The 56,296-nt window shown below is 58.8% G+C and carries 55 protein-coding genes and 4 pseudogenes (1 of these 59 cut by a window edge); 42 read left to right on the top strand and 17 right to left on the bottom strand.

Annotated features, from left to right (window positions below; all coding sequences use genetic code 11):
• The 4 genes from KW840_RS22035 to KW840_RS22020 all read right to left on the bottom strand — a co-directional run.
• Positions 1-1,298, bottom strand: the 5' portion of a protein-coding gene (locus tag KW840_RS22035; RefSeq protein WP_218497830.1) for an ABC transporter substrate-binding protein. It extends 247 nt beyond the left edge of the window; 1,298 of the gene's 1,545 nt are visible here — the first part of the coding sequence; it begins with the start codon at positions 1,296-1,298; its stop codon lies beyond the left edge, outside the window.
• Positions 1,299-1,520: 222 nt separating this feature from the next.
• A complete protein-coding gene (locus tag KW840_RS22030; protein WP_056723403.1) occupies positions 1,521-2,348 on the bottom strand; it encodes a helix-turn-helix transcriptional regulator in 828 nt (275 codons plus the stop codon).
• Positions 2,349-2,844: 496 nt separating this feature from the next.
• On the bottom strand, positions 2,845-4,221 hold the full coding sequence (locus KW840_RS22025; protein ID WP_218497829.1) for an aspartate aminotransferase family protein: 1,377 nt from the start codon (positions 4,219-4,221) through the stop codon (positions 2,845-2,847).
• 679 nt (positions 4,222-4,900) lie between these two features.
• Entirely contained in the window at positions 4,901-5,881 is a 981-nt protein-coding gene (locus tag KW840_RS22020; RefSeq protein WP_201783881.1) for a LysR substrate-binding domain-containing protein, read from the bottom strand.
• A 117-nt stretch (positions 5,882-5,998) separates the two neighbouring features.
• Between KW840_RS22020 and KW840_RS22015 the strand changes: the two are divergent.
• The 10 genes and pseudogenes from KW840_RS22015 to KW840_RS21970 all read left to right on the top strand — a co-directional run.
• Positions 5,999-6,768 (top strand): annotated as a pseudogene (locus KW840_RS22015) (transposase); the annotation flags it as partial.
• Positions 6,769-7,660: 892 nt separating this feature from the next.
• Positions 7,661-8,398: a hypothetical protein gene (locus KW840_RS22010; protein WP_218497828.1), complete on the top strand. Its 738-nt coding sequence runs from the start codon at positions 7,661-7,663 to the stop codon at positions 8,396-8,398.
• A 113-nt stretch (positions 8,399-8,511) separates the two neighbouring features.
• Positions 8,512-8,727, top strand: coding sequence for an AlpA family transcriptional regulator (locus KW840_RS22005; RefSeq protein ID WP_218497827.1), 216 nt, complete (start codon positions 8,512-8,514; stop codon positions 8,725-8,727).
• Positions 8,728-8,731: 4 nt separating this feature from the next.
• Positions 8,732-9,610 (top strand): ParA family protein, encoded by an 879-nt coding sequence (locus KW840_RS22000; protein WP_218497826.1) that lies wholly within the window; start codon positions 8,732-8,734, stop codon positions 9,608-9,610.
• A gap of 14 nt (positions 9,611-9,624) precedes the next feature.
• Positions 9,625-11,163 (top strand): ParB family protein, encoded by a 1,539-nt coding sequence (locus KW840_RS21995; RefSeq protein WP_218497825.1) that lies wholly within the window; start codon positions 9,625-9,627, stop codon positions 11,161-11,163.
• Positions 11,164-11,179: 16 nt separating this feature from the next.
• Positions 11,180-11,731, top strand: coding sequence for a DUF2857 domain-containing protein (locus KW840_RS21990; RefSeq protein WP_218497824.1), 552 nt, complete (start codon positions 11,180-11,182; stop codon positions 11,729-11,731).
• Positions 11,725-12,930: an STY4528 family pathogenicity island replication protein gene (locus tag KW840_RS21985; protein ID WP_218497823.1), complete on the top strand. Its 1,206-nt coding sequence runs from the start codon at positions 11,725-11,727 to the stop codon at positions 12,928-12,930. The genes KW840_RS21990 and KW840_RS21985 overlap by 7 nt, the downstream gene beginning before the upstream one ends.
• A gap of 150 nt (positions 12,931-13,080) precedes the next feature.
• Entirely contained in the window at positions 13,081-13,836 is a 756-nt protein-coding gene (locus KW840_RS21980; protein ID WP_154910206.1) for a PFL_4669 family integrating conjugative element protein, read from the top strand.
• Positions 13,833-14,333 carry a DUF3158 family protein gene (locus tag KW840_RS21975; RefSeq protein ID WP_218497822.1) on the top strand — a complete coding sequence of 167 codons (501 nt, stop codon included), beginning with the start codon at positions 13,833-13,835 and terminating at the stop codon, positions 14,331-14,333. Before KW840_RS21980 ends, KW840_RS21975 begins: the two co-directional genes overlap by 4 nt.
• A 5-nt stretch (positions 14,334-14,338) precedes the next feature.
• Positions 14,339-14,767 (top strand): single-stranded DNA-binding protein, encoded by a 429-nt coding sequence (locus tag KW840_RS21970; RefSeq protein ID WP_150752588.1) that lies wholly within the window; start codon positions 14,339-14,341, stop codon positions 14,765-14,767.
• 93 nt (positions 14,768-14,860) lie between these two features.
• Here KW840_RS21970 and KW840_RS21965 read toward each other — a convergent pair whose 3' ends face one another.
• A complete protein-coding gene (locus KW840_RS21965) occupies positions 14,861-15,088 on the bottom strand; it encodes a hypothetical protein (protein ID WP_218497821.1) in 228 nt (75 codons plus the stop codon).
• A gap of 141 nt (positions 15,089-15,229) precedes the next feature.
• Here KW840_RS21965 and KW840_RS21960 point away from each other — a divergent pair.
• The 26 genes and pseudogenes from KW840_RS21960 (at position 15,230) to KW840_RS21835 (ending at position 38,590) form a co-directional block, all read left to right on the top strand.
• A pseudogene (locus tag KW840_RS21960) lies at positions 15,230-15,574 on the top strand (helix-turn-helix domain-containing protein).
• A 109-nt stretch (positions 15,575-15,683) separates the two neighbouring features.
• A complete protein-coding gene (locus KW840_RS21955; RefSeq protein WP_218497820.1) occupies positions 15,684-17,660 on the top strand; it encodes a DNA topoisomerase III in 1,977 nt (658 codons plus the stop codon).
• Positions 17,661-18,420: 760 nt separating this feature from the next.
• Positions 18,421-18,948, top strand: a complete 528-nt coding sequence (locus KW840_RS21950; RefSeq protein WP_218497819.1) for an STY4534 family ICE replication protein — start codon at positions 18,421-18,423, stop codon at positions 18,946-18,948.
• Between the two features lie 67 nt (positions 18,949-19,015).
• A complete protein-coding gene (locus KW840_RS21945) occupies positions 19,016-19,273 on the top strand; it encodes a hypothetical protein (protein WP_218497818.1) in 258 nt (85 codons plus the stop codon).
• A 65-nt stretch (positions 19,274-19,338) separates the two neighbouring features.
• The gene (locus tag KW840_RS21940) at positions 19,339-19,833 is read left to right on the top strand and encodes a JAB domain-containing protein (RefSeq protein WP_218497817.1); all 495 of its coding nucleotides are present in this window, start codon (positions 19,339-19,341) and stop codon (positions 19,831-19,833) included.
• Positions 19,834-19,898: 65 nt separating this feature from the next.
• Positions 19,899-20,612, top strand: a complete 714-nt coding sequence (locus KW840_RS21935; RefSeq protein WP_218497816.1) for a hypothetical protein — start codon at positions 19,899-19,901, stop codon at positions 20,610-20,612.
• Positions 20,613-20,742: 130 nt separating this feature from the next.
• Complete coding sequence (locus KW840_RS21930; protein WP_218497815.1) at positions 20,743-21,252, top strand: PilL N-terminal domain-containing protein; 510 nt, start codon at positions 20,743-20,745, stop codon at positions 21,250-21,252.
• The gene (locus tag KW840_RS21925) at positions 21,249-21,920 is read left to right on the top strand and encodes a hypothetical protein (protein WP_218497814.1); all 672 of its coding nucleotides are present in this window, start codon (positions 21,249-21,251) and stop codon (positions 21,918-21,920) included. Before KW840_RS21930 ends, KW840_RS21925 begins: the two co-directional genes overlap by 4 nt.
• A gap of 10 nt (positions 21,921-21,930) precedes the next feature.
• On the top strand, positions 21,931-22,650 hold the full coding sequence (locus KW840_RS21920) for a TIGR03759 family integrating conjugative element protein (protein WP_218497813.1): 720 nt from the start codon (positions 21,931-21,933) through the stop codon (positions 22,648-22,650).
• Entirely contained in the window at positions 22,632-23,186 is a 555-nt protein-coding gene (locus KW840_RS21915; protein ID WP_218497812.1) for a glucosaminidase domain-containing protein, read from the top strand. Before KW840_RS21920 ends, KW840_RS21915 begins: the two co-directional genes overlap by 19 nt.
• Positions 23,183-23,602: an integrating conjugative element protein gene (locus tag KW840_RS21910; protein WP_218497811.1), complete on the top strand. Its 420-nt coding sequence runs from the start codon at positions 23,183-23,185 to the stop codon at positions 23,600-23,602. Before KW840_RS21915 ends, KW840_RS21910 begins: the two co-directional genes overlap by 4 nt.
• A gap of 9 nt (positions 23,603-23,611) precedes the next feature.
• On the top strand, positions 23,612-25,738 hold the full coding sequence (gene traD, locus KW840_RS21905; protein WP_218497810.1) for a type IV conjugative transfer system coupling protein TraD: 2,127 nt from the start codon (positions 23,612-23,614) through the stop codon (positions 25,736-25,738).
• Between the two features lie 35 nt (positions 25,739-25,773).
• Entirely contained in the window at positions 25,774-26,502 is a 729-nt protein-coding gene (locus KW840_RS21900; RefSeq protein WP_218497809.1) for a TIGR03747 family integrating conjugative element membrane protein, read from the top strand.
• A 254-nt stretch (positions 26,503-26,756) separates the two neighbouring features.
• Positions 26,757-27,092: an RAQPRD family integrative conjugative element protein gene (locus KW840_RS21895; protein ID WP_218497808.1), complete on the top strand. Its 336-nt coding sequence runs from the start codon at positions 26,757-26,759 to the stop codon at positions 27,090-27,092.
• Positions 27,079-27,318 (top strand): TIGR03758 family integrating conjugative element protein, encoded by a 240-nt coding sequence (locus KW840_RS21890; protein ID WP_069557615.1) that lies wholly within the window; start codon positions 27,079-27,081, stop codon positions 27,316-27,318. The genes KW840_RS21895 and KW840_RS21890 overlap by 14 nt, the downstream gene beginning before the upstream one ends.
• A 16-nt stretch (positions 27,319-27,334) precedes the next feature.
• The gene (locus KW840_RS21885) at positions 27,335-27,712 is read left to right on the top strand and encodes a TIGR03745 family integrating conjugative element membrane protein (protein ID WP_154910194.1); all 378 of its coding nucleotides are present in this window, start codon (positions 27,335-27,337) and stop codon (positions 27,710-27,712) included.
• Between the two features lie 7 nt (positions 27,713-27,719).
• Positions 27,720-28,121 carry a TIGR03750 family conjugal transfer protein gene (locus KW840_RS21880; protein ID WP_218497807.1) on the top strand — a complete coding sequence of 134 codons (402 nt, stop codon included), beginning with the start codon at positions 27,720-27,722 and terminating at the stop codon, positions 28,119-28,121.
• Complete coding sequence (locus tag KW840_RS21875; RefSeq protein ID WP_218497806.1) at positions 28,118-28,759, top strand: PFL_4703 family integrating conjugative element protein; 642 nt, start codon at positions 28,118-28,120, stop codon at positions 28,757-28,759. Before KW840_RS21880 ends, KW840_RS21875 begins: the two co-directional genes overlap by 4 nt.
• A complete protein-coding gene (locus tag KW840_RS21870) occupies positions 28,756-29,562 on the top strand; it encodes a TIGR03749 family integrating conjugative element protein (protein WP_218497805.1) in 807 nt (268 codons plus the stop codon). Before KW840_RS21875 ends, KW840_RS21870 begins: the two co-directional genes overlap by 4 nt.
• Positions 29,552-31,060, top strand: a complete 1,509-nt coding sequence (locus KW840_RS21865; RefSeq protein WP_218497804.1) for a TIGR03752 family integrating conjugative element protein — start codon at positions 29,552-29,554, stop codon at positions 31,058-31,060. The genes KW840_RS21870 and KW840_RS21865 overlap by 11 nt, the downstream gene beginning before the upstream one ends.
• Positions 31,023-31,442 (top strand): TIGR03751 family conjugal transfer lipoprotein, encoded by a 420-nt coding sequence (locus KW840_RS21860; protein WP_218497803.1) that lies wholly within the window; start codon positions 31,023-31,025, stop codon positions 31,440-31,442. The genes KW840_RS21865 and KW840_RS21860 overlap by 38 nt, the downstream gene beginning before the upstream one ends.
• Positions 31,442-34,183 (top strand): conjugative transfer ATPase, encoded by a 2,742-nt coding sequence (locus KW840_RS21855; RefSeq protein ID WP_218497802.1) that lies wholly within the window; start codon positions 31,442-31,444, stop codon positions 34,181-34,183. Before KW840_RS21860 ends, KW840_RS21855 begins: the two co-directional genes overlap by 1 nt.
• 224 nt (positions 34,184-34,407) lie before the next feature.
• Positions 34,408-35,385 carry a TIGR03756 family integrating conjugative element protein gene (locus KW840_RS21850; protein ID WP_218497801.1) on the top strand — a complete coding sequence of 326 codons (978 nt, stop codon included), beginning with the start codon at positions 34,408-34,410 and terminating at the stop codon, positions 35,383-35,385.
• Positions 35,385-36,740, top strand: a complete 1,356-nt coding sequence (locus KW840_RS21845) for an integrating conjugative element protein (RefSeq protein ID WP_218497800.1) — start codon at positions 35,385-35,387, stop codon at positions 36,738-36,740. Before KW840_RS21850 ends, KW840_RS21845 begins: the two co-directional genes overlap by 1 nt.
• Positions 36,737-37,042 (top strand): hypothetical protein, encoded by a 306-nt coding sequence (locus tag KW840_RS21840; RefSeq protein ID WP_218497799.1) that lies wholly within the window; start codon positions 36,737-36,739, stop codon positions 37,040-37,042. Before KW840_RS21845 ends, KW840_RS21840 begins: the two co-directional genes overlap by 4 nt.
• 9 nt (positions 37,043-37,051) lie before the next feature.
• Complete coding sequence (locus KW840_RS21835; RefSeq protein ID WP_218497798.1) at positions 37,052-38,590, top strand: conjugal transfer protein TraG N-terminal domain-containing protein; 1,539 nt, start codon at positions 37,052-37,054, stop codon at positions 38,588-38,590.
• A gap of 4 nt (positions 38,591-38,594) precedes the next feature.
• Here the strand turns inward: KW840_RS21835 and KW840_RS21830 are convergent, their stop codons facing one another.
• Entirely contained in the window at positions 38,595-38,951 is a 357-nt protein-coding gene (locus KW840_RS21830) for a hypothetical protein (RefSeq protein ID WP_218497797.1), read from the bottom strand.
• A 461-nt stretch (positions 38,952-39,412) separates the two neighbouring features.
• Here KW840_RS21830 and KW840_RS21825 point away from each other — a divergent pair, with 461 nt between their 5' ends.
• Both KW840_RS21825 and KW840_RS21820 read left to right on the top strand, forming a co-directional pair.
• Positions 39,413-39,778 carry a DUF3085 domain-containing protein gene (locus KW840_RS21825; protein WP_218497796.1) on the top strand — a complete coding sequence of 122 codons (366 nt, stop codon included), beginning with the start codon at positions 39,413-39,415 and terminating at the stop codon, positions 39,776-39,778.
• Between the two features lie 698 nt (positions 39,779-40,476).
• Positions 40,477-41,415 (top strand): ArdC family protein, encoded by a 939-nt coding sequence (locus KW840_RS21820; protein ID WP_218497795.1) that lies wholly within the window; start codon positions 40,477-40,479, stop codon positions 41,413-41,415.
• Between the two features lie 86 nt (positions 41,416-41,501).
• Here KW840_RS21820 and KW840_RS21815 read toward each other — a convergent pair whose 3' ends face one another.
• Both KW840_RS21815 and KW840_RS21810 read right to left on the bottom strand, forming a co-directional pair.
• A complete protein-coding gene (locus KW840_RS21815) occupies positions 41,502-41,867 on the bottom strand; it encodes a histone-like nucleoid-structuring protein, MvaT/MvaU family (protein WP_218497794.1) in 366 nt (121 codons plus the stop codon).
• Between the two features lie 119 nt (positions 41,868-41,986).
• The gene (locus KW840_RS21810; RefSeq protein ID WP_218497793.1) at positions 41,987-42,181 is read right to left on the bottom strand and encodes a hypothetical protein; all 195 of its coding nucleotides are present in this window, start codon (positions 42,179-42,181) and stop codon (positions 41,987-41,989) included.
• 223 nt (positions 42,182-42,404) lie between these two features.
• Between KW840_RS21810 and mobH the strand changes: the two genes are divergently transcribed.
• Positions 42,405-44,123 carry a MobH family relaxase gene (gene mobH / locus KW840_RS21805; protein WP_218497792.1) on the top strand — a complete coding sequence of 573 codons (1,719 nt, stop codon included), beginning with the start codon at positions 42,405-42,407 and terminating at the stop codon, positions 44,121-44,123.
• Between the two features lie 37 nt (positions 44,124-44,160).
• On the opposite strand, the pseudogene KW840_RS21800 reads toward mobH, so the two are convergent.
• Positions 44,161-44,526, bottom strand: a pseudogene (locus KW840_RS21800) (transposase); the annotation flags it as partial.
• Between the two features lie 165 nt (positions 44,527-44,691).
• A complete protein-coding gene (locus tag KW840_RS21795) occupies positions 44,692-45,360 on the bottom strand; it encodes a hypothetical protein (RefSeq protein WP_218497791.1) in 669 nt (222 codons plus the stop codon).
• A 251-nt stretch (positions 45,361-45,611) separates the two neighbouring features.
• On the opposite strand from KW840_RS21795, the gene KW840_RS21790 reads away from it, so the two are divergent.
• Positions 45,612-49,949, top strand: a complete 4,338-nt coding sequence (locus tag KW840_RS21790; RefSeq protein ID WP_218497790.1) for an AAA domain-containing protein — start codon at positions 45,612-45,614, stop codon at positions 49,947-49,949.
• A 456-nt stretch (positions 49,950-50,405) separates the two neighbouring features.
• Positions 50,406-50,708 (top strand): hypothetical protein, encoded by a 303-nt coding sequence (locus KW840_RS21785; protein WP_218497789.1) that lies wholly within the window; start codon positions 50,406-50,408, stop codon positions 50,706-50,708.
• A 138-nt stretch (positions 50,709-50,846) separates the two neighbouring features.
• On the opposite strand, the gene KW840_RS21780 is transcribed toward KW840_RS21785, so the two are convergent.
• From KW840_RS21780 to KW840_RS21765, 5 genes are all read right to left on the bottom strand, one after another.
• Complete coding sequence (locus tag KW840_RS21780; protein ID WP_218497788.1) at positions 50,847-51,050, bottom strand: hypothetical protein; 204 nt, start codon at positions 51,048-51,050, stop codon at positions 50,847-50,849.
• Between the two features lie 70 nt (positions 51,051-51,120).
• Positions 51,121-51,345 (bottom strand): hypothetical protein, encoded by a 225-nt coding sequence (locus tag KW840_RS21775; RefSeq protein WP_008019294.1) that lies wholly within the window; start codon positions 51,343-51,345, stop codon positions 51,121-51,123.
• A 28-nt stretch (positions 51,346-51,373) separates the two neighbouring features.
• Complete coding sequence (locus tag KW840_RS28665) at positions 51,374-51,625, bottom strand: hypothetical protein (RefSeq protein WP_223510980.1); 252 nt, start codon at positions 51,623-51,625, stop codon at positions 51,374-51,376.
• 241 nt (positions 51,626-51,866) lie between these two features.
• Complete coding sequence (locus KW840_RS21770) at positions 51,867-52,784, bottom strand: DMT family transporter (RefSeq protein WP_218497787.1); 918 nt, start codon at positions 52,782-52,784, stop codon at positions 51,867-51,869.
• Between the two features lie 167 nt (positions 52,785-52,951).
• The gene (locus tag KW840_RS21765; protein ID WP_218497786.1) at positions 52,952-54,031 is read right to left on the bottom strand and encodes an SDR family oxidoreductase; all 1,080 of its coding nucleotides are present in this window, start codon (positions 54,029-54,031) and stop codon (positions 52,952-52,954) included.
• Positions 54,032-54,105: 74 nt separating this feature from the next.
• Here KW840_RS21765 and KW840_RS21760 point away from each other — a divergent pair, with 74 nt between their 5' ends.
• Positions 54,106-54,495, top strand: a complete 390-nt coding sequence (locus KW840_RS21760) for a MerR family transcriptional regulator (RefSeq protein ID WP_218497785.1) — start codon at positions 54,106-54,108, stop codon at positions 54,493-54,495.
• Between the two features lie 310 nt (positions 54,496-54,805).
• Here the strand turns inward: KW840_RS21760 and KW840_RS21755 are convergent, their stop codons facing one another.
• Positions 54,806-55,567 (bottom strand): SDR family NAD(P)-dependent oxidoreductase, encoded by a 762-nt coding sequence (locus tag KW840_RS21755; RefSeq protein WP_110625626.1) that lies wholly within the window; start codon positions 55,565-55,567, stop codon positions 54,806-54,808.
• 285 nt (positions 55,568-55,852) lie between these two features.
• Positions 55,853-56,114: pseudogene (locus KW840_RS21750) on the bottom strand (transposase domain-containing protein); the annotation flags it as partial.
• Between the last annotated feature and the right edge of the window lie 182 nt (positions 56,115-56,296).

The following is a 56,296-nucleotide window of genomic DNA, read 5'->3' as shown; positions in this document are numbered from 1 at the left end:
TTGAATAGCGTGGTTTTTTCTGTATGGAACTCACTGAAAAGCCAATCGCTGGGTGTCGGATACGTCGGCCACCAAGCCATAGATTGCATGTTGGGAGCGGTATCCAGCTTCTTTGCCTTATCCCAGATCACACCCCACTCGCCGGGGAGTAACTCCACCTCAACGCCAACCTGAGACGCCGTGGCCTGGAATAGTTCAGCAGCGTTTGCATAGATGCCACTGATGTACTGCATCGAGACCTTCCAGTCCTGCTTAGGTACACCGGAGGCTTCCAACAATTGTCGGGCTTTATCCAGATCGTAAGAGGCCATAGGCACGCTGGCATGCCCCCAGATACTGGTGGGCAAAGGCCCCTTGGGAACGCTGCCGTAGCCATGCAAAATATCTTTGGTGACACTTTCATAGTCCCAGAGGTACTGCAGCGCCTGACGAAATGCCAGGTTGTTCGTAGGGTACTTCTGGGTATTGATCAAAAATTGAAAGTTCTTCCACGAAGGCGCGGTGCTCACCTTGATGGAGGGGTTCTCTCCCAATACCTTGAGCTGATCAAGAGGGATATCCCAAGCGACACCGGCCTCGCCATTTTTGATCATCTGGGTACGAGTGGCGGCTTCGGACACGACCTTCACGATGACCCGATCAAATTGCCCTTCTTTCCAACCTCCCCAGTAGCCATCGAATCGCTCAAGCACCACTTGCTGGCCCTGTTCGACCTGCCCAAGTTTGTAGGGACCGGTACCGATGGCGTTGGGAGCCATCATCCAGTCGTGACCTTTCTCCACCGCCGCCGGGGCAATGATGTAAGCGGCATACTGACCTGCCGCGATCAGATTGGCCGGAGTGGGACTCTTAAACTTGAGCACTACCGTATCGTCAGCGAGGGCCTCGACGGCATCCAGACCGTTCCATACAAATGCAGCGCCCTGTTTCAGCTCCTTGACGTAATCAATGGACTTTTTGACCGCTGCGGCATTAAAGGCCGAACCGTCATGAAATTTAACGCCGTGCCGCAGCTTGAAGGTCCAGGTTTTGCCGTTGTCGCTGCTTTCCCAGGACGTGGCAAGCCCGGGGGAAAACTCCTCAGCGCTGCCTGGCGCGTTATATACCACTAGTGTCTCGTAGATATTGCCCAGTACCCGCACTTCCTCCGAAAAGGCCGAGGCTGGATCCCAATCCTTGAAAGAGGCTCGATCAGCGACAACCAAGGTATTGTTTGCCGCATACACCAAACCACTGGTCAATGGCGCAGTAATGGACAGCGCCATCAACCCCGCCATCAATGTTCTTTTGAATTTCATAGGTGTTCCTCTTATTTTTATGGCGGGCGCAGCGGATCACTTGTAGAAACAGGCACTCATTCAACCGGAATGAATAATGTGATTGGCCGTTAACGAAACTGACATTTGAGTGGTGTATGGCATTATCGATCTGCCGCACGGCCAGCTCAATTTCGCGAGCACGAAGAAAAAAACGCCAGGTGACGCCCCAAAGCGTCACCTAGCGTCAATTTTAAGAAAAGACTAAAACAGCGGAGGGACGAGGTTGAACTCACCTTCTGATGGATGTACCAGCAGCCGCGACCTCACCTCGTCGGGAATCTCAGGGGCATCAATCGGAAAACAACTGCAACTGGTGAGAGCGTTACGCAGGTCGATCGATTCGCCTAGGTGCTCAAATACAATATGGGCACCAAAAGGACGGCGGAAATTGTCACCCGAAACGCCGAGTACCAAGCCGTTGAGAAAACGGAAACGACTGCGGTAGGAGGGATAAAGCGCTGACCAGATATAGCCCCGGGACGAGAGGTACTCGCGCTCGACGATGTAAATCAGATCCGATGAGGCAAAGCAGAACCCACGATATTTATTGATGCCGAAACTGTTCAGTTGGTCATCGCCCAGCCTCATCCGCTCGTAGGTTTTACTCAGGATCTTTTCGCCGGAGCGGGTCAAGCGGGTAATCGACTTGATCACCTCCCCCGGCGCGGCAGGCGACATCAAATAGACAAAGTAGTAACCCTGGTACTTCGACAACTCCTGCGCGGAGCTCGGGAAAAAATCGGCTGGTACCGCACTGTCCGGCTCTCGCGCCGTGCGTTGCCTGTTGAGCAGAGCACGGAAGGATTCATGCTCGGAGAATATTTCCTCCTCATCCACCCCAAAAAAAGTGCAGATCTTGCGCAGGGTAAAGGATGAGGGAGTCGCTTGCGCCCCCAAGTATTTGTTGAACTGCTGGCGGTTGATATCAAGGGAGCGGCACACCTTCGCCACCGACTTATAATATCCGCAGAGAAGGCGCAAGTTTTGACTGAAGTCTTGCATCGACTGAGATGAACTGGAACTGACCATAAAGAGTATTCCTAACGCCAGAATTGACAACATGCTGAACTAATCGTCGCTTGGGGTCACGGCTTCAAAAGCTCAGTGCAAGACAGTGCCTGAAAGTGGCGCAGAAGCTCGGCATTGCCAACCCGTGATCGACGCGAGCATTGAGCCCGACCATAGCGACTAGGTGAGTAAATATTCAACAAATACAAAAGCTTATCCAGCTATTCCTGACCCATCGGCAGAATTAACATCGGCTGCATATTTGTAATTCGCGCCCATTGCTACCCAAGATGTCACCGCTGTGGCCTTCATTAACACCACCGGTGCAGGCGAGGCCGGGGCAGGCACCAACGAAAAAGCCCCGAATAATCAGGGCTCTAACATATATATGTCGTGGCATTTTCCGTGAATACTACAACGGGCTTGCCTGTAAGCCATTTAGCAGGCCCGCTGCCTACTCTCACAGAATCGTCCGCGATACGACGCCAAACCTATCAAAGTCGAGCCGTACCCGTACTCAATGCCCCTCCGCCAGCCACCGCTGTGTATCCTCCAACGCCTTGCTGAAACAGTTGATGATCAGGTCGACTTCTTCCGCTGTAGTGACCAGAGGTGGGCAGAACGCAATGCTGTCGCCAATGTTGCGGACAATCATGCCGTGCTCTTGGCAGCGAGCATTGAAATAACTACCGACCCGGCGAAGCGGCTCGAACCGGGTTTTCTCCGATTTATCTGCGACCAGCTCAACGGCGGCAATGAAGCCGACACCTCGGATTTCCCCGATTAACGGGTGGTCAGCATATTGCGAAAGGCCAGCTCGCAGTCGCGCCCCCATTTCGGCCGCGTGTTCTACCAGGTGTCGCTCTTCAATCAACTTGATGTTCTCCAGCGCCACTGCCGCAGCCACTGGGTGCCCGCTCGCGGTGAAGCCGTGTCCAAAGGTCCCGATGGTCGAACTTTGCCCCGCGATCTCCTGATAAATCCGTTCGTTGATCAACACTGCTGCAAGCGGTTGATATGACGAGGTCAACTGTTTAGACAGCACCATAATGTCTGGCTCGATGCCGAACGTAGTCGAGCCGAACATGTTGCCAGTGCGGCCAAATCCACAGACGACCTCGTCTGCTACCAACAAAATATCGTACTTGCGGCAAACCGCCTGGATCTTTTGCCAGTAGCCGCGCGGAGGAACAATAACCCCACCGGCCGCCATCAAAGGTTCGCCGATGAACGCAGCCACTGTATCGGGCCCTTCGCGTTGGATGAGGGTTTCGAGCCCTTTTGCAAGACGATCCGAAAATGCCTCCTCCGACTCGCCGGGTTCGCCGAAACGATAGTGATGCGGGCACATTGCATGCGCTATATCCATCATAGGCAGGTCGAAAGCACGATGATTGTTCGGCAAGCCAGTTAGGCTCGCCGCAGCGATGGTCACGCCATGGTAGGCTCCGATGCGGGATATCACCTTTTTCTTCAGCGGCAGGCCACGGGCGTTATTGTAGTAACGAACCATTTTCACCACCGTGTCGTTGGCCTCAGAACCGGAGTTGGTAAAGAAAACCTTGCTCATCGGCACCGGCGCCAGCGAGATGAGCTTCTCCGCGAGATCCACGGCAGGCTGATGCGTTTTGTGAGTAAAGGTGTGGTAGAAAGGTAGCTTACGCATCTGCGTCATGGCCGCCTCGACCAGTCGCACCTCGCTGAAGCCAAGTGCCGCACTCCACAGGCCCGACATGGCTTCGATATAGCGACGCCCCTCGGTGTCATAGACGAAAACCCCATCCCCGCGCTCAATTGCCAACGGACCGACACCTTCGTGCATCCGCGCATCGGTATAGCTATGAAGGTGATGGGCTATATCCCTCGCGTACAGTGTGTCAGTGGCATTGGACATGGGTGTCTCCAAGAAAGAAAGTGACGACCCCGCTCACCTTAATAGCAACTTGGCGGGGTATGGATTTAAGTTTTGGCTGGGAAATTAGTCCGGAACACAGTCGTTCCAGACTAGCTTGCGGCACTTGGTTATAACGCGGTTATGGCATGAGAATCGCTGTGCTCTAACGTGGTTTTCCCCTTCGCTGTTTTTGATATTCAGCCCGTGCCCACTCATTTGAGAGCTGAGTTTGATACAGTTTCTCCTGCTCAGACAGGCACTTTATTACTTCCTCAGTGGTGCCTTCATGTCACCACTCCATAGCTAGTACGGAGGAATTCCTCCCCCATGAGCTTCGTACATTCCGAACGGATCGTTATCCAGAGCAAATCGCCATAAACGGCAAGTCTTTGCCACTAACAGCGAAACTAGCGGACAGCGCCCCCCCAAGCCGAGTCGAAGGTCATTCGCCAGTCATTCGCAACGGGTCCGTTCGTGATGGGCGCGTGCATAGCATGTTGGTGAATGAGCGCGGTTGCGACAATAACTGGGAGATACTTTTGTGGATGGACGAAACTTTGACGAGCCAGCGTCAATGGCAGGAGGAACATGCGCGCATGTGTTGAGCGGAAGATCAGTTTGAGGCTATTAGACCTGGATCTACTCAAGTATCAAACAGAACTTTTAATTGACGGCTAAATTATTCTTCAGCGCAATCGTGTTGACTTATCACACCAGCTGACTGGCCACCCGTCGTCTCCGCGATAGACTGCTGCATCCAAGCGCGGAAACGCGCCAATGTCACTTCATTCCAACGCTCACGCGGTCCAACTAAATAATAGCCTCCGAGCCGAACATCGGTTCCAAGCAACTCGACCAGCCGCCCGGTGCGCAGATCATCGGCGGCAATTAGGCGTGTCGCGAGTGCGATTCCCTGCCCCGTTAGGGCCGCGTCGACCGTAAGATTGGCTGACCAGAGCCGCGGCCCGTTCAACACTACTTCATGCCCATAGCCAGCCTGATGGAACCATTGTCGCCATTGATCGCGGCTTTCCTCATGTATCAACGGCTGACTCACAAGATCGTCAAGAGAGCGGATGGGTGCGTTCTTGCTGATCCAGTCCGGGCTAGCGACCGGGAAAATCCGCGGCCTTTCCAGCAAAATCCAGCGCACATTCCCCTTCGGCTCATCCAAATAACGGATATCGACATCGGCGTCGTAATGCGCGAAATCGGGCTCTAGATCGGTAGCGCGCATGACGAAATCAATACCGGGCAGCGCAAGTTGGAGCTGGTTAAAACGCGGCGCCAGCCAGCGCGTCGCGAGACCAGGGACACACCAGATTCGTAAAACCGAGCGGCTTACCGCCGGACGCAATTCCGCCGTCGACTTGGCGATCATGTCGAAAGCCATTCCCACAGTCTCGGCAAAAAGCCTGCCTTCCGTAGTCAGCCGAATGCCTCGTGGTCCAGCATCCACAAGTCGCGTGCCAAGCCAGGATTCAAGATTTCGCACATGGCGGGAAACGACCGTATGGCCGACATTGAGATCATCCGCAGCCTTGCGCATCGAGCCGAGCCGGCTCACTGCCTCAAAGGCGCGGACCATCGAAAGCGGCGGTAGACGTCCGCGTTTGGCGCCACTTTCTAGCTCCTCTTCTGGCGATTTGGTTTTGCGCAAGCATGCCTCCTTGAAAGTGAGTGTTTCCACAAGTCTAAACGTCATAATGCCGAAAACCCCTCCTGTGCGAAATGAAATCCGGGGCTCGTTCCCGAAGAGACGCACAGAGGTAAGACGAAGCGCCTATCGCTGACGGATCCTCAAGCCCGCTGAACCGCAGCTTCAGGTCGCTCGGCGCTCTACGCCTATTCCACGAACTATCCGATCGATACCGAACACGGCGTCATCGTGGATGTGGAACCCACACCGGCTGATCGAACCATAAGTCGAGAGCACCAAGAAGATGATCGATCGGGTCGAAGCGCAGTTCGACATCAAGCCGGAACGCCTCATTGGCGACACCACTTACGGTACTGCGCCGATGCTGGCCTGGGTGGTGGAGGAAAAAGACATCGAGCCGAATGTGCCGGTGTGGGACAAAACTGAGCGCAAGAACGATAGCTTTTCGAGTTACGATTTTCACTGGAATGAAGAGGCCGAGGAATACCGCTGCCAAGCCGGCAACTTATTACGCCGCGAATGGCGAGCCTCCAAGAACGAGCGTTTGCACCTCACCAAAGCCAACACCATCATCTTCCGATCCTGGCAGACCGACTGCGTAGCTTGTCCGATGAAAGCCAAGTGTTGTTTCGCAAGCTCGCCGCTTCCATGAAGCCACTCGTGATGTGGATCGGCGCATCGCAGCGAGGGCGTAATACGTGCGCTCTCGCCACGAACGTAAGAGGTTCGAAATGATGTTCGTCCACCCTCTAGCGCATACTGAAACTGGATCGCCTGAGACTACGTGGCATGAGTGGCGCGACCGATGAGTTCACGCTGGCGCTACGGTGCAGAGCCTACGACGGCCGGCCAAATTGACATCTCACGGGCCACCAGTCATAGGATAGATGCGCCTGCACTAAGCCAAAAACCTCAAATTATCCCAATAACAAAGCAACAAAGGTCAACGAAGTGCCGAGAAACCACTCAATGTGGTGAGTAGGTTCTCCGGTGGTGGTCGTGTTTGAGTTCAGGCGAGATGAAAATCCGACTTTTTTCAACAGAATCAGCCGAACGCAGCCCTTTGCCATTGCTCCATTTGGAGGGCTGACGGCCGGATATTAAGTGGGTGAACGACGGAGGATGCCGTATCCAGACCTACAGGGGTTGAGTTTGCGTCCGTGCGATACTCACCGAGCTGTTACGAGCGATTGCCTTTGCGCAATTTACAATGGTTCGCTGCACCGAAACAGCACCGGACCAAAAACTGAAATTGGGTTTTTTAGCGTGCGGTGATTGATCCTTAGAATCCGCAGGCAATTGGGCGCTACATACTATTTGTCAAAAATTTGGCTCTACGAGTCATAGGTTCCCGTCATCGACAGGGCCTCCAAACAAACGGCAAACCGGCCTCGCCTGTAATTGACTGAACGTCAGCCAATCCTCATACGCCTTCACCGGACACAACCGTTTCAAGCCTGTTGCCGCTCACAGAGATCTGACCCAGTAAAGGCAGGGTCAAAATCGCATCAGTGCCAACACCAAGATGCTCAATGTGATCGAGGCGCTCAAGCCGGAGTTTACAATGCGCGTAAGTCAACTGCCTGTTCAAATGATCGGCGCTTCCCCCTGCACTACGTCAAAACCTGTCGCAACCGCGTCTCGTGCAGCGAACTATCTCCATGTAGAGCTGTCTCCATAATTGGATCCAATTGAGGTTTGGAATCTGGCTCGCTCGGAGGTCTAGAAGGATTGCCCGCGCCAGCGATTCTAGGACGAATTTAGCAGGAGGCTTTTACAATGGTCTCGATCAGAAGCTCCTATCACCCTATCGATGCCGCGATCCTCTGGTGCAACCTCGCCGACCATCAAGGCGAAATTCTGCAGGTAGATCTTTCTCACCCCGGTAGTCTGCTCAAGCATTTTCCGCAATGGCCCTTTCTCCATGCCTACGCCGAACGCATCTACGACGCCATCGTCTGTGGCGAGTTAGCCGCGACCTACCTTGGACGACCCATTACCTCTATCGATCAGGTTGAACGTGTCTATTGGTCCATCCGCCATTCTGATCTGCGGGTTTGGTTTGCACGCAACTGCCCGGAAGAAAAGCCAGCGTTCCTGTTTTCCCAGAATATCGACCATTCCGAATGCGTCAGCCTGACCGCACATCTGGCCCTGCAAGCGGAGCGAGACGCCGGTGCCCGCGAGATTGAAAAACTACGCCAAGCGCACTCGGCAATTGTCGATGAGGCGAAGGCTCACGCCCTCAACCATCACAAGCTATCAGCACAGCTTGGCACATTTGAGGTCCCCTCCGAGGCGTCCGCTTTCGTGCACTACACAATCATCGGCGCACTGCTGGAGGTCGCGCTGGGCAAGTCCAACAGCGGCCGTCTGCAGTCGATCTATAAAAACCAGGCTGCGGTTGTCGAGGCCATTACTACACAATTCCCTGGTGTTCCTGGACTGAGTAAACGCACCCTTGATCGGAAATTTGCGGAGGCTCGCCGTCATTTGGCCCAGGCCTTACAGGCCTAAGGCCGAATTGCCAGGCAATGACCGCCATTGCCTGGCAATGATTTCTCTCCTTTGCCGACCTTCACTGATTGTCACATCCCACCACGCGCCACATGGCGCTACGGAGTGACACCATGCAATCTACCAGCCCTGCCCCTCTGTTAGCCGAGCGCCACATCATGCGTCGTGATGAGGTCGAACAAAAAACCGGGTTCAAACGCTCGCACATCTACAACCTAATGAAAGCCGGACTGTTCCCGCAATGCCGCCGCATCGGCACGCGTGCCGTCGGTTGGGACTCACTGGAGATTGAGCAGTGGGTTCAGGATCGCTTGTCGACGGGAGCCTAGGGTCATGAAAGTTCTTTCGTTGATCTCGACCAAGGGTGGCGCCGGCAAGACCACCGTCGCCGCCAATATTGGTGGATTGCTCGCCGACTCAGGCTTGCGGGTGTTGCTGCTGGACCTGGACAGCCAACCGACGCTGTCCAGCTACTTCGCCTTGTGCGAGCTCCGAGAGGCCGGCAGTTACGAACTAATCTCGCAACGGCTCACTGCTCCCGAGCAGGTGATCACCACCACCGTCATTCAACACCTTGAATTGATCGTGTCCAACGACCGCGCCGGGCATATTAACGCCCTGCTGATGCAAGCGGACGATGGCCGCCTTCGACTGCGCAATCTGCTACCAGCCTTCCAGGATCGTTACGATGTGCTCATCGTAGATACCCAAGGCGCGCGCAGCGTGGTGGTGGAGATGGCCTTCCTCGCCTCCGATTGCGCACTGTGCCCAGTCCCGCCGGAAATGCTCGCAGCGCGCGAGCTGCGCCGCGGCACGCTCGGGCTGTTTGAGGAATTGGAGCCGTACCGCTACCTGGGGGTCGCGTTGCCGTCAGTGAAGCTGTTGCTCAATCAGGTTAACGCCAATCGCCGCGATACCCGCTTGATTATGGAGAGCCTCCAAGATTCGTTTAAGGCCGATCCTCATGTCAGCCTCTGCGCCACAGTGATTCCCGATCGGGTGGCCTACCTCAATGCGGCCTCACTGGGGCTGCCCGTGCACCGCGTCGACTTCACTCCACCGGCTGGTAGCCATAGCCGTTGCGCCGCTGAGGTCATGCGTGCACTGGCGCTCGAGTTGTTTCCAGAATGGACCGACCTACTGAGCTCCCCAACAGCGTACGAAACTAGTCAAACGTCAACAGCCGGTAGCCGGCTTATCCGTCGCGACTGATCGGAGGATGTGTGATGAAGCCGCCGACCTCCGAAGAAATCACACGTCAACTGCAGCAAGCCCATTTCCCGCAGAAGCCGGACCGTGAGGTCACGGCCGCTCCCGTCAGCGACACACCGATGGTCGTCACCCTCGAGCAACTGCGTCCCTACGAGCTCAATCCGCGTGTCATTCGCAATCCGCTGTATGACGAGCTCAAAGCCTCGATCCGCGAACGCGGTTTGGACCAACCACCCTCCATCACCCGTCGGCCGAATGAGCAGCACTTCATCATCCGCAACGGCGGCAACACCCGTTTGAGCATCCTCGGTGAACTCTGGCAGGAAACCCGCGAAGAGCATTTCTTTCGTATCCACTGCCTGTTCCGTCCCTGGCAATCCGAGTCACATGCCTTGCTTGGGCACTTGGCCGAAAGCGATTTGCACGGTCAGCTCACGTTCATCGAGAGGGCCCTCGCGGTAGCGAAACTCAAGGACATGTTTCAGGAGCCTAGTGCCCCCCTGAGCCAACGCGAGCTCTCCGCGCGCTTGAGCCAAGGTGGGTACCCTGTCTCGCAATCGCATATCAGCCGTATGTTCGATGCGCTCGAGCATCTGCTACCTGCCATTCCGCAGATCCTTTATGCAGGTCTCGGCAAACCCGCCATCGAGCGGCTGATCACGCTGCGGCGCCGAGCGGAGTCGACCTGGAACCAGTATTTCGGTGATGCCCAACAATTCGCGATGCTGTGGTTAGAAGTGTTGTCGACATTCGAAGGTGAAAAACCCGAACTGGACTCGAGTGAGCTACAGGACGAGCTGATCGCCAAAATGGCAATGATCCTGAATCAGACGCCCCGCCTGCTAGCTCTGGAAATGTACCAGGAACAGCACGTGTCGCCTCACGCAGCAACTAACGCTCATCCTCTGCCTCAAAGTTCAGAAGATGACTCTCCACGCCCGTCGCCAGAAAGCGTGGACGCCTCCGAAACATCAATCGAGTCGTCTAATCCCGAGCAACAGCTAAGTAGCGGAGCCCCTTCGACGGCGAAAGAGCCCCGCCTCTCCCACATTCGCCAGGCGCTAAGTGACGAGCAGCCTACTGTGAAGCAGCAGCATGGCATCGATGACGTTCAGTCACCGGCGAGCCCGGTTTCACCACGCGTCACGTCACTGAATGACATCAACGGCTTGCGCGAAACCTGCGTCACGCTGGCGACCGATCTAGCCAAATATGCCGACGCCAGTGCAATGGTCAGGCCGCAAGCTGACGGCCTGGGCTTCACGCTGTCACTGGAGTACGGCGAACTGCTCAGCCCACGATATACCGGCATTCAGCTTTTGCTCTCGGCCCTGCTGCGTTTACAAGATGACGTGGCCTGGGAACAACGTCAGCAGTTGCCGGCCGCGCTTTTTGGTCAGCTGCTGATCGGTGCCTATGACCTGCCATTTGCCGAACGCCCCTCCCTGACGGTTGGCCTCGAGCGGCTCCCCGATGATCAGCTGGAGCATCTATTCTCGCTGATCCGCCACTCCCGGCGGCTGATCGATCTGACGCTGTCGTCCACTCGCTAACGTGAGGAACTGCCTCATGACCACCACCTTTAATTTGTTGAACCATGCCATGTTGAATCAGGTGCTGCATGAACTGCGCCATGGGCGTCTGCAGCGGTGCAAAGCCTTGGGGCTGGCCGATGAAGACATCGAGGTCCTGCAGTCGCTACCACCGACCACCTTGTCCCACCTGGCGCACTCGTCCGTAGCCTGGGTGGAGGTCAAAGTCGACACGACCGTGCTGCGACGCCTCATCGCCCAGGCCGAACGGGATGAACAAAACGAGCGGCTGATCAACCGGGCTCTCAAATTGGGGGCAAGTTCCAGCATCATGTACCGCTGCTTTGGCCTGGACCATTCGGAAACCGCGCTGCGTCGTCGCGTGCTTAAAATCGAGACCCACCGCGGTCGGCCGGTTCAGCTCAGCGAGGCGCAAGAGCATGCGGTGTGGAACCGCTGGAGCCAACTGCGGGGAGACGATCCGGACAACGATCCACTGGACGCGATGATGATGCTGGCGGAGGAACAACACATCAGCCTGACCCTGATCTGGCAGCAGATTGAACTGTACGGAGGTGCGCCATGCTGAACTTCTACCAGGTCGACTGGCAGGATGTGGTGCGCCAGTGCTACGACGCGCTGCGGCGTCGTATGGAGTGGCAGGCGGCACAGGCCCAAATGGCTGCCTCCACTGCGGAGGCACCGCTACGGACCATCTACTATGGCGACAATGATCCGTTGCCCCAAGCGTTGCTGCTTGATCGCCGGCTGACGCCGCTGGAGCGCAACACCTGGCAGGTGTTGCGCTGGCTGATCACCGAACGCCGGGTGAAAACGCCTCGCTACCAAGACCTGCAGCCCTACCTGGCCACCAGCCCCTGCGGTTCCCGGGCATCACGTGAAACCATCGCCCGAGCGCTCAACGTACTCCGTACTACCCGCTGGCTCAGCTTGGTCGACCGATCCCGCGATGCGCAAGGCTGCCTGCGGGGCTGCATTTACGTGCTGCACGGTGACCCGTTGACTCCCGCCGAACAGCTTGAGCTCGACGGCGGCTACGCATCGCTGCTCCAGCAGAACCTCACCCACGTTACGAAAGGCGTGCGTGACGTGGCGCAGCATGTGATTGAGGAAATTTACGCAGACCCACAAGTGGCGGCAGTCGATAAGGAGAAACTCGCCGCACCTGCTATGCCAGCTCAGCAGCAATCGCTACCCCTAACCAGCGAAGGTGCGGAAAATTCCGAACCTGGAAAAAGCCACCAGGTTCAAACTGCAGGCGCATCGCCAGCGGATTCCGAACCCTGCAGCAACGCGCCGATTTCTACTGTGATTCGGAATGCCGACGCCGGCCGTACAGTACAAAAAGAGAAAAGCAAAACAAGTACGGTACTGGCGCAGGTGGAGTTCGGCCAAGCCCGATGGCCAGAAGACCTACCACTAAGCCCAACCGAGCGACGCATGGCCATCCAGGCGATGCGCCAGCTCGAACCTGAACAGCAACAAGCAGTGATCAACGAAGCGTCGGTGCGGTGCGCCCGCGGCGAGATCCGCAAACCGGTTGCCTACCTGATGGGCTTGATCAAGCGCGCATGCCAAGGGGAATTTACCTTGTGGGCGGCCCGGGCCGAGATGACTCCGCAAGTGACCACGTCCCACCGCGATCCGAAGGCAGAACCGCCCTGCGAGCGTCCACGGCGCAGCGGCGAACGCACGGCCTCGCCACTGGCCTTGGCGTGCCTGGAGGAACTGAAGCAACGTTGTCGCGGCATAGGCGCAGCGCCTTAAGATTGGACGCCAGCGGAATCAATGCCGGTGCCATCAAATCTAGGGAAATCCACTGCCAGTAAATGCGAGCACATCAGCTTCGCGTTGATCCGCGCCGCGCCTCACTGAACAGCCCATTGTCTGCGTCATTCCGACGGCGAGGTACTGGCGATGGTCGATCACTATCAGCTCAACCTGGGCTCTCTGCGCAGCAGCATCACCCTCACTCTGCACACCCATCATGCCGCGCGGTTGTGGCAAGGCCGCATGGCCCGCGAAGGTGTGCACCCCATCATGGGCATGGCCGGCTACATCAGCGTCACCAACCTGCTCAAGCACGCGAGCAGCCAGGACGACCCATTTGCCGACTGGTTCATGCTCCAGCTGGAAGACAAGCTGCTGCAGGCCAAGGCCGAAATGCTCACATTGACCAGCCAGATCAGCCAGGTGGAACGCGACCTGCCCACCCAAGTCGATGTCGGCGACAACCTCAACATCCATCCCGTCACCCTGCCGCTGTTCATCGGCAGCCAGCTCGGCTTTCTCGCGGTCTACCTGCTGACCGACTACGACACCTTGGTGCGCCGCGTGCTCCTCGCCCATCACACCGCCTTGATCGGCCGCAGCGACATGGAAGTCTGGATCGATCGTGGCGCCCATCTGCTGCGCAGCCTGTTCGGTTTGGCGCAGCGTTACCGCCTGGCCGGGGTCAGCCGGGATGACATGGCCGCCAACAACGCCCGCGCCCGCGAGGCCATCGACAAGTTCGGCACGCCACCGCGAAACATTCTCGAGGGCAGCCGCCGCTCCCAATTTGCCCCACCCATCGCACGCGGTTCCACGGCCTCGATTCGCGATGAGCCAGATCAGGCAGAGACAGAGGCTCAGCCCGCGCAGGACATTCCATCCGAAGGGGGTGAAGCATGACCTTGGCCGAAGCGATCGTCCGGCGTTTGTCAGCGGATGCCTATCGCGAGTTCGAACAAGGTGCCTCCCTAAAAGGCCTTTTAAAGCCTTTTAAGGGTAAGGGGGAACTGCAGCAATTCGCCTCGACGATCCTGCGCCTGCGCACCCGGGTCGCCGGATTGATGGGGGTGATGCTGACCATCATGGCGCAGCCTCCCTTCTCGCTCCTGGACCTGCGATTGGTCGTCCAGCACAGCGCCTCCGGAACCGATTTCCTGCGCTGGCGCAGCCCGGACTTCCAGCGCATGGGGGTACAGGTGTGGCAGCAGGCGATGGCACTTCCGCATCTGGCGCCTTCGCTGCGGGAGGCGCTGTACCAGTTGGAGGTCAACCGCGTCACCCTGAACCTGCAGATGAGTAGCCTGCAGTCGCTGTATCGCCAGGCCGAAACCGGCGTCAGCAAGCTGCACGCCGCCGAGACCATCTTCGATCTATCCCGTTCCCCCACCCAGGAGTAGCAAGCATGAGCACGTTCTTTGTTGGTGAAGGCAACATCGGCAGCGCCCCGGAGTTCCAGGAGTTCAACAACCCCCCGGATGAACCGCGACGCCTGTTGCGGCTGAATGTCTATTTCGACAATCCGGTACCGCGCGAGGGCGGCTACGAGGATCGCGGCGGCTACTGGGCCCCCGTCGAGCTCTGGCACCGGGACGCCGAGCACTGGAGCACCCTGTACCAGAAAGGCATGCGTATCCTGGTCGAGGGCCGGACGGTCAAGGATGAATGGGAGGACAGCGAGGACAACGCGCGGGTCACGTTCAAGGTGGAGGCCCGACGCATCGGCATCCTACCCCACCGTCTGGCCTCGGTGTCCATGCGCGAAAAGGCCAATGAAAGCAGCGGCTCCGGACGCAAGGGGGCTAGCAAGAAGACTCCACGCAAGTCCGGCTAAGCGGCTGGTCCTCAGTGGAATCACAGCCTGCAGCGCGATACCCCTGAGGGCTCGCTGCCCGTTCGGCGCGCAACGCTGGATACTGCAGGTGGTTCAATGCCGCCGGGCCTCTCCCCGCTGATCAGCATCCAGCAGCTGCGTCACCTCAGCCAGGTACTGGTCCAGAGCAAGAAATGCCCGCCAGTGCGCCTGGCTTTCCTGAACCCATGCGATCAACCTCGCGCGCGCCTTCAGATTGTCCGGTTCCAGGTGGGTTGCCATGAACAACTCATGGGCCTTGATCGCTAACGCATCTGCCTCACGCTCGTTAGATCCGTCCAAGTCGTAAGCTCCGTTTTGACGGGCGGGTTATCACACTCAATTCAGGTGATACGCCTCATAGGGTTGCTAGTCAACCTTATGAGGCGTTCATATATTCGGGTTGCTGGTCAACCATACGGGTCGAATTGGAGAGCGCCCCCGTTGCCAGTCAAAGAGCCTAGCCCACAACACATCGGTCGCCAGTTGGCGAAGTATCGCCGCGCACGTGGTTTGACCCAAGAGTAAGTCGGCGAGTGTCTGGAAATCGGCGCCGAAGCCGTATCGCGCTTTGAACGCGGCGTGGTCGAACTAACCGTCAACAAGCTGCTGCAATTGGCCGATATGTACGGCTGTCCCGCCGATGAGCTGCTGCTAGCCATCAGTCCTCGCCCCCAGGACCAAGGCCAGAAAATTGCATCGCTGATCAAGGAGCTTGGCGAAGCAGATAAAAAATTTGCCCTGGAGTTTCTGCAAACGCTGGCCGCTCACCTCGCGCAAAGAAAGTAACCATTCACCTCCATTAAACCGCCGATATGAACTCGGCGCATTCAGGTTTTCGCTGGTTCTCTCACGCCACACCGCCACCCAATCGGTACCTCACCGAGAGGGCCGACGTATGCGACTGTTTATTTGCGAAAAACCATCTCAAGCCCGCGACATCGCCCGCGTGCTGCAGGCCACCCGGCGTGGCGACGGCTGTTTGCAAGGCCAGGGGGCCACCGTCACCTGGTGCGTGGGCCATCTGCTGGAAACAGCACCGCCTCAGGCTTATGGTAATTACAAACGTTGGTCGCTGGAGGACCTGCCGATCATTCCTGCCCACTGGCAGTTGGTGATCAAACCCAAGGTCGCCAGCCAGCTGAAGGTCATCCAGCAATTGCTGCGCTCCTGCTCCGAGGTGGTCATCGCCACGGACGCCGACCGTGAAGGCGAGATGATCGCCCGGGAAATCCTTGAGCGCTGTCAGTACCAGGGACCGATTCTGCGCCTGTGGCTCTCCGCCCTCGACGATGCCTCGATTCGCCGTGCACTGGGCACGCTACGCCCAGGTGAACAGACCTTGCCGCTGTACCACTGCGCCTTGGCACGCTCACGCGCGGACTGGCTGGTGGGTATCAACCTGAGCCGGCTCTTCACCCTGCTCGGGCGCCGCGCCGGCTTCGACGGCCTGCTGCCGGTGGGGCGTGTGCAAACGCCGACGCTGCGCTTGGTGGTCCAGCGAGATCGGGCGATAGCGGGCTTTGAGCCTCAGCCGTTCTGGACCGTCGATGCGCATCTGGAGGCCGACGGGACGGTCTTTCAGGCGCGCTGGCAGCCACCGACCGCAGCCTGTGACGAAGCCGGTTACTGCATTGACGAAGCGGTCGCACAGAGCGCGGCGCTGCGCTTGAGCCAACTGGGGACTGCCCAGATCCGCCGCATCGAGGTCGAGCACGTGCGCGAAGGCCCTCCGCTGTCGTTCGATCTGGGCACGCTGCAGGAGATCTGCTCGGCTAAGCTTGGCCTCGGTGCCCAGGAAACCTTGGCGGTGGCCCAAGCCCTGTATGAAACCCACAAGGCAACGACCTACCCACGCACCGACTGCGGCTACCTGCCGGAAAGCATGCTGGATGAGGTGCCGCGCGTACTCCACGCCCTGGCGGCGGCCGCCCCGTCAATCGGACAATGGCTGAAGGAGGCTGACCCCAGCCGACGCTCCCGGGCCTGGAACAGCAGCAAGATCACCGCCCACCACGGCATCATCCCCACTGCTGTGATGCTAGACCTGACCCAGCTCTCCGAACGCGAGCGGGCGGTTTACACACTAATTCGCGCCCGTTACCTCGCACAATTTCTGCCCGACCATGAGTACCTGAAAACCCAGGTGGTGTTGCACAGTGACGAAGATCAGTTACTGGCGCGCGGCAAGCAAATCCTGGCACGCGGCTGGAAGGCGGTGATCGACGAGGCCGACGGCAACGAACCTCTAGAGCAAACCCAAAGCTTGCCCACACTGCGCGAGTCGGCAGCGGTGGCAGTGACCGACACCACGGTCAACGCGCAGCGCACACAGCCCCCCAAGCCCTACACGGAAGGCACACTGGTCAAGGCCATGAAAACCATCGCCAACCAGGTGGATGACTCACGACTCAAACAGAAACTCAAGGACAGCTGCGGCCTCGGGACCGAGGCCACCCGAGCGGCGATCATCCAGGGCCTGATCGATCACGGGTACCTGACCAAGAAAAAACGCAACCTAGTCGCCTCGGCGGCGGCACACACCTTGATCGAGGCCGTGCCGGCGGAGGTCGCCGATCCGGCGCTGACCGCACTCTGGGAGCAGGCACTTGATCGTATTGAGACGGGACAGCTGAGCGTCGAAACCTTCCTCGCCAGGCAGGCGGAATGGCTGACCCGGCTGGTGCGTGGCCACGCTTCGCTCACCTTGCCGCCAACGCTTACCAAAGGCCCGCGCTGCCCCGTGTGCCGCAGCGCCATGCACCAGCGCAAAGGCCGCACCGGCAGCTTCTGGTCGTGCACCCGCTATCCCGAGTGCAAGGGCACCAAGCCGGTCGCCAAACCCAAGCGCACCAAGCAGCCAGGCGCCTTCTGAGCGGGCATGTGTGACTTGACGGCGTACGGCAGCACTGGTGTAGTGATCAGGTCCGTCGCCGCTTGGCGACCCCAGACCGATTCGCTCCGGGCAGCTCGGTCAGACTCGAAGAGTTCGGAGCCGCATTTCACTTTTTCTTCGGATTTCTCCCCAGCGTTTCAGGTCCCCAAGGTGGATGACCCGTGCGGCTTGGTGTCAGGTCTCAGGGGTCATCCGCTTCGGCGACGATGCTCAGCACCGGTGCCCGCCGGCGAAACACTGGGCACCTTTTGTGCGCGGATGCGTGCCAGTTGATTTCGACCCAGGCCACGACAAGGGTCGGTTGATCCAGGTGGATCGACAGCGGAGGTTTTGCGATGAACTCCGGTGTCACGTTACCGGGTCAAGGGTGGTCTAGCTCTTCCTAGCCTGATGACCGTCGGGCTATTTTTTCGTCACGCAGAATCCACTGAGTGCCACCCACTTCCGCCCGCCCAAGCCTCCCCCAATCCACTGTTGACGGGCCGTTGGCGCCGTTTTATAGATGAACTGCACACCGCTGTCGCTGACAGCGTACAGGTAGCCGGAACCTTCAAGGCTACGCCCATTTCGGGTGGTTCTCCCCCAGTGCGATCAGCGCTCGGCAGCTCGCACGGTCACCGACCTGTCGGTGATGAGCGCCCTTCTACCGACCACGCTTTTTTTGCACCTCCCCCTTGCGGAACTCACCAGCCGCCAGGGCCGGTGGATATCCGCGTTTCTGCTAACCAGGAGATCCACCATGACGACTGCAAGCAACAACGCTCCCACCACCTACTTCAACCTGCACACCCAAGGCATTGGTTATTTGAACCGCGTTCGCGAAGTCCCTGTACGTCGCGGGCAACCGTTCATGGCCTGTGACATTGCCGCCTTGCACGGTGCCTCGGACGACGTCGAGTACACCCGCTTCGACTGTAAGGTCGCCAGCAGTGAAGCCGAACGGCTGATCCGTGAACACCTGGAAGACGTCCGTGCTGAACGCAAGGTCCTGATCGCCTTTCGCATTGGTGACCTTTGGGTTGACCCTTTCCTGTACGAAAAAGGCGAGCGCAAGGGCCAACCCGGTGCCAGCCTCAAAGGCCGGCTGATCTTCATCGAGTGGATCAAGGTTGATGGCCAGTTCAGCTACCGAGCACCCGCTCGCACCGACTCCATTACCGTTATCGACGCAGCAGCGGAATCGGACCAAGCCGACACCGTCGCCGAACAGCACCAACCCGCCTCTGCCCGCGCGAGCGCGTCCACCGCTGCACGTCAGTCTGCCTGAGGCACATTGACCGCCACCAACAGGCGCTCCCACGAGCGCCTGTTATCCACTCACGTCGGAGGCCGTCATGGAAAGCTTCTGGCTCTGCGAGGACTGCCTGCAAGCGGTCGCGTATGACGATTTCAGCGCACTTTCGTTGTACTACAGCGAGGCTGAAATCGAGCAACGCATCGCGCAGCTGCGCACCGAACTGCAGGCCCTGATGCCACTGAGCGCCGATTTCGATCCGCAGACCGGCTCCGGCATCGAGTCCTTTTCCACCCGAGCGTGCGAGGGATGTCAAAGCCGGCTACACGGTGCCCGTCATCGCTTTACGCGTCTGTGAATCATGCACTTCACCAGCCTGGGGCACTCCCCCAGGGGCGCTCCATCTCCCACGAGGAATTGCCCATGAACACTGCCCTGAACCTGGTCGACGCGCTCGACCCGGCATTGGCCCAACGCGCCCATGAGGATGCACTGATCACCCAAGCCCTGCAGTTGCTGGATCAACGTTACTTCCAGCGCGGCGAACTGCTGTTGACCCCCTCCGACGCTGCAGCCTACCTGAAGCTGCGGCTCGCCCCTTACCAACACGAGGTGTTCGCTCTGCTTTGCCTGGACTCACGCCATCGCGTGCTGAGCTTTGACGAACTGTTCACCGGCAGCATCGACGGCGCCTCCGTCTATCCACGCGAGGTCGTGATCAAGGCGCTGGAGCACAACGCCGCCGCCGTGATCCTCAGTCACAACCACCCTTCCGGTTGCCCGGAACCGAGCTCCGCCGACCGGGTACTCACAGGACGCCTGACCGAGGCCCTGGCCCTGGTTGAGGTGCGCGTCCTGGATCACATCATCGTCGGCGCAGGTACCCCGCTTTCGCTCGCCGAACATGGCTGGATCTGACAGCCCATCCCTGCCTCGGAGGTCACCGCCAGTTTGGGGGGCCTCTGCGCCTAAGGAGAACCATCATGCCCCCATCATTTCGCAATCCCTTCCTTCGCGGTTTCCACGATCTGAGCTACAAACGCGTCGTCCAGATCAGCTATGCCAACAATTGTCCACCCTGCTACCGCCCTCTGCACCCAGCGCAAATCCAGCTGCCCAACGAGGCCATCTATTTCCAACCCTGCGTATTCGATGACGACTGCGCGGTTATCACCGACGGCCAAAACGTGCCCAGATTTGTCCGTATGCGCCGCCCGGGCGCCGGCCTGGTGAGTAGCGTGATCTACCAGATCATCGACCATCACCGTGGACGACCGATGCATCTCGGCGACCTCCCCAACGAGGAAGCAGCACGCACCCTGATCGAGCTGTTGTCCTTTTCCACGGGGCACTACAGCCGCAGTTGGGAGATCAGCTCTGCCCACCTGCCAACGACGGAATTCGAGTATCTGCAAGAGCGAGCTTGGCACCCTTCACCGACAGGCTTCTTCGAGTGCTTCGAACTCAGCAGCAGCCATGCCGTGGGGTGCAAGCTGTACTCGACACCCTGGAGCATGGAGGCCGAAGGGCACTGCAGTTGCAGCGCCGACGAAGTCAGCACTCGCATGCGCGATGACGATGTCCCGCCCGTGTTGTTGCAGCTGTTACTGCTGGCAGGTCATGCCGACACCCGCTTGCTGATCTTTGACCCCGACGCAGCGCCACTCCCGGAACTGTCCCTATTCACTGAAGACTGACCCAAGGCGCCCCACGGGCGCCTTTTTTATGAGTGCTTCACGGTAATCCGGACGGCCAGATTCGGTTTTTCGGTAGGAGCGCGGCTCGCACTTTCGCCAAGGTAACGGCAACTTTTGTCGAGACCCGGACATGCATACCCCCACACTCCTCACCCTCGGACTGATGATCGCGCTGACCGGCTGTAACACGTCGCCACCGGCGCCCGCCCCAGCAGCGCCATCCGTATCGCCGGCCTCACTGCAGAAGCAGAAACCCAAGCTACCTAAATGGGTCCGCCAGGACCGATACACCCTGGCCAATACACAGCCGACCCTGGAACAGCGCCAGCCGCTGTATCAGCTCATCAACGTACAGATCGCCCCTGCTCTGCACGCGAATGTCGGGGAGGCACTGCGTCACGTGCTGCAACGGTCGGGCTACTCACTCTGCCCCGACAGCGCAGCGGTGGATCGGTTGTTCAGCCGTCCCCTGCCCGCCGTGCACCACCAACTCGGACCGATTTCGCTGCTGGACGCCTTGACCATCATCGGCGGACCGGCCTGGAGGATCAACATCGATCCGGTCGACCGGACCGTCTGCTACACCCTTCGCTCGCCACAGCCCAAACCGCCACTCTCGACATCGGAGATCGCGCCATGAAGGTCCACCGCTTTCAGGCCCTAGTGATCGGCGGCCTGTGCCTGGGCGCCGCCGTGCTGGCTGGCGAAACGTACAACCAACACCAGCAATTGGCCGAACTCCAGGCCGCAGCCCGCGGTGCCCCTGCCGACCCGGCTCCCGCGTTGCGGCGCGACGTCGATGCGCTCGGCAATACGCTCGCGACATTGCAGCTGCAGGTGGCGGCGCTGGGAGACGCGCAAGGTCAGCATGCTTCGGCGCAGACGACGCTCAGCCAGCAGTTGGATGAGATGGCCGCATCGCTTAAGGCCGTTCAAGCGGCACCGAGTGGGCCGAGCAGCGCCGACTTCAGTGCACTGGAACAGAGGCTTGGCAGGACAGAAATTGCGCTTGAGACCCAGTCGGCACGAGCCTCCGTGCCAGCGGCCGACACAACACGGCCGCTGGCGCCCATGGGCCAGAAAGCCAAGGCCAAAGCCCCGGCGCCGCCGCTGACCCTGCTGGGTATCGAGACCCGAGGCGTGATGAGGTTCGTTACTGCCCTGCCCACCGGTGCCCACTCGCTGTCGACCGTGCACCTGCTGCAGCCCGGCGACAGCCTGAACGGTTGGCAGCTGCGTACGATCCACGAGGACGAGGCCGTGTTCCACGCCCCCGGCCATGGCGATCGCACACTGCCCCTGCCGTGAAGAGGTGCTTATGCTTCGGCTCTCCGCCCTCCCGCTGATCCTGCTTCCCACCTGCCTGCTGGCAGGGCCGGGATGGAGTGCACCGAAAATGCTCGGATCAGACCAGCAGTACAGCGAGCAGGCGCCGCTGGATCGGCAGCCGTCAGTCGCGACGCAGGCCAAAGTTTGGGGGCTAACGGATGACGAATGGGCCAAGTTCGAGCAACTGCAGTCCGGGCCGCGCCACTACTGGTCGCCGCAGCTCGACCCTCTCACCACCCTGGGCGTGGAGGCCGACTCTGAGCAGGAGCGGCAGCGCTACGCCGAACTACAGGTTCGCCTCGAAGCCAAACGCGCAGAACGCGAGCTGGCTTACCAGAAGGCCTACACCGCCGCCTGGGCACGACTGTTCCCGGGAATGCTGCCGGTGCAGGGTCTGGCCGATGAGTCCGCAACGTCGAGCAACACCCGCTATGCCCTGTTCGTGGAAGAACGCTGTCCTGACTGCGCGACCAACACCCAGCAGTGGCTCCGTGCCGGCGCCCGCCTGGACGTGTACCTGGTGGGCAGCCAGGGTGACGACGCGAGTCTCCGACACTGGGCGCGTGGCGCAGGCATTACCCCAGCCCAGGTTAGCAGCGGCCAGGTCACCCTAAACCACGACCACGGCCGGTGGTTCGCCCTGGGCGCGGCCCGACCCTTGCCGGCGCGTTTTCAGCAGGTGGATGGTAAATGGCAGCGCATCGACTGATCCTCACGCTGGCCTTGACCGGCGTGACCGTGGTCCAGGCGGACGCCCTGCCTCCGCCCGCGTACCAGTTGGCCGCCGCGCGGGCCGGCATCCCCGCCTCGGTACTGTTCGCCATCGCCCTGCAGGAGAGTGGCACCCCGCTACGCGGTCGTCTCATGCCCTGGCCTTGGACCTTGAATGTCGCCGGCACACCGCAGCGTTTTGCCAGTCGCGATGAGGCCTGTGCTGCGCTCAGGCTAGAACTCACACGCCATGACCCCAAGCGCATCGATGTCGGTCTGGGACAGACCAACCTCGGCTACCACTCGGACCGCTACCCCAGCGCCTGCAATGCACTCGATCCACGGGCGAACTTGGCCATCACCGCCGAGCTACTGCGTGCGCACTATGCCGATGTGGGTGACTGGGTCGTGGCTGCTGGGCGCTATCACCGTCCGGCCGGCGGTGCGCCCGCGGCGCGCTACCGCACACAGTTCAGTCGGCACTGGCAGCGCATCCAAGCGATCGCGTCCCTTCGCGGAGGGTCACAGCCATGAGTCTCTCGCGCTTGGTGGCACTGGCCATCTGTACGTGGCTGTCGCTAACCGTGATCGCCGCTCCCACCAAGCCCCTCGATCCACGCGCGCTGAATTGGGTGCTGCCGGTGCACAGCGCGCGCCTCACGCCGGGCGCAGTGCCGCCTAGAAAGTTGGACCTGCCGGGCATCACGCCGCTGTTCCTGGTCGGGCAGGACGCAACCTCGCTGGCCTGGTTGGCGCAGCATGCACAGGCCCTGCAGGACCTGGGCGCCAGCGGGCTAGCTGTCGAGGTCGCCGACGCCCAGGCGTTGCGCCGCATCCAGGCGACAGCCCCTGGACTGAACATCTGGCCGGTGAGTGGCGACGACATCGCCGAGCGGCTGGAGCTGGAACACTACCCGGTGCTCATCACGCCCACCGGCTTGGAACAGTGAGGGAGGATCATGGGCGACCATGCGATGGAATCCCTGCTGCGCCCTGCAGTGGAGCTGTACACCGTGGGTATCTGCGCCGGAGCTGGCGCCCTGTGCCTGCACTCGCCTTGGGCGGTGGCCCTGTCGCCTGAGGTGGGTACGGGCATGGCCCTGGCTTACACCGCGTTCGGCCTCAAACGGCTTAACGAGGCCCGGATTGTCCTGTGCTATCGGCGCAACATTCGTCGCCTGCCGCGCTACTCGCTGACCAGCCGACAGATTCCGGTGAGCCGCAAGCGACTGTTCATGGGGCGTGGCTTCCGCTGGACTCGCTTGCACACCCAGCGCCTGCTCGAAGCTCAGGACCCGGCGCTGGCCTGCTATATGAACCAATCGGTTGCGTATCAGTGGGCCAGGCGCCTGGAGTGTCTGCTGGAAAAGGCGCCTTCAGGGCTCTCGCTGCTACCCCGCCTCACCGCCTGGGACAACCCGCTCAATCCGGTACGCCCGCTACCACCGGTCGGGGGCTCACCGCTGCTGCACGGCGTCGAGCCGAGTGAGCAGGAAGCCACCTTGCCGCTGGGTGAGCGTGTTGGGCACACCCTAGTGTTGGGCACCACCCGGGTCGGCAAGACGCGCCTGGCGGAGGTCTACATCACCCAGGACATCCACCGTCCAACCCAAGAGGTGGTGATTGTCTTCGACCCCAAGGGCGACGCCGACCTGCTCAAGCGCATGTACGTGGAGGCACGCCGCGCCGGCCGCGAGCACGAATTCTACGTATTTCACCTCGGGTGGCCGGAAATCTCCGCACGCTACAACGCCATCGGCCGCTTCGGTCGCATCTCGGAAGTTGCTACCCGTATCGCCGGACAGTTAAGCGGCGAAGGCAACTCCGCCGCGTTTCGCGAGTTCGCTTGGCGTTTTGTAAACATCATTGCCCGGGCTCTGATCGAACTGGGCCGGCGTCCGGACTACCTGCAGATCCAGCGCCATGTGGTGAACATCGACGCGCTGTTCATCGAATACGCCCAACATTTCTTCGCCCACCACGACGCGCAGGCCTGGGAAGCGATCGTGCAAATCGAGGGTCGCCTTAACGAGAAGAATGTGCCGCGGCATATGATCGGCCGGGAAAAGCGCGTGGTCGCCATCGAGCAGTACCTGGCTGCGAAGCGCATCTTTGACCCGGTGATGGATGGTCTGCGCTCGGCCGTACGTTATGACCGCACCTACTTCGACAAGATCGTCGCCTCGCTACTGCCCCTGTTGGAAAAGCTCACCAGTGGCAAGACGGCGCAACTGCTGGCCCCCAACTACGCCGACCTGGACGATCCACGGCCGATCTTCGATTGGCTGCAAATCATCCGCAAACGCGGCATCGTCTACGTCGGCCTGGATGCACTGTCAGACGCCGAAGTCGCCGCCGCTGTCGGTAATTCGATGTTCGCCGACCTGGTCTCCGTCGCCGGCCATATCTACAAGCACGGCATCGACCACGGCCTGCCGGGTTCCTCCAGCGCGGCGGACAAGGTGCCGATCAACCTGCACGCCGACGAGTTCAACGAGCTGATGGGGGATGAATTCATCCCGCTGATCAACAAGGGCGGTGGTGCGGGTATCCAGGTTACTGCCTACACCCAGACCTTGAGTGACATCGAGGCGCGCATCGGCAGCCGGGCCAAAGCCGGCCAGGTCATCGGCAACTTCAACACTCTGCAGATGCTTCGTGTACGGGAAACCGCAACCGCGGAACTGCTGACCAATCAACTGCCCAAGGTCAACGTGCAGACCCGCACCCTGGTCTCAGGGGCGACGGACACCGCGGATCCCGAAGCCCGTACGGACTTCACCTCCTCTTCGCAGGACCGTGTCACTACCAGCGCCGTGCCGCTGATCGAACCCGCACACATCATCGCCCTGCCCAAGGGACAGATGTTTTCGTTCCAGGAGGGCGGGCAACTGTGGAAGGTGCGTATGCCGCTGCCCACACCGGCCAGCGACGATGCGATGCCGGCGGATCTGCAGACCTTGGCCGCGTGCATGCGCGACTCGTACAACGCCAATGCGGGTAACTGGTGGACCACTGCGGGAGGTGCACCGACCGTCGACTTCGATCCCGAGATGCCACCGTCTGGGCGTAGACGCGAACCGTAAACGCCCAGGCAGCAACCGAGTATTGTGGAGCCCATATGCCCACCACCACTGCTAGCGCGACTCCTGCGCCACGACGTCCGGGGCTCATCTTCGGCACGGTCGAACTGTGCTTACGGCTGTTCGGCCTGCTGTTCGCTTCGCTGGTTTTCTCCATCGTGCTGGAGTTTGTGGGCCTGCTGTGGTTCTGGCCGGAACAGGGCTGGCATCACAGCCATACCATGTGGCTGAGTGAACTGGGCTGGCTCAGCAGTCATTTCAAGAGTTCACTGCTCGTGCAAGAACCGGCGCAAGCGACCGCTAAGGTTCTTCAGCACCTCAACGACTGGGTCGTGGTCCGCTCCGGGTGGGCGCAATCCGATGCTCAACTGAAGCTGCTCAGTCGAGAGGCGTCACTACAGGGGCAGTTTGCCCAAGCATACGTCGTGCTGCAGGACTACTTGCTGGCAGCCTTGTTCACGGTCTTCACTTTCGTGGTTCGCCTGGCCGTCCTCATCCTGGCCATGCCCCTGTTCCTGCTCGCCGTGATCACCGGTGCCGTCGATGGCTTGATGCGACGCGACCTTCGTAAGTTCGGAGCCGACCGGGAGAGCAGCTTTGTTTACCACCGAGCGAAGCGGACATTACTGCCGCTGACGGTGAGCCCCTGGGTAATCTATCTTTCTCTACCTTGGTCGCTTAATCCCAACTGGGTGCTGCTCCCATGCGCTACGCTGCTCGGCTGCATGGTCGCCATTACTGCTGCGACTTTCAAAAAATACCTCTGATCACTCACCTTTTACCTCTAAAAGCTGACGAAATAGTGCATTTGAGGTTTGCAGTGTCCAGCGCACAGTTACACACAGAAAAATTCGCATACCGGTCAATTAGCTGGCCTGTTTATTATCTCCCGCGCACCGGTTTGCCTCGAAACCTATCTATCAAGCCCCCTGTAAATCGATGGCCCGACAATCCTTTAAGGTCATGTCAACACCTGCCTAATACATCAAGGTGAATGCCAGATTCTCGGCTGGATTTCGCCATGATCTCTTCACGCTATCCGCTGCTGCTTGCTTGCTTTGTGACGCTATCTGCCGCTGCACAGGATGCTCGCGAGCGTTCGGACCTAGGCCTTATGCAGCGGCAGATCACTGTCATCGAGCAGTTGGCCGATCACGCGCGCAGTAGCCAGGTCGATGTCGAAACGTCTCGGTATCACTTCGACTACCCGAGGTTCGTAGCCGACCTCGAGCATATGCGCCGCGGCATCAGCAAGTACCTGTCGCCCTCCCGAGCGCAGCCTACCGATCTAGCCGAGCTGACCAGTGACTATCGCGCTGAAGCGCCTCACCCGAGTTCGCCCGATGAGCATGACTGACGCCCAACTCACCGCGTTCTCCGCAGTGGCCGGGTTTACCCCCCAGCTCAGTTCGGTGCTGTGGCGCTCCTCGGTTCTGGTGCTGGCGTTGCTCTGGTGCGCCTGGGCGCTGTGGAGCGGCTACCGCGGCTGGGCGGCCGGCAACACTAATTTCGGCGCGCTTGGCGGCAGCACTTTGCGCCTCGCCCTCGTCTTGATCGTGCTGATGTTTTTCATGCTGTCGTAAATCAGGAGACCTTGCCATGAACTTCTCCCGCCGTTGCCACCGCCAGCTCGCCATGCTGCGGGATACGTGTTCGAAAGCCCTGCTCGGCGCTCTGGTGCTGCTGGGCTCGACCCTAGTCTGGGCTGACCTGCCGACCATGGAAGCGCCCTCCCGCGGCGAAGGTTCGGGGCTGATCGATACCATCAAGAACTACGCCTACGACGGCGGCATCCTACTCGGGCTGCTGATCGCCACCCTCGCGTTCCTGGGCGTGGCTTGGCATTCGCTCACCGTCTACGCCGACGTGCAGAACCAGCGCAAAACCTGGAAAGACCTCGGCGCCGTGGTCGGTGTCGGCGCACTGCTGGTGGTGGTGATCCTGTGGTTTCTGACCAAAGCCGCCACGATTCTGTGAGGTCACTATGTCCGACACCCCTACCACCCTGCCTGACGGCACGTTGACCTTCCTGCCGGAGCGCCTCAACCGTGATCCGGCCGTCCTCCGTGGCCTCACCAACGACGAGATGTGGGTCGCGCTGATCGTCGGCGCCACGCTGGGCGTGATCCTCGGTGCGCCGCTGGCGGTAGCCACCGCCTCCATCGCCACCCTCCCCACCTGCATGTTCCTGTGCATGACGTTGGTGTTACTCGGCGGCGGCCAACTGCTGCGCCGGGCCAAGCGTGCCCGCCCCGAAACCTGGCTATACCGGCGCTTGCAGTGGCAACTGGCGGTGCACTGGGGCATCGGTACCAGCCAAACGATCCTGCATTCCGGCCCCTGGACCGTCCGGCGTACGCGCCGGCACGTGAGGGCCGCCACATGAGCCGCTTCCGCAATAAGGTGGACGCGCAGCAGGCGCATATCCTCAGCCTGCGTCTGGCCGTGGCGATCCTGGCGTTATTGTGCTCGGGGTTCTGGTACGGCTGGCAGACTGCACCCTCTGAGCTGACCATACACGTGCCGCCCGACCTGCGCTCCGGCAGTACGCGCAAATGGTGGGACGTACCGCCCGAAAACATTTATGCCTTCGCCTTGTACATCTTCGGCCAGCTCAACCGCTGGCCCACCGATGGCGAGATCGACTACCACCGCGCCATCTTCGCCCTGCAACCCTACCTCACCCCGGCATGCAAAACCTTCTTCGACGGCGACTTCGAGTACCGCAAGGCAGCAGGCGAACTGCGCGGCCGAGTGCGCGGTGTGTACGAGGTGCTGGGCCGCGGCTACAGCGACGATCCCAACCTGCGAGTGAAGCAGCTGGATAAGCACAGCTGGCTGGTCAAGCTCGACCTCAATGCCGACGAATACTACGCCGCCGAGCCGGTGAAACGCGTGGTGGTGCGCTACCCGCTGCGGGTGGTGCGCTTCGACGTCGACCCCGAACACAACAAGTGGGGCCTGGCCCTGGACTGCTACGAGGGTACACCGCAGAAGCTGACGCTGCCTGGAGGTGCATCATGATGCGTGCCTTGTTCCTGATACTCGTGACTGCCGCTGGCTGGTGCTCAGCCGCGGGTGCCGTCGAGGTCAAATACTGGGACCGCCTGCCGTTGGCCATCCCGCTTACGGTGGGTCAAGAACGCATCTTGATACTGGACGAAGACATCCGTGTCGGGCTGCCCAGTGCGATCGCCAGCAAGCTGCGCGTACAGTCCGTCGGTGGGACGGTCTACCTCCGCGCGACGGAAGCCCTTCCCCCTACCCGACTGCAACTGCAGTCGGTGAAATCGGGAGACATCATTCTGATCGACATCGAAGCACTCAACGGTAGTGAGTCGCTGGAGCCAGTCAAGATCATCACCCAGACCCAGGCGCCGGATGAGGAAATCGCACGGGGCTCAGCACCTGCAGCGACCCCGGTACCGGTGGTGCTCACCCGCTATGCGGCGCAGAACCTGTATGCGCCTCTGCGCACGGTGGCGCCACTGCCCGGTGTACGTCGGGTGCCGCTGAGCGACTCCATCGCCTTCAGCACATTGCTGCCTACCGAACGGGTTTCGATTAAGGGGTTGGCGGCCTGGCGCCTGGGCGACTACTGGGTGACGGCGGTGAAGATCGTGAATCGCGGACCCGGCAAAGTCACGCTCGACCCGCGTCATCTGCAAGCCACGTTGTACGCCGCTACGTTCCAGCATGCGTACCTCGGCAACGCCGGCACGCCCGAAGACACCACCGTGGTCTACCTCGTCACCCGCGGTGGCGACCTGAAGCACGCGTTGCTGCTGCCCCCGCCGACGCCGGAGGCTGCCGATCATGAAAGCTAACAGCCTGCTGAAGTGGCTTGTACCCGGCGTCCTGCTGGGCATTGTCCTAATCATCGGCAAATCCTGGGTGGTCGCACCTGGTAGCCAGCCAGCTCACGATCCCGACAAGGCAACACTCAGTCCGGAACAGGCAAAGGCTCTGGGCATCGCCGGCGACACTCCGCGCGACACCGTGGCCACGCTGATTGGACAGGTCAAGGCGATGCGCAGCGAGATGCTGTCGTTGAAGAAAGGCAACGATGGGCTGCAGACCGAGAACAGCCGGCTACGCACGCGCGAAGGCAATATCGACACCCGCATCCAGAGCACGTTGAGCAGTGTCACTCAGCAGGTCACCGAACAGCGCCAGCAGGCCAATGATGCCCGGCAGAAGGCCGAGCAGCAGCATCGCGAAACCCAAGGGCTGCTGTCCAGGCTCAAGGACCAACTCACCGACAAACCTACAACGAAGTCCGACGTGCCCGTGGGCTTTGGTCTCGAGCCAGGTGACGAGCAGCAATTTTCAGGCGCGCAAGCATCGGCTGACGTGGTGCAGTGGATCGAACCGTCGAATGCGCGCGCCAGCCAAGAGGACACCACGAAAGCCGGTGGTCCGCTGTCGACACTCACCTCGAAATTCAAGGACTTGCACGGTCTGGACAATAACGCGATCGACCGTGGCCAGGACCACTTGCGTGCCGCTGCCAAGGGCGAGCGCGACCTGGGAAGCGCCCAAGACCGCACCGAAGGTGCCAGGCCCGTCTACACCATCCCCGAAAACTCGACCTTAATGGGTTCCATCGCCATGACCGCCCTGATTGGCCGCGTGCCGGTGGATGGCACGGTGAACGACCCCTATCCGTTCAAGGTGCTGGTGGGTCCGGACAACCTCACCGCCAATGGCATCGACCTGCCGGACGTAGTCGGCGCAGTGATGAGCGGCACCGCCGCAGGCGACTGGACATTGTCCTGTGTACGCGGCCAGGTTGAATCAATCACCTTTGTCTTCAGCGACGGCACCGTCCGCACGGTCCCGCAGCCGCAGAAAATCGTCAGCCGTAATCGCACCAGCGCCCAGACATCAGACACCGAGAAAATCCGCGGCGGCTTGGGCTACATCTCCGACCCCTACGGCATCCCGTGCATCTCCGGCGAACGCCGCTCCAATGCTCAGCAGTACCTGGGGAGCCAGAGCTTGATCACTGCGGCCGGTGCCGGCTTCGCCGCCGCATTGGGCAGTGAGCAGACCAATACTTCCTTCATCAACTCGGCCAGCGGCAACTTGGGCCTGACCCAGAACAGCGGCAACAGCGCGTTGAACTCGGTCATCAGCGGTGGCATTGGCGACATTCGTGAATGGATCAACAAGCTCTACGGTGAAGCCTTCGCGGCCATCTACGTCCCACCCGGGGCCAAAGTGGCCTTGCACCTGGACCATGAAATCAGCATCGACTACGAACCCAAAGGCCGGAGAGTGAATCATGAAAGCCCATCCGTTTCGGTACTGGATCTGGATTAGCCTGCTGCTCAGTCTGCACCTGGCCGGTTGCTCCACCAGCAAAGATGAAATGCTGCCTCATGGCGATCAAACCATGCTCGACATCTGGAACGGCAGTGGCTCGGTCGGAGCGCAGCAACAGCTGCAGGAGGCTCGCGGCGAACTGCGCAGGTCGGTGCTCGATCCGGAGCGGCTGATTAGCGACCAGAGTACCTATACCCGCACGGCCGCCAACGAGATCCGCAACCAGTTCCCACGCCTACCCAACCCCGACCTGGTGATGTACGTCTACCCGCACCTCGCCGGCACCCAACAGACGCCGGTGCCAGGCTACTCGACGGTGTTCCCGCTGTACGAGAAAGTCCAGTACGCGCTGCCCGGCGAGCGCCTGGAAGATCTGTGATGGCCGATGACACGAGTCGCGACCCACCGCGCTGGAAGCCCTGGCGTTCGACCAAGCGTCGGCGGGCAACCCTTGCCGATGAAGCAGCCCAGTACGCACACAATCCTAGCTTCGCCGACCACTTGCCCTGGGTCGAGTACCTCGAGGATGAGCTGTGTTTTCTGCTCGACGACAACCGCTCAGTGGGCGCCGTGTTCGAGCTGCAGCCGATCGGCACCGAGGGCCGTGAGCCCGAGTGGCTGATGGCGGCACGCGACGCCCTGGAAGATGCGCTGCAGGACAGCTTCGACGAGCTTGACCAAGCGCCCTGGGTGGTGCAGTTCTTCTGCCAGGACGACAGTGACTTTTCCCCGTACCTCGAACGCCTGGAGCGCTACATCGCGCCACGGGCACGAGGCACACCATTCACCGAGGCCTTCCTCGCGTCGATGCACTGTCACCTCGACGCCATCGCCAAACCGGGCGGACTGTTCGACGACCATGTCGTGTCTCACCTGCCCTGGCGCGGCAGCAATCGGCGGATTCGGCTAGTGGTCTATCGCTGGCTGGAGGATCAAGGTGACGACGATACGCAGAGCCCGGCTCAGCTGTTGAGCCGGACGTGTGACCGTCTGGTGGCCTCGTTGCAGGCCTGCGGGGTCAGCCCGCGGCGTCTAACCGGGCGTGACTTCTACACCTGGTTGTTGCCCTGGTTCAACCCGGCCCCTGCCCTCACCGGCGAATCACCCGCAGCGTTTTATCGTCAAGTGCCCTACCCCGAAGAGGACGACGGCGATGGACTGCCGCTGCCGTTCGACCACAATTTTGCCGAGCGACTGTTCTTTCAGGAGCCACGCTCGGATAGCGACCAGGGCCTGTGGTACTTCGATCAGCAACCGCATGCCGTGATGGTGGTCGATAAGCTGCGCAGACCGCCCCATATCGGTCAGCTGACCGGCGAAACGCGTAAGGGCGAGGCATTGAACGCCTTGTTCGATCAGTTACCCGAGCAGGCCGTCATGTGTTTGACCTTGGTAATCACGCCTCAGGATGTGCTCGAGGAGCAGCTCAACCGATTGGCGCGCAAAGCCATCGGCGAGAACCTCGCCTCGACCCAAACCCGCCAGGACGTGGAAGAGGCCCGCGCGCTGATCGGCCGACAACACAAGCTGTACCGCGGCACCTTGGCGCTGTACCTGCGCGGTGCCGATGAACAGCAACTGCGCCAGTGCTCGACCCAGGCCGCCAACGTGCTGCTCGGCGCCGGCCTGCAGCCGGTGCGCGAGGGCGACGAAGTCGCGGCGTGCAACAGCTACCTGCGCTGGTTGCCGATGGCCTACAACCCGGCTCGAGACACGCGCAACTGGTACACCCGACTACTGTTTGCTCAGCATGTCGCCAACCTGCTGCCCCTCTGGGGGCGCAGCATCGGCACCGGCAATCCGGGCATCACTTTTTTCAACCGTGGTGGTGCGCCCTTGTCGTTCGACCCGCTGTCGCGTTTCGACCGCTCCATGAATGGCCACCTGCTGTTGTTCGGTCCGACCGGCGCCGGCAAGTCGGCCACCTTGGTTTCGATATTGATGCAGGTCATGGCCGTGTATCGACCGCGGCTGTTCATTGTCGAAGCAGGCAACTCCTTTGGCCTGCAGGGCGACTACTTCGCTACCCTTGGGCTATCCGTCAACAAGGTTCAGCTCAAACCCGGCAGTGGCTTGAGCTTGGCGCCTTTCGCCGATGCTCGCCGTCTGATCGAACACCCCGATCAGGTGGCCAGCCTGTTGACCGAGGACCTGGATGAAACCGAGACGGACAGTGATGAGCAACGCGACGTGCTGGGCGAGCTGGAAATCACTGCCCGCCTGATGATCACCGGCGGCGAAGCCAAGGAAGAGGCGCGGCTGACCCGGGCAGACCGCAGCCTGATCCGCGAGTGCATCTTGGATGCCGCCAGACACTGCGCGGCCACCGAGCAGCAGGTCATGACACGCCACGTTCGCGATGCACTGCGCCACGTCGCCAGCGACGCCCATCTGCCCGATAAGCGTCGCGAGCGGGCGCAGGAGATGGCCGAGTCCATCGACCTGTTCTGCCAAGGCTTCGAGGGTGCCCTCTTCGACCGGCCAGGCACACCCTGGCCAGAAAGCGATGTGACGATCGTCGACCTCGCCACCTATGCCCGTGAGGGCTACGAGGCGCAGATGTCGATCAGTTACATCAGCCTGATGAACACGGTGAACAACCTCGCCGAACGCGATCAGTACCTCGGTCGCCCGATCATCATGGTCACCGACGAAGGCCACATCATCACCAAGAACCCGCTGCTGGCGCCGTTTGTGGTCAAGGGCACCAAGATGTGGCGCAAACTCGGCGCGTGGTTCTGGATGGCGACGCAGAACCTGGCCGACTTCCCCGATGCAGCCCAGACCATGCTCAACATGATCGAGTGGTGGATCTGTCTGAACATGCCACCGGCAGAAATTGAAGAGATTGCCCGCTTTAAAAAGCTCACATCCGCTCAGAAGGCCCTACTGCTTTCCGCGAGCAAGGCCTCGGGCAAATACACCGAGGGCGTGGTCCTGTCGAAGAACCTGGAGACGTTGTTTCGCGCGGTGCCGCCGAGCCTGTACCTCGCCCTGGCCATGACCGAGCCCGAGGAAAAAGCTCAGCGCTGGCGACTGATGGAACAGCACCAACAGTCCGAGCTGGACGCCGCCCTCCAGGTCGCGGCGGAGATCGATCGGTTGCGCGGCATGTCGTGAACACCCGAGCGCCGGCGACTTTCAAAAGACTTTCAATCAACAAAAATCGGCATAAGCACATTTGTACTCCTTCGGTGATTTTGCACAATTCGCGGCCCTCAACCCGGTGACTGACAAAACCGATCACTCCGGCCTCGGTTTGTCCGCCGTCCTATTCGGTCGGATCCTGGATGCTGAAGCTTGGCGCACGGATGCACACCGCTGCCACATGTCGAGCGCTGCCCATGATCGTGACCGCCACCACCCGCTGCAGATCGCCAAAGTCCAGGAAGATTGGCCGTGGCCGAGCCTTCACCGCGGCTGCACTGCTCGTCGCGGCCGAGCAGTGCGCGGCACTGACTACCCCCACCATCATCGCCTCCGTCACTTCGCTGCAGTGCCTGGAGTACCGAGTCGTCGGGATCTGCTTCTGGCTGCTCTGTACACCGTTTGGCTGCACGGTGAAGACCTCGCCCAAGGTCCGCCACTTTATTCCCGAGTTGGTGGTATCGAGCTATTCCGACACAGGCGGCAATCCCTGGGACGAGGTGTCCGCACTGTCGATGCCCACACCGGCGTCACAAGGGGGTGGCAACCTGATCACGCCTTCGAAGCAGCGCGATAATCTGCCCCGGTTCAAGAATGTCGACGGCATCGGGCATCCCGGCGGTTCGGCGTTGACAGCCTTTGCGCATGGCTTCGGCTATGCGTGCCCAAGTGGGGCGACTCCCCTTGCGCCATACTACCTCAGCACGCTCGACCCGCTGGCCTGGCGTCAGGCCGTTCCCGAATCCATCTACCCACAAGCGCTCATTCCGGGCATGCGCGAGATTGGCAGCCAGGCACTTAGGAACATGTGGGGCAGTGTCTATCCGCGGCACGGATTTCTGGTGCAGCCTGACGACTTCAAAGCATCCGCCGTCATGGCCCAGCGTGCCAGCGACTTCATCACGCGCGTCGGCCAACCGCATGTCTACCTGCCGCTGCAGACGATGCCATCTCCCGGCTATTGGCCGCCGCAGCCGATGATGGAGAACAACATCAACAACCACCGCTGGCAATTGCTCGCCCCGGTGATCCAGACCACCTGCGCCATCTTCCCCAGCCCGACGATCCAGAGCGCCGACGGCGCCTATGCCTGGTCGCTTTGGCGCCCTTACCACTGCTGCCAGCGGATGGGCCAGACCTTCCTGTTCAGCATCGACTTTGATGGAGGCCAATGATGAATAACCTCTCGCTCGGGTTGGTGTGCGCCCTCGTAAGTGCCGTCGGCTATGCCGCAGATAACGGCTACCACCTTGGTGACCAGGCCCAGGTCCTGGATGACCGCGTGATGTACACCATTGGCGGCGGATCGGCGACGGGGTCCCCCTCCTCGCTCTACCGCCCCAATGGCCTTGGCGTGGGCATGTCCTGGCGCGCGAACATGATGTGCGGAAACATGAACCTCTCCAACACTCTGCAGAATCAGCTCAATGGCGCCACCCAAGGCTTCCAGCAGATCATGGGCAATGTGATCGAGAATGCCACACAGGCCGTGATGTCTCTGCCGGCGATGATCATTCAGCGCGCCAATCCCGGTCTGTATGAGCTGCTGAGCAACGGCGTACTGCAGGGGCGCATCGACTTTGACCGCTCAAAGCTCACCTGCCAGGCGATGGCGGCCAAAATGGCCGACAAGGTGGACCAGGCCGGTTGGGGCGCACTGGCGCAGAACCAGGAGATGCAGAAAAACCTCGAGCAGTCCGACGGTGATGCTGTGGTGGCGGTGAAGGACACCGAATCGAACAACGGCAACAACGGTGTCAGCTGGGTCGGTGGGCAGAAAGCGGGGGGTAACGGTCAGGAACCCATACGGGTGACCTCGGACGTCGTTAAGGCAGGCTACAACCTACTGCACAACCGAACGGTCGAGGACGCATCGGCCGTCGGTTCCGGTTGCCAGAATGGTGCGATTTGCCAGGCCTGGTCGAGCCCCGAAGAGGCCTCCGCATGGGCCACCCGCGTGCTTGGTGAAACCGAGGTGGCGACCTGCGACGACTGCGAGACGCTGCGCGTTACCGCCGGGACAGGCCTCTCGCCGCTGATCCAGGAAACCTACACAGAACACCTTGAGGGTCTGCAACGAATGTTGTCGGGCACCGAGCAACCCACGCCGGAGAACCTTGGCAAAGTCTCCAGTCCTTTGCTGCAGGTCTCACGAGGCGTCATCGAGGGCCTGCGCGACGATCCCGACCAGAACCTGCTAGCCCGGCGCCTGGCCAGCGAGACCGCGCTGTCGAGCATTATCTACAAGTCGATGCTGCTGCAGCGCACACTCCTTGCCGGCAGTCATGAACCTAATGTCGCGTCGGCGCAGCCCGCCACCCACGCCCTCAACGGTAACGTCGAAATGCTGGAGCGCGAGATACGCCTGCTGCAAACGGAGCTGCAGGTACGCCAGTCGCTGGCCACCAACACCGCCAGCCTGGTCCTCGATCGCCACGCCGGCGGCGCCGACGCTTCCCGGAGCATCGATCAGCGCGATCCTGAGTCGGACCGGCTGCACCGCGCGGACCAGGGGAGGAGCACACCATGAAGTTGTTTACTGTGAAGTCCACTCTTGCACATGTGCTGCTAATCCTCAGCGCCATGGCCTTGATGCTCCTGATTGCCTGGATGGCGCTGCAGCTGACAGGTGCCCAGCTTGATTGGTTCGGGCAGGCGCGCACCGCTACGCCCTACCTCGCCTCCTGGCGTGCCCTGCTGTATGCCCTGATCCTCGCAGGCTGGACCGCGGCGTTGCGCTTGCGGCCGGCGCCTGCAGACCAGCAACGGCTCAAACGCCTGGGACTGATCGGCTTCAGCTCAATCATCCTGGTCGAACTGTTTCGCGTGTGAGGTGCAATCATGAGCATGAGCACCAACAGCTACCTCGAGTACTACCTGTCGCTGTTGGCCTGGATCATCAACAACGGCATCTGGAACACACTGGCAGACACTGGGCTGTTCGCCGCGCCCTTTGGTGCGATCATCCTGCAGGAATGGCTGTCCGCTCGCCAACAAGGCGCTGACGAGGGCAACAAGGGCTTGCTGTCGATCCCTCGCATCGAGAACCGGTTGTGGATGAGTTACGTGGTCATCCTGTTTGGCTGCATGCCGTTTTTTCCGCTGAACCTGTCCTCCGTGACCTTCGACGATACGGCGAGCCAACGCTGTGGTATTTCCATGATCAAGCCCGCCGAAACGGCCTGGGGCACAACCTTCAACACCATCGGCGAGAAATCAGCGAATGTGCCGGTGTGGTGGTTCCTCGTGCATGCCATGAGCAAAGGCATCACGGCGGCCGCTACCGCGTCGATTCCATGCGCGCCTGACATCCGCGCGATGCGCATGGAAATCGACAGCTCGCGTATCAACGACCAGGTCCTGCTGCAGGAAGTCGCCGACTTCACCCGGGATTGTTACGGCTACTCGCGCTCGCGGTTGTTCACCAATCGCCCCGAACTGGACGAGTCGCAGAGCTACGACGCGTCCTGGATTGGCTCGACGTACTTACTCAACACGACGGGCTACTACGACATCGACCGCTCGCGCACACCCAGGGTCGATTGGCCGTACGACGAGAACCGGGATACCTCCCTGCCCCGGCTCGACAACGGCGCCGGTTACCCTACCTGCAAGCAATGGTGGAGCGATACTACGGTCGGGCTGCGTGATCGTCTGGTTGCCGAAGTCGATCCGTCGCTGATGTCGAGTCTGCGCGGCTGGCTGACCGGGCGTACGAGCACCGAGATCGAAGACGCCACCCTTCGCGAATTGGTGAGCCCACGGCAGCAATCGTTGAGCATGGCGCCAGGACAGGTGTACCAGGATTACGGCAGCAGGGCCCGTGGCGGATCACTGACGCAAGGACTCAACAACCTGGCCACGAACACTGGGCTGGCCCTGGGCTCGTTCAGCAATTTCCCGGCGATGAATGCGTTGCGCGCCGCACTACCGATGGTCCAGGCCTTTCTGATCATGGGCACGATCATCAGCTTGCCGCTGGTACTGCTGATCAGCACCTATCAGCTCAAGGCGCTGATGACTGTCACGTTCGCGCTGTTTACCCTGCACATGCTGACGTTCTGGTGGGAGCTCGCACGCTGGATCGACTCAAGCATGCTGGAGACGCTGTACAACCAGGTGTCTGCCACAGACCAGACGCTGTTGTCGTTGCCGACGGCAGGGTTCATGGACGGGACGGTAACCGCGCAAGTGATCGAGTACGTGATGGGTGCGATGTTTGTAGTGCTACCAATGATTTTTATCGGTTCGATGAGTTGGGCGGGGTACAACGTGGGCAGTGGCGTCCAAACACTCCTCACTCGAGGAACAGAAGCTGCTCAGGTCCAAGCAGAGAAGGGATCCTCTCAGCTCATGTCTGGAGCCCGAAGGTTAAAATAGCCTGTTATCTGAGCGCCCCATTGTCGTCGTACAGCTCGGGATACTTGAGTTGATGTTGGGGGTGGCTCACTTCGTGAATACGAGGTTGCTTATCAGCACTAATGGGCAGAGCTGCAATGGTCCACAGAGCAACCATCCCGATCGCCAGGGTAAGCGCGACTGATGCAACCGCAAGCACGAATATCAACCTAAAAATCTGCACGCCGATTTGGCGATATTTGAGCGGCACGGAAGCCAACATGCTGGACTGCAAAACTGTCGTTTCGAGTTGGCGGAGCAGCCGACCAGCACGCACCGCGGCACGAACTAAATACTTGCCGACAGGGGTACGGCTCGAAGTAGAAGACGTTGGAACACTCATTTAATGCCTCCCTTTTCTTCTCTGCACTCGCGGCCAAGGATCCACCGAGAGTTTGGATCCAAGCCTTAGCTTACTCCTCTCCCGCTGATTTCCATGACCGTTGATCACCTGGACTGCGCTGATAATGGCGAGTGGAGCTATATGGATCTGGGCCGCTCATTCAAACAAAAAACATCGTTGACGCTATGCCGATCCGCTTGATACACCAACTGGGCAATCGCTGGTTTTCCAGCACCCCAGGTAGCCATAACCTTTGAAGCTACGTCACGCTCGTGATGGTTATCCCCAAATGCGATTCGCGTTCGGCAGCTCGCACGGTCACCGTTCCGCGGTGATGAACGCCTTCTAATCCCCAGGCTCCCTGAGCCTGCGTCTTCGATGCATCCCTACTCAATCCATTCCAGTGCTGGGAATTCCCCCGCACGGGTGGCATTCCTCCGCACCTTCTGGAGGATCTCATAATGCTGCGCTTTACAGGCTCTGAACTCCACGCCGTGTTGGCCGAAGCCGTTATCAATGGCTGCAGAGTGATATTGGTCAAGGACCACGGTGTCTACCTTATGTCCGAGATCGGCGAGAACAAACCGGATGGAGGAGGCCGCAAAAGCGTGGCCTACGCCACCGGCTGCAACCCTGACGTCGACGACTTCGATTCCTGGTGGAATCGCGCACTAGCTGAATTGGGTGGCGATGATTTTGCCGAGTACTTCGATATCGACGACCCGGTCCTGGCAAGTCTTCGTGGGACAGCAGGGTCGCTGGTGGTGGAGGCAACCTCCACGCACCTGTACCTAGCCGCCGAGGTTGACTCGACGAGAAAATCTTAAACGCAAATGCGAGTCTCAGCGTTTCCAGAGTGGCTCTGTAGCCGGGCCTCTTTGGAGCGCCTCTCGCATCAACTCATACCCGGATGGACACCGCCGTTTATCTGGAACTTGAGCCAGATAGTCTTCCTTGGAACGCCGTGGAGTACCGCGCATTTCTGGTGTCTGGATTGGAGATTGACCCCACGTCCGAACGCGTTTTAATACACAAACACTCCATGTCTCGCTGAGTGACAAGCCCGCGCAAGAACCTCAGCTGAGGTGTCGCGGGATCAGCTACCCGGAGGTTCCGATGTCCAGAAAGAAGCTCTTCTCAACCGCCGTTGTCCTGAGTCCAGGTGTATGGCGACACGTCATTGAACCTGCCCCAAGCAACGACCCCGTCAGACGGTCAGCCCAGCGCTTGGCAGCCCTGCTCAAGAGCGCCCTGACCTCAGTCCCTCGCACCTTGCAGTGTCCAATCGAGCTGCAGTTCGATCACCCACAGAGCGACGACTCATCAGCAGTCGAACACTCAACGCTGTTACAGCTGGATCGCATCACACCTCGCAGTGGCCCGGCTTTTCTGCTCATCCGGCTGCCAAGTGAGATCGCTGTAGATATCGCGGCCATCTGACACAGCCTGCATACCCCCTGTCCACTACCCCACCGGGAACCCTTCCCGGCCGGGCAGCGTTCCCCCTTCACGACCGGAGAACGCCATGTCCGATATCTACCTGGACGTCACCAACAAGATCGTCAGCGCCCTGAATCAAGGAGTCATTCCCTGGATCAAACCCTGGACAACCACAGGCTCGAGTGCTGACTGCCCTTTCCCGATCAACGCCATCAGCCGACGCCCCTACGCCGGCATCAACATTCCGCTGCTGTGGGCCGAAGCGCGCCTGCGTGGTTTCCGCCAGGATCGCTGGCTCACGTTCAACCAGGCGCGCAAAGCCGGTGGCCATGTTCGCAAGGGTGAGCAATCAACCCTCGCGGTGCTATACAAACCGATGAGCAAGGAGGCGCACGACGAAGACGGTCAGGTCGTTCGTGATGAACAGGGCAACATCAAAATGGTGCAATTCGCGCTACTGCGGACGCATTGCCTGTTCAACATCGAGCAGACCGAAGACTTGCCTGCCGAAGAGCAAATACACGATGAGTGTGACGACCAGCCGGCCTTCATTGATCATGCCCCAGCCGAGCAACTGCTGGTCGCCAGTGGGGCGCGGATTGAGCATCGCTACGGCGATCACTCGTTCTATCAGTCGGTGCGGGATCTCATCCAACTGCCTACCAAGGCACAGTTCGAGGACGTCGGCAGCTACTACGCAACGGCCCTTCATGAGCTGACGCACTGGTCGGGTCACCACTCGCGCCTCAACCGCGACGGCATCACTGGCGGGCACGCGTTTGGTTCCGCGGCGTACGCCTTCGAGGAACTGGTAGCGGAAATGGGCGCAGCGTTTCTCTGTGCGCTGACCGGTACCCAGGGTGAGTTACGTCACGAGGAGTACCTGGCGTCCTGGCTGAAGATACTCAAGGAGGATAAGCGTGCGATCTTCCGCGCCAGCAGCCAGGCACGTGAAGCCTCCGAGTACCTACTGGCGCTGCAGTCCGATCAGGCCACTGAAACGACTGAACGGTTAACGGCGTGACTTCACTCAAGCATCAAAAAGGCCCCATCTGGGGCCTTTGTTTTGCCTGCAACGCCGGTCATCCGCCGCTATAACTGGACGACTGATTACTGCAACCAGCTCTCGACGGTGTCGGAGCCGTGCTCCTGCTTCCACTGTTTGAGGACTTTGTGGTTGCCGCCCTTGGTTTCCACGACCTCACCGCTGTGCGGGTTTTTGTAGCGCTTGATCTCACGAGGCTTGCGCTGGACGCTGCTGGAGGCGCCTGCGGTACTTACGCTCACCCCTTTGGACGGATCAAGAATGGTGATCACCTGCCGCAGGTTCATGCCGTACTCTTCCAGCAAGGCCTTAAGCTTTTGTTCAAACTCGATTTCCTGCTTCAGCCCGGAATCGTTTTTCATCGCATCCAGCTGTTGAAGTTGCGCGGCCAGCTGCGCTTCCAGCGCTTTGAATTCGGCAAGCTTAGACATGGGCTCTTCCTAGTATGAGACAAGTGTGGGAATAGTATCTGAGACCCGCACTTTAGCCGAGGTTTTGATCCTCACTGCAGCTCGTCTGGTGTCCAGCTTTAACAGATCTGCCTGACTTTTCACTCTGCCAAGTATTGGCACAGGTGGCCCACAAGTTGCCGAGGTGCAGGGCTATTCCCAATTTTGAACAAAATATCGCGCTGACCACGTGGCAGCTTTTTCGCGCAGCGCTTCGCAGCTGAGCGAATGGAAACGTCAGTTCCATGAATCCGGTCGACCAGCAGCACGATCAACACTGCATCGATAAGCGTCATCAGCGCCCCTGCTCCGAAAAATGATGCCGGCCAGTTTACCCCCTGTAAAAGGGACCGGCTATCCCGATCGACCGACTAACTCGACGCTCCCGCCTTCGGATTTTCGCGTTCGCGAAAAGGACAAAGACAGTAAAGGATAACGGCGCCAATGGAAGGGATTGCAAGGGTAAGAGGCTTATCCGAAAAGGCAAAAGGACCTCCCAGGTACAAAGCAGGTATTGCGATGATGCGCTGGTGGCTCAAACATGAAAAAGGCAACGCCGCCAGCCCCGCGCCAGCACTTGTCGCCGAAGGTTACTTCTTGCCTGAGTCATCAGAATCGCTCCTTGCCGCCGATCACCGGAAGCGGCTGCTCGAGCGCATCTGCCAATACACCGCCCTTTCCCAACCTCAGTTCGATCAGCTCTATCTCGATCCAATCCACCGCTACGCCAAGTATGTACAGCAACTACCTGCCAGCGAAAGCCATCATCATGCCTATCCGGGAGGCATGCTGGACCACGGTTTGGAGCTGATGGCCTGCAGCCTGAAACTGCGCCAGTCGTACCTGCTACCCAGCGGCGCCGCGCCCGAAGACCAGGCCGCGCAGACCGACGCCTGGAGCGCCGCCATCGCCTATGGCGCCCTGCTCCATGACATCGGCAAGATTGCCGTCGACCTGCAGGTGGAGTACCAAAATGGTGAGCTCTGGCATCCGTGGCACGGCCCCCTGAACAAGCCCTACCGCTTCCGCTACGTGACAGGGCGCGACTACCAGCTACATGCTGCGGCCGCTGGGCTGCTCTACACCCAAATACTGACACCGCGCCTGCTCGACTGGCTCAGCGGTTACCCAACTCTATGGGGCAACCTGCTGTCGTTGCTGGCCAACCACTATGAATACGCCGCGACGCTGGGGGAACTGGTGCTGCAAGCTGACCGGGTATCTACCGCGCAGAACATCGGAGCCAATCCCACCAAGGCACTACAGGCGCCCACTCGGTCGCTTCAGCATCACCTGCTGACTGGCTTACGCCATCTGGTCAAGAACGAGTTCAAACTCAACCAGCCCGGGGCTGCTGGCTGGCTCACCGAAAATCATCTGTGGCTAGTCAGCAAGACCGCAACCGACAAACTTCGCGCTTACCTCCTGGCCCAGGCCGTAAGTGGCATCCCCTCCTCCAACATTGCCATGTTCGATGAACTGCAATCCCACGGGTTGGTAGACACCACGCCAGAAGGCAAAGCGGTATGGAGCGCAACCGTGTCAGATGAAAGATGGCAGCATCGCTTCACATTCTTGCGTCTCCAACCGAGCCTGATCTGGGCCGATGAAAGCCGGCCCCGATGCTTTGAAGGGACAGTTGAGCTCGTTGCTGACAATACCGTGCCGAGCGGTGAAGCTATCGAGTCGGCCCTGGATCAGCCACAAGCAACTTCGGCCCAGGAAACGCCAGAGCCCTTACCTCCGAACCATGACTTCGACTATCTCGATGACTTGATGGATATGTTGCAAGAGACGGTTGAGCACGAGGATGAGTCGAGCGCTCAAGGACTGAAATCCTCAACTGCGTCACCCCGCGAGGCACCAGGGCTGGCCTTTGTCGACTGGCTACGCGAGGGGATTCAAAGCCATCGCCTGCTCGTCAACGACTGTAAGGCAAAGATTCACACAGTCGACGGCACGTTCTACCTGGTCACACCCGGCATTTTCCAGCGCTACGCTTCGGAGCACCCTGAGCTATCTGCAGGTGACGACAAGACCGATGCATGGCGGCGCACTCAACGTCACTTTGAGCACTTAGGCGTACATCTCAAACGACCAAACGGGCAGAACATATGGACTTGCACAGTGCAGGGCCCCCGCCGGAGGGCTTCCCTCAATGGCTACATGTTGCAAAATGCTGAAACTCTTCTGAGCCCTGTCCCTACTGACAATCCTTTCCTCAATCTTACTTCTTAGCATCGCAAGGGCAGCCCCATGCGCGCGTGGAGTGCCAGCGAAATAGTTCGCTGCCCCGAAAACGACCGTGTCGTTTTTTGGAAAACGGCGAGTGGTTAGGGACTTCATCTTCCAGGCTTAACCGGCAGAACCAGCGATACGCCAGGCTCAAATGGACCTCTTCGCACGACCGACGCTCTGAGCGAATGCCGTAGCAATAGCCCACGATTAGCATGCGGATCATCAGCTCAGGATCAATCGACGGACGCCCAATCGGGCTGTAAAAATCGGCGAAGGAATGGCGCAAGTCGCTCAGATCGAGACACCGATCAATGCTGCGCAGAAGGTGATTGGCGGGGATGTGCTCTTCAAGGTTGAACGAGTAAAACAGCCGTTCCTGCCCACTCGATAACTGTCCCATCATGCTGCGTGCTTCCCTGCTGGCCAATGTAGAGATTTTGCCGCTAGCCAGACAGGGGAGCTACTTTTTCAACAGAATCGGTCGATTGCAGTCCTTCGCGACAGGCAAAAAACGGCCCAGAGTGTGTAAAAACGCCTCCGCGAACCCTTGCTATGATTTCTGAGGATTTCATCGCAGGGATCGCCCATGAAGCGCTTTAGGCGGATCCGCCCGCAACGTCTTACGGTCAGCGGCGTTTTGCAGATGACAATCCTTACACACGGCTTGTAGCGTCGCGCTCTGATGCGCCTGTAGCGTGTAGGCGAGAGCGGAGTTGTCTACAGGTAATGTGAAAGGTTGGTCGCTCCACCAATCGAAACCACGAAATGCGTTGCGAAACTCAGACGTCGTCATAAACTGCATCGCCTGACGGGCTATCGATTGGAATTCGGGATTCACATGATCCACTTCGGTAGAGGGAAGAACGCCACAACGCTCACAGATCGGAAATGCAAGCCTTCGAGCGGATAAAAAGGGCGCTGATGCCAGGCGCAGTGCAGATTGAATCCAGTCGTTTTGATCCCTTGGATCTAAGCACTGAGACCAAGACACCTTATGCCATCTACTTGGATCAAACAGACCATAAAAGTCATAGCCGCCACCAGGTCGATACAGCATGCGGAATTGGCTCGGCCGCAGATCGTGGACAGAGCAGTAGTAGTGTTTTTCGGCGATAAGGTCTGAGATCAAGTCGTCTTGAAAGACCTCCTCAAGCTCCCGCTCTTTCAGTCGTAACCGGATACAGGCTCGTAACTGAGCCTTGGTCATCCCTGCAAAAAAAGCTGCGCCTCGTGGCATGCTCTTGTCTCCTTACCATGATGGCCCACTGTACTTTGACGCACTTGTGACGGCTTAGTAAAGACCGTTTCCGGTTAGCTGCTTGCGGTCTCGATATGTCGGGCGGTAGCGGAAACGCAAGTGTGTTGGCGCGGTCGAGCCAGAGCCAGTATTGTGACGCCCATCTCATTGTCATTTTTTGGATTGCTCTCGATACCGATTTCACGGGGTTTCGAGCAGCGAAGTCCAGTGTTCGTTTTTAGGGGAATCTAATGGAAGCTCTGGGGCAGCAACTTCGGCCGGTCGCCACGCGGATCAGTCAGTACTTCCGCGACTTTTTAGACTCGGATTTCAAGCGTCAACAAGCTCCGCGCCGCCGAATCGTGCTGACCACCGACACCGGATTCAGATCGGGGATGCGTACCTCGCCCTACCCCTCCTTGGATCGCGACCTATGGAATCTATTGGGGCGTCCATCTAGCGAGGACCTGTCACTGACGATCGACCCACGGCGTTATACGCGTCCGATCAGTGATGTGCTTCGCAAAGTGATCCACGAGCAAGTAAACGCCATCCCTGCTTCATCCCTACAAACTGTACATACTTCGGTGGAGGAACTAGCCGCAGAGTCCTACGCAAAAGCGATAGAAGACCCGGAGTTGTGGGTGGAGTCAGTCCAAAACCACTTGGGCAGCAAAGTCGCCGAGCACATCATCAAGCCCCTGATTGCTCACCTGGATGGTCCACTGCGCAATCAGGCGTACTGGGTAATGGACTCATTATTCGCCGCGGAGAAGGACCTCGTTGATCGTGTCTGCGGTGACCTATCCCGAGTCCTCCCAGAGCTGCTGGCCAAGCTGCTCGCCACCCAGGACTCAGCCCCGCTCAAGGAGGCGATCCCACAGTTCCTGACTCTTGAAGGAACTCGTCAGGCGCTGATGGTGTTCTTTGAAGGGTTTGTGGCGGCTGACGCCTACCACGAATTCCGCGATCTTGAGACCTATGTTGCCACCAGCGACGGGATGCAGCTCTACCTATACATCGGTGCAGTGAAGTACGGTGGAAACCAATACCCACTCTTCTTTCTTCCCATTGAGGTACAGAGGGAGGAAAAGGGGGCCGGCTTTAAGTTAAAGCTGCTTAACCAGCTTTATACCAACCGCAAGGCTATCGACTTTATTCTGCAGGAGCTGGCTGCTGGGCTTGAACGCGCATGGGTTTCTCCGATCCCCGAACGAATCCATTACATCAAACCCGAGCAGTCCATATACGAAGAGGCCCGCGTCCTGTTCCAGCGCGTAGCCAATGCCTTGGACCTCGGTGGCAAGATCAGCCTCTCCTCCTCTGCTACCGATACCTCGACAATTGCGGTTGGGCTGTCCAGCTCTCTGTCCCTGGCTGCGTATGAACGTTCGGACGAGGCATTGCTCAACGACTACGAAGAGATCCTCGAAGCACTTAAGCATGGCGGATCGGCCGTGGTTGAACTGTTCGAGGGCATCGTTGGTGGTGTACTGCGCGAGAACCCCAAGTCCATCGCTGCTGCTGTGGAGACCACCTGGGATGCGCTTCCGATGGTGGATCGAATGGTCTTCGACTCACCGATCCCCCTGAACGAAGAGCAACGCAAAGTATTGATTGCCGTGCGACAGCCTGAAGGAAAGATCGTTGTTGTCTCCGGCCCTCCAGGTACCGGCAAGAGCCATACGATCACAGCAATCGCCGCCGATTGCGCCTTTAATCAGCGCTCCTGTCTGGTGTTATCGGATAAGACCGAAGCGCTGGATGTGGTCTACGACAAACTGTCGGAAGCCATGTCACGCGTACGCCACGATCGTGATTTCCCGAATCCGATACTGCGGCTCGGCCAGCAAGCCCATAACTTCCGCAAACTGACCTCGAATCAGGCTGTGACCCAGATCGGGGCCTACGCCAAGGCAATGAAGGCGAATCAGCCCCGGCTCGAAGAGGAGCGAAAAAGTCGGTCGGAGAACCTGAAGGAACAGATCAAGCTGACTGTGGCGACATTAGGCGCCATCGAAATGACCAGCGTACAAGCAATGCTCAAAGACGAAACCGAGCTCGCTGAGCTTGCCCCGTCAGTACTGGAAGTGTTGAAACGCGCAAGTGGAGCCGGTCTGATTTCAGAGCTCGAGAGCATCACCGAGCACCTAACGGGGGTGGAACAGTATCTTCTTGAGGTCTTCTCGGAGGGAGACTTTAACCCACAAAGCCTTTGGAACAGAACGCGAAGGGATGCATTACTGGCAGCCTTCACTCAGGAACATTCTGACGCCCCATGGGATCTGTTCGAGTCGATGTCGTCCTCCCAACTGCGCACGCTTGGCGGACTTCTAGTCAGCTATGGTCAACTGAAGATGCCTCTGTTCGGTTACCTGTTCCGTGGCGCACAGGTGCGCGAAGTTGAACGTCAGCTTAATGCCCTACCCGTCAGCAGCCCCTTGCAGCTCAAGCAACGGCAAGCAATGTTATCCAACCTCGTTGAGGCGGCAAATAAGCTCCGATTGAAGCTTCAGAGCGAAGATCTAGAAGACGAATTCGAGGGTTGTTATCGGCTGCTTACCCGAGGAAAAACGCCAAAACTCAACGCAGGCAATGCGGCAAAAGCCATGGCCATTCTGCGTCGTGTCGATACCAAAATAGTGGATGTACTGCTTGAGCAACCAAAGGATGATGCCCGTCTCTGGCCCCTGTCCGTTCGGTTCCTGCACGGCTGGCTGCGCACTCGGGAGGCCTTCGCATCGGCGCCCCAGTATGATTATGCCGGCACCAAGACCCAGCTCGAGCGCCTCAACACCTCGGTCATGAACGCACACGTAGACACTCGCCTACTGAGTTTCATGGAGAATTACCGCTCAGACGCACGGGCGCTAGCTGGCGTAATCGCTAACCGACAAAAATTTCCAGAAGACAAGTTCACGCACGTACGCGAGAGCTTCCCGGTCATCATCGCCAGTATTCGCGAGTTTGGTGAATACATGCCATTGGCCCCTGACATGTTCGACGTGGTGGTCATCGACGAGGCCTCACAGGTCTCAGTCGCCCAAGCATTACCGGCGCTACTACGCGCGAAGAAGGTCGTCGTGCTGGGCGATGACAAACAATTTTCAAACGTGAAATCGGCGAATGCCAGCATTGAGCAGAATGATAAGTACCGCAATGAGCTGAAAAACTATTTCACGACCCACGTCAGCGGCGCAGCCGACGCCCTACAGCGGCTGTCCATGTTCGACGTTAAACGTTCCATTCTGGAATTCTGCAATCACGCGGCCTCATACTCAGTCATGCTGCGCAAGCACTTCCGCTCTTACCAGGAGCTAATCGGATACTCCTCGGGCACGTTTTATGGGCACCAATTGCAGGCCATCAAAATCCGCGGCATCCCGGTCGACGAAGTCATCCGATTCGACATAGTCGATACGACAGACAAGAGAGTGACACGAGGTACCAATGAAGCGGAGGCGGAGTTCATTCTTGACCGCCTTCTTGAGCTGATCGAGGAGGAATCGCCACCGACCGTAGGCATTATCTCGCCCTTTCGTGAACAGCAGACCCTACTGTCGAAGAAGCTGTTTAATCACCCCCGCGGGGCAGACTTCGAACGTCTGTTGCGGTTGAAGGTTATGACCTTCGACAGCTGCCAGGGAGAGGAACGGCACATCATTTTCTACTCGATGGTAGCGACGGCTGATGAGGATGCGCTCAACTATATCTTCCCGGTTGAACTGAGTGACGCAGAACAGGCAGTGGAGCAAAAACTCAAGGTACAGCGTCTTAACGTCGGCTTTAGCCGCGCTCAGGAAATGATTTGGTTTGTTCACTCCAAGCCACTCAATGAGTTTCGCGGCGCCATCGGACAAGCGCTTAACCACTATGCGAACATTCTTGAGAACGCCAATAGAATACCTTCTGCCGAACACACCGATCAGTCCAGCCCTATGGAAGCCAAGGTTCTGGAGTGGTTTCGCCAGACCAAGTTCTATCAGTCCAATATCGACGCCATCGATGTCTTTGCTCAGTTCGAGATCGGAACTTATCTCAAGCAACTTGACCCGACCTACGAGCATCCAAAATGGCGCGTTGACTTTCTGGTGACGTACCAGTCGAGCAAGGGCCCCATCCAGATCGTGATCGAGTACGACGGCTTCGATTACCATTTTGCCAAGGGCAAACACGTTCACGTGGGCAATCACGAACGCTACCTGAATGAGGCCGACGTGGAACGCCAGCTAACGCTGGAGAGCTACGGTTATCGGTTCCTACGCATCAATCGTTTCAACTTGGGTGACGACCCTGTCGCTACTATTTCAGATCGTCTTTACCAGTTAGTGGAAATTGCCGTGGGTGAGCAGATTTCAGAAGCGGTCAACCATATTCAGTCTCAGGCTCAAGGCCTGGCAAACAAAGAGCTCAAACCGTGCTCGAAATGCGGCCAAATTAGGGAAAAGACGGATTATTACGATCCGGCACTAGGCGGCGGTGCTGGCGGTTTCGGCCGCGTGTGCATGATCTGCAAGGGCAGCAAGGCCAGTTCCCAGACTGGGAAAACAACACAAACCGGTTTTCGCAAAAGCCGTCGCTGGGGATAACGTCTACAGGGCGGCCACAAACGGCTGCCCTGCATTTACGTTGATCGCTGGATGTTCCTTCTGATCGATAGAAATAGGTCGATTGCAACCCTTCTCAGCAGGCAGCAATCGGCCGATTCTGTTGAGAAAGTCGGTCTTGGTTTCTATGGCCAAAAAGTAAGCGTTTGAGATTGAAATATTGAATTGTCGCGAAGACATTCGGACTCGGATTTCACATAGCAGCGTACTAAAAAGGTGCGTTCACCGATCAGTCTCTGGCAATTTGAGAAAACCGACTTTTTCAACAGAAACGTGTCTGAGACCACCGATATCGTTAGCGCAGTTGGTAGTGCAATCTCGGCACTTGCGGCCGGCGTAGCTGCGGCCGGCGTCTGGTACGCACGACACTAGCTAAAGACCAGTCGTGAGATCGCGCAGCTGCAATTCGAAGACGCCTTGGGGAAGGAATATCGCGAATTGGCCGGTGAACTGTCGAAGAAAGCTTTAATGGGCGAGTGCTTAAACGACGACGAATATGAAGAGGCCTTCGACGAACTGTATCGATATGTTGATCTGATCAACGAGCAAGTTTCGCTCCGAGCACGTGGACGCATTGTTTCGGATGTATGGCAAAGTTGGTTGGAGGAAATTGAAGCGAACTTGAATCTACTGGTATTCGCGCAGGCGTGGACCGAGATCAAGAGTAGATCCAAGGGTTTGGAGGAGCTTCGCCGCCTTGAGCGAGAAAAGTTAAAGAGCGACCCAAAGTATTGGCGGTAAGCTCTGAACCGGGCATTTGAGTTACATCGGTACGACCGCCAGGCCGCTACAACATCTCGCCGTCATACCACGCGCCTACTCCGCCTTCCCCCGCACAATCCTTCTCGCCTTCATAACCCGCCAGCTAATTTGTGCCGTTCAATGGAGAACCCTGCGACTCTCTCCAGTCCTGATCCGATCAAGCGCCCGGTTTAACGCGTCCAAGGCATCGAGGAGAGCTTTCGCCTCGGCTTCCCGGCCATCCCCCCATAGGCGTTCAGCCATTTTGTTCAGAGCTTGGATAGAACGCTCAATTTCAGCAGCAGTCACTGCTGCTTTACTGTCCGTCAGCTTCTTCTTCATTGAGTAACCGTTTGCAGGGCATTGCTTGTATTTCAGGATCTAGCGCGAATACGCCCGCCAGAACGCATGGCTATTCAGCCTTCCGGACAATCCTTCCCGCCTTCACCTCATCTGTGTAAGCAGTCAGCCGATCAGCTTGCTCATGCAGCTTTTCGATCGTCTCCATTGCCTCCAGAAGCTCTGTATCCCCGCGCTGTTTTGCAAGCCTGAACATTTCCAGGGCAGCTTCTTCGAGGGAATATGCAGCGGCTTTCAAGTCGCGGCGTAACTCTTGATTGGGTTTGTTAAGTGCCATGACAACCTCCTGCCAATCCCTTCCGCGATCATTGGCAGTGGTCAGCCTTCGCCGGCGGGACTACCTGGCCTGCACCGATTTCTTTAATCCAGCCATCTAACCGATTCTCACCTTGCTGGAAGATTGTGATCATCCTTCGAAGCGCCTCAGCGTCTGGTCCATTACCTGCGTGGCTTAGCCGCTCGGCAATCCGAACTAACTCCACGGCCGACCACTTCAGATCAGAGGCGACACCCTGCAGATCGCGCTTCAGGTCCTGCACTGGTTTGTTGAGCCCCATCATCACCCCTTACAAGTCCCCACAACACTAATCCGATATTCAGCTGCGAAATTGCACTCTACTTGATCACCCGCTTGCATTCGACCTGACCAGTCATTTGCATTCGTTCTGACCACCGATTGCATCGGATTTGACCAGCACGCTTTGTAACCATGATCGGCAGAGAACGGCCAGAAGCGGTCAGTAGCTCAAAACACTTAAAAACCACTGGTTGCTAAAGTAATCAGGATCCGAAAATAGCTCACTCGGTCGAAGGTACGGATGCTTTGCTGCCCAAGCGGATTAGTTCATTGGAGAAACACAGGCCGACGATGATCAGTGCCGCTCCCGCGTACAGGCTTTCGCGCGGTACTTCATTGAGCGCCACAAACGCCAGCAGGGCGGCGAACAGCGGCTCGGTCAGTTCCAGCGCCTGCACTTGGGATGGCTTGAGATACTCGATGGCCTTGGTGGTGCAGAAGAAGCCCAGGATTGTCGGCAGCGCGGCCAGCGCCAGCAGCGCGGCCAGCGCCAGCAGCGCGGCGATCGCCAGCGGCGACAGCTCGCCGATCACGAAATCATCGGCCGCGGCCGGCATCAGCAGGTACAGGCTGCCAAAGAACAACAATTGTCGGGTGAAGTGCAGCCCCCCCGACACGCCCATCCGCTTCATGGCAACCGAAAACGCCCCATAGCCGCAGCCGGCCATGGAGGCTAGCGCAGCACCTTGCAGGGTAAAGCCCTGCTGCAGGTCGGCGCCGAAGATCACCGCGATCCCGGCGATAGCCAGTGCGGCGCCCACGGTCGCGTTCGCGGTGATGGCATCTTTGAGAAAAATGCGCCCCAGAATGATCGAGGAAATTGAGGCACTGGCCATCAGCACCACCACCACACCTGCCGCAGCGTAGTGTCGATAGGCGGACGTTTCGAAATGGAACAGCACAAAGATGCCAAGGAATGCGCAGATAGCCGCCTGAGTCCATTTGGTCGACGCCGCCGGGCGCTTGAGGACAAATAATAAGATCGAGAGCAGCACGCATCCCAGTACGGTCTTGATGACAGCGACACTGCTAGCGGTGAAACCATTACTCATGAGTACTTTGCTGAGTACACCGATCGTAGCGTTCAGTGCCGCAGCGGAGAGTGCAAATATGACGCCTTTGCTGAAAGTAGATTGCATTGATGACGATCCCTGTCGCTGAATTGTCGTTCGATAGAATGCCGCCCTACATCGACGGCGCAAAGTTTGAGGATACGAAGATCCCATCGACCCCAGTATTTATTGTGGCATAAGCTGGATCGTCCAGTAGGATGCCATTCGCCTTCTTGTCGCCGCCAAGGGAGAAGTCAGAGGGCCTGGCCCTTGGCTATGCAATTTGAGTTGACGAACATTGCAGTGTGCTGCAAAGACTGACGTATATCCGGTTTGGATATTCCATGCATATTGGCAAATTGCTCGACCGCCGCTGTATCAAAACGAGTGGTCTGGATAAAGTCCAAGGCTTCGGGTTTTGTATTCAAAAACCGCGCGACGGGAGGAATACTCAGTAGCAACTTCAACAATCGGAGTGAAATGTAATGCTTGGGAGACTTTAAGCCCAAAGGTTGTGCCACCTGTACCAGGAGTTCTCGCAAGTTCGGTGTTTGGTCATCAAGCGCCAGCAGTTCCTGGCCCACCATGGCAGGATCAAAAGCACAAACCGCCACCAGCTCAACCAGGTAATCCACGGTGACCAGTGGCAGCCAGTGCTCGGCGGTACCGGGCACTGCAGTCAGCTTTCTCTGCACAAGGTTTCGTATCAGCTCCACCAGCGGCTGACCGTCAAGGATATGCCCAGTGCGGCTGTGGCCACAAACCGTCGCGGGGTGGACAACGGTAATCTCCCCGCCCTTGGTGGACATGACCTCCAGGGTCGCAAAATGCGCCTCCAGCTTGCTCCCCTCGTAACCACCGACATGTCGGTAGACGGCAGGCCAATTCGTCAGCTCCGGATAACGAGGATCAATTCCGATGCGTTGCAGATGTTCATGATTTTTCAGCATGTAGCCGCCGATCATCACTAGCCGGCTTTTTTGCTCAGCCGCCAACAGCGCCACGCGCTTTGCCCCTTCCACATTTACCGCACGAGAATGCTCCACTGAAAGCCCCCATGCGAAGTGGGCGCCCAGGTGGAATACGACGCTGGCGTGCCTTAGTACTTCTCGGTCAGCAAGACTCAGCCCGAGGTTGTCCCGTTCCAGATCGCCAGCTACGGCAAATACCCGGGTTGCACACCCTCCCAAATTGTCGACTTGCTCACGCAGTGCAGCTAGTCGCTCCGGGCGACGCATCAACACCCGAATGGTGTGACCTTTTGCACTCAGGTTCGCCACCAAATGTTGACCGATGAAACCGGTACCCCCCGTGACAAAGCACTCCACGCTCATTTCCCTGTTCCTTGTTTAAGGTGAGGAACCAAGCGTAAACTATCAACCCAACTCTATGGTCAAGCGGTGTTTTCATGAAAATCGGCGAACTCGAGGCCCGCAGCGGTGCCAGCCGCCATACGCTACGTTACTACGAGCAAATCGGCCTGATCTCACCACAGCGGCGAACTAACAACTATCGCGATTACACAGCGCAAACTCTGCAGGATCTGGACTTTATCCAGCGCGCGCAAAGCATGGGGTTTTCCCTGGGGGAAATAGGCGAGATTCTGGATGCGCAACGGAACAAGCTGATCGATTGTGCTGACGGCGCCAAGCTAATTGAAAAGAAGATGGCGGAAATCAAACAGAAAATCGCCAACCTCCAAAGTATTTATCGGTATCTGGATGAAGAGCGTGCAAACCTCGAAGCCAGTGCTGCCAAACAACTTGAGCTTCAGCAGTTGAACAACTCTTCCAACTGAACGGTCAGCATCTAGAGAGCGGAAGCTGCAGCCTGCTTCAAGTTTCAAGTTTCAAGTTTCAAGTTTCAAGTTTCAAGTCCCCTTATGCATTTTCTAAAGCCTTCTGGCCAGGCCCTGGACAGCAAACGTCCGCCCAACAGACCTTGCGTGGTTAAACGGGCGCCCATCTATGCGGCAGCAACTCGGTAATCTGTATCCGTCCGGCGGTGTCCTCTAGCCCGCCCTGAAAAGCTATGGTATCCGTCCTTTGGGCGAGTCGGCGAAACAGAGTGACTCGTCTTCTCACCTGCTACACCGGAGCACGCTAAACCTAGGTCAGATTCAACCCGCCGTCTGAGAGGAGTATCTCGCCGGTTAAGTAGTCCGACTCGACCAGCATTACAACAGCTTTTGCGATGTCGTCTGGGCTAGCGGCCCTGCGCATAGGTGCACGAGTTCGCCACAACTCTTGAGCACCTGTCCACTCTGCGGTCAGAGGCGTGTCGACCAAGCCAGGCGCCACAGCGTTTACGCGAATTTCTGGCCCCAGCGATACCGCGAGCAAGCGGGTCATGTGATTAAGCGCAGCTTTGCTTACCGCATAGGGAATCGATGCACCCTTAGGACGGATACCGGCATGCGAACTGATGTTTACGACGCAACCTGCTCGACGGTCACGGGCGGCATCGCGTAATGCCGACTCGGCCAATGCGACTAGGTGGAACGGCGCCACGACATTAACCTCGTTAAGTTCGTGCCACACCGTCGAGTTGGCCGAGGCAAGGTCGCAGTGCGGAATGACTCTGCTAATACCGGCGTTATTGACCAATACGTCGAGCTGCCCCCACGCGGCGATCGCCTCGTTAATAAGCCTGACCCTGTCAGCTTCGAAAGCAAGATCAGCTTGCACGTAAATAGCCTGCTTCATTTCGGCAACCATTGCGCGTCCCGCATCCGCAGAATTTCGCGAATGGAGCACCACCGCATAGCCTGCACGGCTTAGTACACGTGCAATGGCTGCGCCGATACCGGAAGTGGATCCTGTAACCAACGCGACGCGTAATACGTTATCGATTGTCGGATTGGGTTTCATATGGATATCTCGAATTGGTTGCTAAAAAGCCATCACCGTAGCACCAAGCGGGCAACGTCGGCGTCTGGCGGTCACGATAGGCAGGTATCCATTTTCAAATCAGGTTGGCGCTTATTCTGCGGCGCAAAGCTACGCTTTTCATTGAGACGTCCGGCTGTACGTATTCTTGGACGACTTGGGCTTTAAAAGGTTTGGGGCAAGAAGTTCTCTGACGCATGGAAATCCTGGCGATAATGGCGAAGGTGTCCACGTACTTTTAAGTGAAAAACACCGCCTTTGTCACAGCTATCGGCTAGGTTTATGCGTCCGACACCACGCCTTGCGTGATGAAACCGGTTGCCACTTATGCGGCAACAATTGATCGACTTCACTCACCCGCTGCGTCGGCAGGCGCGTGAGCACGCCCTTTAAATACGCATACGGTTCATGGATGTTAAGCCGTGCCGACTGGTTCAAACTGATAATCGCAGCCGCACCTTTGCCGCTACGTAAGGAGCCCGGGAATAGCCAGTTTGAAAGCCCAAAAAGCCCATGGCCGGATTTGATTTCCCCATCAGTGAATTGCTCCGGATTTGCTAGACACATAATGTCTGCTTTGGGTTGATTCTGTTGAAAAAGTCGGATTTTCAGCTGGCCTGAACTAAGGCACGACCACCATCGGAGAACCTACTCACCACATCGAGTGGTTTCTCGGCTCTTCGTTGACCTTTGCTGCTCTGTTATTGGGTT

The organism is Pseudomonas sp. PDM30, assembly GCF_019218985.1.
Taxonomy (GTDB): Bacteria; Pseudomonadota; Gammaproteobacteria; order Pseudomonadales; family Pseudomonadaceae; genus Aquipseudomonas; species Aquipseudomonas jessenii.
Note: the sequence above shows the minus strand (reverse complement) of the source record. Positions and strands in the feature narration are given on the sequence as shown.

Excerpts from the sequence above, each read along its gene's own strand:
- KW840_RS21910 (WP_218497811.1), top strand. The coding sequence starts at position 23,183 with ATGAGTCTCTCGCGCTTGGTGGCACTGGCCATCTGTACGTGGCTGTCG.
- KW840_RS21850 (WP_218497801.1), top strand. The coding sequence starts at position 34,408 with ATGATCGTGACCGCCACCACCCGCTGCAGATCGCCAAAGTCCAGGAAG.
- KW840_RS21875 (WP_218497806.1), top strand. The coding sequence starts at position 28,118 with ATGAGCCGCTTCCGCAATAAGGTGGACGCGCAGCAGGCGCATATCCTC.
- KW840_RS21825 (WP_218497796.1), top strand. The coding sequence starts at position 39,413 with ATGCTGCGCTTTACAGGCTCTGAACTCCACGCCGTGTTGGCCGAAGCC.
- KW840_RS21930 (WP_218497815.1), top strand. The coding sequence starts at position 20,743 with ATGCATACCCCCACACTCCTCACCCTCGGACTGATGATCGCGCTGACC.
- KW840_RS22010 (WP_218497828.1), top strand. The coding sequence starts at position 7,661 with ATGGTCTCGATCAGAAGCTCCTATCACCCTATCGATGCCGCGATCCTC.
- KW840_RS21975 (WP_218497822.1), top strand. The coding sequence starts at position 13,833 with ATGACCTTGGCCGAAGCGATCGTCCGGCGTTTGTCAGCGGATGCCTAT.
- KW840_RS21980 (WP_154910206.1), top strand. The coding sequence starts at position 13,081 with ATGGTCGATCACTATCAGCTCAACCTGGGCTCTCTGCGCAGCAGCATC.
- KW840_RS21870 (WP_218497805.1), top strand. The coding sequence starts at position 28,756 with ATGATGCGTGCCTTGTTCCTGATACTCGTGACTGCCGCTGGCTGGTGC.
- KW840_RS21900 (WP_218497809.1), top strand. The coding sequence starts at position 25,774 with ATGCCCACCACCACTGCTAGCGCGACTCCTGCGCCACGACGTCCGGGG.
- KW840_RS21820 (WP_218497795.1), top strand. The coding sequence starts at position 40,477 with ATGTCCGATATCTACCTGGACGTCACCAACAAGATCGTCAGCGCCCTG.
- mobH (WP_218497792.1), top strand. The coding sequence starts at position 42,405 with ATGATGCGCTGGTGGCTCAAACATGAAAAAGGCAACGCCGCCAGCCCC.
- KW840_RS21990 (WP_218497824.1), top strand. The coding sequence starts at position 11,180 with ATGACCACCACCTTTAATTTGTTGAACCATGCCATGTTGAATCAGGTG.
- KW840_RS22000 (WP_218497826.1), top strand. The coding sequence starts at position 8,732 with ATGAAAGTTCTTTCGTTGATCTCGACCAAGGGTGGCGCCGGCAAGACC.
- KW840_RS21760 (WP_218497785.1), top strand. The coding sequence starts at position 54,106 with ATGAAAATCGGCGAACTCGAGGCCCGCAGCGGTGCCAGCCGCCATACG.
- KW840_RS21915 (WP_218497812.1), top strand. The coding sequence starts at position 22,632 with ATGGCAGCGCATCGACTGATCCTCACGCTGGCCTTGACCGGCGTGACC.
- KW840_RS21860 (WP_218497803.1), top strand. The coding sequence starts at position 31,023 with ATGAAAGCCCATCCGTTTCGGTACTGGATCTGGATTAGCCTGCTGCTC.
- KW840_RS21950 (WP_218497819.1), top strand. The coding sequence starts at position 18,421 with ATGACGACTGCAAGCAACAACGCTCCCACCACCTACTTCAACCTGCAC.
- KW840_RS21945 (WP_218497818.1), top strand. The coding sequence starts at position 19,016 with ATGGAAAGCTTCTGGCTCTGCGAGGACTGCCTGCAAGCGGTCGCGTAT.
- KW840_RS21995 (WP_218497825.1), top strand. The coding sequence starts at position 9,625 with ATGAAGCCGCCGACCTCCGAAGAAATCACACGTCAACTGCAGCAAGCC.
- KW840_RS21985 (WP_218497823.1), top strand. The coding sequence starts at position 11,725 with ATGCTGAACTTCTACCAGGTCGACTGGCAGGATGTGGTGCGCCAGTGC.
- KW840_RS21955 (WP_218497820.1), top strand. The coding sequence starts at position 15,684 with ATGCGACTGTTTATTTGCGAAAAACCATCTCAAGCCCGCGACATCGCC.
- KW840_RS21935 (WP_218497816.1), top strand. The coding sequence starts at position 19,899 with ATGCCCCCATCATTTCGCAATCCCTTCCTTCGCGGTTTCCACGATCTG.
- KW840_RS22025 (WP_218497829.1), bottom strand. The coding sequence starts at position 4,221 with ATGTCCAATGCCACTGACACACTGTACGCGAGGGATATAGCCCATCAC.
- KW840_RS21940 (WP_218497817.1), top strand. The coding sequence starts at position 19,339 with ATGAACACTGCCCTGAACCTGGTCGACGCGCTCGACCCGGCATTGGCC.
- KW840_RS21790 (WP_218497790.1), top strand. The coding sequence starts at position 45,612 with ATGGAAGCTCTGGGGCAGCAACTTCGGCCGGTCGCCACGCGGATCAGT.
- KW840_RS21895 (WP_218497808.1), top strand. The coding sequence starts at position 26,757 with ATGATCTCTTCACGCTATCCGCTGCTGCTTGCTTGCTTTGTGACGCTA.
- KW840_RS21885 (WP_154910194.1), top strand. The coding sequence starts at position 27,335 with ATGAACTTCTCCCGCCGTTGCCACCGCCAGCTCGCCATGCTGCGGGAT.
- KW840_RS21865 (WP_218497804.1), top strand. The coding sequence starts at position 29,552 with ATGAAAGCTAACAGCCTGCTGAAGTGGCTTGTACCCGGCGTCCTGCTG.
- KW840_RS22030 (WP_056723403.1), bottom strand. The coding sequence starts at position 2,348 with ATGGTCAGTTCCAGTTCATCTCAGTCGATGCAAGACTTCAGTCAAAAC.
- KW840_RS21830 (WP_218497797.1), bottom strand. The coding sequence starts at position 38,951 with ATGAGTGTTCCAACGTCTTCTACTTCGAGCCGTACCCCTGTCGGCAAG.
- KW840_RS21765 (WP_218497786.1), bottom strand. The coding sequence starts at position 54,031 with ATGAGCGTGGAGTGCTTTGTCACGGGGGGTACCGGTTTCATCGGTCAA.
- KW840_RS21855 (WP_218497802.1), top strand. The coding sequence starts at position 31,442 with ATGGCCGATGACACGAGTCGCGACCCACCGCGCTGGAAGCCCTGGCGT.
- KW840_RS21780 (WP_218497788.1), bottom strand. The coding sequence starts at position 51,050 with ATGAAGAAGAAGCTGACGGACAGTAAAGCAGCAGTGACTGCTGCTGAA.
- KW840_RS21795 (WP_218497791.1), bottom strand. The coding sequence starts at position 45,360 with ATGCCACGAGGCGCAGCTTTTTTTGCAGGGATGACCAAGGCTCAGTTA.
- KW840_RS28665 (WP_223510980.1), bottom strand. The coding sequence starts at position 51,625 with ATGGGGCTCAACAAACCAGTGCAGGACCTGAAGCGCGATCTGCAGGGT.
- KW840_RS21890 (WP_069557615.1), top strand. The coding sequence starts at position 27,079 with ATGAGCATGACTGACGCCCAACTCACCGCGTTCTCCGCAGTGGCCGGG.
- KW840_RS21880 (WP_218497807.1), top strand. The coding sequence starts at position 27,720 with ATGTCCGACACCCCTACCACCCTGCCTGACGGCACGTTGACCTTCCTG.
- KW840_RS21815 (WP_218497794.1), bottom strand. The coding sequence starts at position 41,867 with ATGTCTAAGCTTGCCGAATTCAAAGCGCTGGAAGCGCAGCTGGCCGCG.
- KW840_RS21840 (WP_218497799.1), top strand. The coding sequence starts at position 36,737 with ATGAAGTTGTTTACTGTGAAGTCCACTCTTGCACATGTGCTGCTAATC.
- KW840_RS21925 (WP_218497814.1), top strand. The coding sequence starts at position 21,249 with ATGAAGGTCCACCGCTTTCAGGCCCTAGTGATCGGCGGCCTGTGCCTG.
- KW840_RS21810 (WP_218497793.1), bottom strand. The coding sequence starts at position 42,181 with ATGACGCTTATCGATGCAGTGTTGATCGTGCTGCTGGTCGACCGGATT.
- KW840_RS21920 (WP_218497813.1), top strand. The coding sequence starts at position 21,931 with ATGCTTCGGCTCTCCGCCCTCCCGCTGATCCTGCTTCCCACCTGCCTG.
- KW840_RS21835 (WP_218497798.1), top strand. The coding sequence starts at position 37,052 with ATGAGCATGAGCACCAACAGCTACCTCGAGTACTACCTGTCGCTGTTG.
- traD (WP_218497810.1), top strand. The coding sequence starts at position 23,612 with ATGGGCGACCATGCGATGGAATCCCTGCTGCGCCCTGCAGTGGAGCTG.
- KW840_RS21775 (WP_008019294.1), bottom strand. The coding sequence starts at position 51,345 with ATGGCACTTAACAAACCCAATCAAGAGTTACGCCGCGACTTGAAAGCC.
- KW840_RS21770 (WP_218497787.1), bottom strand. The coding sequence starts at position 52,784 with ATGCAATCTACTTTCAGCAAAGGCGTCATATTTGCACTCTCCGCTGCG.
- KW840_RS22005 (WP_218497827.1), top strand. The coding sequence starts at position 8,512 with ATGCAATCTACCAGCCCTGCCCCTCTGTTAGCCGAGCGCCACATCATG.
- KW840_RS21845 (WP_218497800.1), top strand. The coding sequence starts at position 35,385 with ATGAATAACCTCTCGCTCGGGTTGGTGTGCGCCCTCGTAAGTGCCGTC.
- KW840_RS21755 (WP_110625626.1), bottom strand. The coding sequence starts at position 55,567 with ATGAAACCCAATCCGACAATCGATAACGTATTACGCGTCGCGTTGGTT.
- KW840_RS21970 (WP_150752588.1), top strand. The coding sequence starts at position 14,339 with ATGAGCACGTTCTTTGTTGGTGAAGGCAACATCGGCAGCGCCCCGGAG.